At 59.4% G+C, this 56772-nt stretch carries 56 protein-coding genes and 3 pseudogenes (2 of these 59 running past the window's edge); 22 read left to right on the forward strand and 37 right to left on the reverse strand.

Annotation, left to right across the window (positions count from 1 at the left end; genetic code table 11):
• The 10 genes and pseudogenes from J2S32_RS08875 to J2S32_RS15830 all read right to left on the reverse strand — a co-directional run.
• Positions 1–1478, reverse strand: partial view of an efflux RND transporter periplasmic adaptor subunit gene (locus J2S32_RS08875; protein ID WP_253520361.1) — the 5' portion only. Its footprint begins 49 nt before the window's first position; 1478 of the gene's 1527 nt are visible here — the first part of the coding sequence; its start codon is at positions 1476–1478; the stop codon falls past the left edge of the window.
• Complete coding sequence (locus tag J2S32_RS08880) at positions 1475–2683, reverse strand: TolC family protein (RefSeq protein WP_253520364.1); 1209 nt, start codon at positions 2681–2683, stop codon at positions 1475–1477. The genes J2S32_RS08875 and J2S32_RS08880 overlap by 4 nt, the downstream gene beginning before the upstream one ends.
• A gap of 149 nt (positions 2684–2832) precedes the next feature.
• Entirely contained in the window at positions 2833–3273 is a 441-nt protein-coding gene (locus tag J2S32_RS08885) for a hypothetical protein (protein ID WP_253520366.1), read from the reverse strand.
• A 279-nt stretch (positions 3274–3552) separates the two neighbouring features.
• A complete protein-coding gene (locus tag J2S32_RS08890) occupies positions 3553–3873 on the reverse strand; it encodes a hypothetical protein (protein ID WP_253520368.1) in 321 nt (106 codons plus the stop codon).
• A gap of 655 nt (positions 3874–4528) precedes the next feature.
• Positions 4529–4954 carry a CBS domain-containing protein gene (locus J2S32_RS08895; RefSeq protein WP_253520370.1) on the reverse strand — a complete coding sequence of 142 codons (426 nt, stop codon included), beginning with the start codon at positions 4952–4954 and terminating at the stop codon, positions 4529–4531.
• Positions 4955–5134: 180 nt separating this feature from the next.
• Complete coding sequence (gene cueR, locus J2S32_RS08900; protein ID WP_253520372.1) at positions 5135–5581, reverse strand: Cu(I)-responsive transcriptional regulator; 447 nt, start codon at positions 5579–5581, stop codon at positions 5135–5137.
• 220 nt (positions 5582–5801) lie between these two features.
• The gene (locus J2S32_RS08905; protein WP_253520375.1) at positions 5802–6245 is read right to left on the reverse strand and encodes a DUF411 domain-containing protein; all 444 of its coding nucleotides are present in this window, start codon (positions 6243–6245) and stop codon (positions 5802–5804) included.
• A 17-nt stretch (positions 6246–6262) separates the two neighbouring features.
• Complete coding sequence (locus tag J2S32_RS08910) at positions 6263–6841, reverse strand: multicopper oxidase domain-containing protein (protein ID WP_253520378.1); 579 nt, start codon at positions 6839–6841, stop codon at positions 6263–6265.
• A gap of 24 nt (positions 6842–6865) precedes the next feature.
• Positions 6866–6982: pseudogene (locus J2S32_RS15825) on the reverse strand (hypothetical protein); the annotation flags it as partial.
• 232 nt (positions 6983–7214) lie between these two features.
• A pseudogene (locus J2S32_RS15830) lies at positions 7215–7658 on the reverse strand (multicopper oxidase domain-containing protein); the annotation flags it as partial.
• Between the two features lie 302 nt (positions 7659–7960).
• Here J2S32_RS15830 and J2S32_RS08920 point away from each other — a divergent pair.
• Together J2S32_RS08920 and J2S32_RS15715 are read left to right on the forward strand one after the other, a co-directional pair.
• Positions 7961–8338 carry a copper-binding protein gene (locus J2S32_RS08920; protein WP_253520382.1) on the forward strand — a complete coding sequence of 126 codons (378 nt, stop codon included), beginning with the start codon at positions 7961–7963 and terminating at the stop codon, positions 8336–8338.
• A gap of 87 nt (positions 8339–8425) precedes the next feature.
• Entirely contained in the window at positions 8426–8548 is a 123-nt protein-coding gene (locus J2S32_RS15715; protein ID WP_301298760.1) for a hypothetical protein, read from the forward strand.
• Positions 8549–9504: 956 nt separating this feature from the next.
• Here the strand turns inward: J2S32_RS15715 and J2S32_RS08925 are convergent.
• Complete coding sequence (locus J2S32_RS08925; RefSeq protein ID WP_253520384.1) at positions 9505–10122, reverse strand: cation transporter; 618 nt, start codon at positions 10120–10122, stop codon at positions 9505–9507.
• Between the two features lie 77 nt (positions 10123–10199).
• Here J2S32_RS08925 and J2S32_RS08930 point away from each other — a divergent pair, with 77 nt between their 5' ends.
• Entirely contained in the window at positions 10200–10598 is a 399-nt protein-coding gene (locus J2S32_RS08930) for a MerR family transcriptional regulator (RefSeq protein WP_253520386.1), read from the forward strand.
• A pseudogene (locus J2S32_RS08935) lies at positions 10595–10915 on the forward strand (YnfA family protein); the annotation flags it as partial. The gene J2S32_RS08930 and the pseudogene J2S32_RS08935, both read left to right, overlap by 4 nt.
• Positions 10916–11180: 265 nt before the next feature.
• Here J2S32_RS08935 and J2S32_RS08940 read toward each other — a convergent pair.
• From J2S32_RS08940 to J2S32_RS08990, 11 genes are all read right to left on the reverse strand, one after another.
• Entirely contained in the window at positions 11181–13433 is a 2253-nt protein-coding gene (locus tag J2S32_RS08940; RefSeq protein WP_253520388.1) for a TonB-dependent receptor family protein, read from the reverse strand.
• Positions 13434–13869: 436 nt separating this feature from the next.
• The gene (locus tag J2S32_RS08945) at positions 13870–14823 is read right to left on the reverse strand and encodes a cation diffusion facilitator family transporter (protein ID WP_253520390.1); all 954 of its coding nucleotides are present in this window, start codon (positions 14821–14823) and stop codon (positions 13870–13872) included.
• Positions 14823–15710 carry a hypothetical protein gene (locus tag J2S32_RS08950; RefSeq protein ID WP_253520393.1) on the reverse strand — a complete coding sequence of 296 codons (888 nt, stop codon included), beginning with the start codon at positions 15708–15710 and terminating at the stop codon, positions 14823–14825. The genes J2S32_RS08945 and J2S32_RS08950 overlap by 1 nt, the downstream gene beginning before the upstream one ends.
• A gap of 175 nt (positions 15711–15885) precedes the next feature.
• A complete protein-coding gene (locus J2S32_RS08955) occupies positions 15886–16908 on the reverse strand; it encodes a sodium:calcium antiporter (protein ID WP_050600439.1) in 1023 nt (340 codons plus the stop codon).
• Entirely contained in the window at positions 16905–17534 is a 630-nt protein-coding gene (locus J2S32_RS08960) for a cation diffusion facilitator family transporter (RefSeq protein WP_050600440.1), read from the reverse strand. The genes J2S32_RS08955 and J2S32_RS08960 overlap by 4 nt, the downstream gene beginning before the upstream one ends.
• The gene (locus J2S32_RS08965; RefSeq protein ID WP_050600441.1) at positions 17531–17902 is read right to left on the reverse strand and encodes an STAS/SEC14 domain-containing protein; all 372 of its coding nucleotides are present in this window, start codon (positions 17900–17902) and stop codon (positions 17531–17533) included. The genes J2S32_RS08960 and J2S32_RS08965 overlap by 4 nt, the downstream gene beginning before the upstream one ends.
• Positions 17903–18342: 440 nt before the next feature.
• A complete protein-coding gene (locus tag J2S32_RS08970) occupies positions 18343–21639 on the reverse strand; it encodes an efflux RND transporter permease subunit (RefSeq protein ID WP_253523029.1) in 3297 nt (1098 codons plus the stop codon).
• Positions 21640–21661: 22 nt separating this feature from the next.
• The gene (locus tag J2S32_RS08975) at positions 21662–22810 is read right to left on the reverse strand and encodes an efflux RND transporter periplasmic adaptor subunit (RefSeq protein ID WP_253520395.1); all 1149 of its coding nucleotides are present in this window, start codon (positions 22808–22810) and stop codon (positions 21662–21664) included.
• Positions 22811–22821: 11 nt separating this feature from the next.
• A complete protein-coding gene (locus J2S32_RS08980) occupies positions 22822–24009 on the reverse strand; it encodes a TolC family protein (protein WP_253520398.1) in 1188 nt (395 codons plus the stop codon).
• A 129-nt stretch (positions 24010–24138) separates the two neighbouring features.
• Positions 24139–24486: a hypothetical protein gene (locus J2S32_RS08985; RefSeq protein WP_253520400.1), complete on the reverse strand. Its 348-nt coding sequence runs from the start codon at positions 24484–24486 to the stop codon at positions 24139–24141.
• A gap of 329 nt (positions 24487–24815) precedes the next feature.
• Positions 24816–25229, reverse strand: coding sequence for a MerR family transcriptional regulator (locus tag J2S32_RS08990; protein WP_253520402.1), 414 nt, complete (start codon positions 25227–25229; stop codon positions 24816–24818).
• An 86-nt stretch (positions 25230–25315) separates the two neighbouring features.
• Between J2S32_RS08990 and J2S32_RS08995 the strand changes: the two genes are divergently transcribed.
• The 6 genes from J2S32_RS08995 (at position 25316) to J2S32_RS15835 (ending at position 33100) form a co-directional block, all read left to right on the forward strand.
• Positions 25316–25978, forward strand: coding sequence for a cation transporter (locus J2S32_RS08995; RefSeq protein ID WP_253520405.1), 663 nt, complete (start codon positions 25316–25318; stop codon positions 25976–25978).
• The gene (locus tag J2S32_RS09000) at positions 25975–27915 is read left to right on the forward strand and encodes a cytochrome c/FTR1 family iron permease (protein WP_253520407.1); all 1941 of its coding nucleotides are present in this window, start codon (positions 25975–25977) and stop codon (positions 27913–27915) included. The genes J2S32_RS08995 and J2S32_RS09000 overlap by 4 nt, the downstream gene beginning before the upstream one ends.
• A 25-nt stretch (positions 27916–27940) precedes the next feature.
• On the forward strand, positions 27941–29560 hold the full coding sequence (locus J2S32_RS09005) for a multicopper oxidase family protein (protein ID WP_253520409.1): 1620 nt from the start codon (positions 27941–27943) through the stop codon (positions 29558–29560).
• Positions 29561–29628: 68 nt separating this feature from the next.
• A complete protein-coding gene (locus J2S32_RS09010; protein WP_253520411.1) occupies positions 29629–31269 on the forward strand; it encodes an acetolactate synthase large subunit in 1641 nt (546 codons plus the stop codon).
• Positions 31266–32660 carry an aldehyde dehydrogenase family protein gene (locus J2S32_RS09015; RefSeq protein ID WP_103022919.1) on the forward strand — a complete coding sequence of 465 codons (1395 nt, stop codon included), beginning with the start codon at positions 31266–31268 and terminating at the stop codon, positions 32658–32660. The genes J2S32_RS09010 and J2S32_RS09015 overlap by 4 nt, the downstream gene beginning before the upstream one ends.
• Positions 32657–33100, forward strand: coding sequence for a signal peptidase II (locus tag J2S32_RS15835; RefSeq protein WP_103022918.1), 444 nt, complete (start codon positions 32657–32659; stop codon positions 33098–33100). The genes J2S32_RS09015 and J2S32_RS15835 overlap by 4 nt, the downstream gene beginning before the upstream one ends.
• A gap of 76 nt (positions 33101–33176) precedes the next feature.
• Here J2S32_RS15835 and J2S32_RS09020 read toward each other — a convergent pair whose 3' ends face one another.
• The 4 genes from J2S32_RS09020 to J2S32_RS09035 are packed head-to-tail and all read right to left on the reverse strand — an operon-like array spanning position 33177 to position 35339.
• Positions 33177–33665 carry a DUF6692 family protein gene (locus J2S32_RS09020; RefSeq protein ID WP_103022917.1) on the reverse strand — a complete coding sequence of 163 codons (489 nt, stop codon included), beginning with the start codon at positions 33663–33665 and terminating at the stop codon, positions 33177–33179.
• Positions 33662–34189, reverse strand: coding sequence for a DUF305 domain-containing protein (locus tag J2S32_RS09025; protein WP_047822772.1), 528 nt, complete (start codon positions 34187–34189; stop codon positions 33662–33664). The genes J2S32_RS09020 and J2S32_RS09025 overlap by 4 nt, the downstream gene beginning before the upstream one ends.
• A complete protein-coding gene (locus J2S32_RS09030; protein WP_047822771.1) occupies positions 34186–34599 on the reverse strand; it encodes an ion channel in 414 nt (137 codons plus the stop codon). The genes J2S32_RS09025 and J2S32_RS09030 overlap by 4 nt, the downstream gene beginning before the upstream one ends.
• Positions 34596–35339 (reverse strand): glutaredoxin family protein, encoded by a 744-nt coding sequence (locus tag J2S32_RS09035; RefSeq protein ID WP_047822768.1) that lies wholly within the window; start codon positions 35337–35339, stop codon positions 34596–34598. The genes J2S32_RS09030 and J2S32_RS09035 overlap by 4 nt, the downstream gene beginning before the upstream one ends.
• Between J2S32_RS09035 and J2S32_RS09040 the strand changes: the two genes are divergently transcribed.
• The gene (locus J2S32_RS09040) at positions 35338–35610 is read left to right on the forward strand and encodes a hypothetical protein (RefSeq protein WP_253520413.1); all 273 of its coding nucleotides are present in this window, start codon (positions 35338–35340) and stop codon (positions 35608–35610) included. The genes J2S32_RS09035 and J2S32_RS09040 overlap by 2 nt on opposite strands.
• A gap of 24 nt (positions 35611–35634) precedes the next feature.
• Here the strand turns inward: J2S32_RS09040 and J2S32_RS09045 are convergent, their stop codons facing one another.
• From J2S32_RS09045 to J2S32_RS09060, 4 genes are all read right to left on the reverse strand, one after another.
• A complete protein-coding gene (locus tag J2S32_RS09045) occupies positions 35635–37008 on the reverse strand; it encodes an APC family permease (protein ID WP_046904117.1) in 1374 nt (457 codons plus the stop codon).
• Between the two features lie 120 nt (positions 37009–37128).
• Positions 37129–39342: a copper-transporting P-type ATPase gene (locus tag J2S32_RS09050; RefSeq protein ID WP_253520415.1), complete on the reverse strand. Its 2214-nt coding sequence runs from the start codon at positions 39340–39342 to the stop codon at positions 37129–37131.
• Between the two features lie 146 nt (positions 39343–39488).
• A complete protein-coding gene (locus J2S32_RS09055) occupies positions 39489–40373 on the reverse strand; it encodes an AlbA family DNA-binding domain-containing protein (RefSeq protein ID WP_253520417.1) in 885 nt (294 codons plus the stop codon).
• Positions 40374–40385: 12 nt separating this feature from the next.
• Positions 40386–40658: a hypothetical protein gene (locus J2S32_RS09060; protein WP_046904115.1), complete on the reverse strand. Its 273-nt coding sequence runs from the start codon at positions 40656–40658 to the stop codon at positions 40386–40388.
• Positions 40659–40762: 104 nt separating this feature from the next.
• Here J2S32_RS09060 and J2S32_RS09065 point away from each other — a divergent pair, with 104 nt between their 5' ends.
• Positions 40763–41047, forward strand: coding sequence for a metal-sensitive transcriptional regulator (locus J2S32_RS09065; protein WP_046905158.1), 285 nt, complete (start codon positions 40763–40765; stop codon positions 41045–41047).
• 47 nt (positions 41048–41094) lie between these two features.
• Here the strand turns inward: J2S32_RS09065 and J2S32_RS09070 are convergent, their stop codons facing one another.
• The 4 genes from J2S32_RS09070 to J2S32_RS09085 are packed head-to-tail and all read right to left on the reverse strand — an operon-like array spanning position 41095 to position 43237.
• Complete coding sequence (locus J2S32_RS09070; RefSeq protein WP_046904114.1) at positions 41095–41376, reverse strand: hypothetical protein; 282 nt, start codon at positions 41374–41376, stop codon at positions 41095–41097.
• 35 nt (positions 41377–41411) lie between these two features.
• The gene (locus tag J2S32_RS09075) at positions 41412–41879 is read right to left on the reverse strand and encodes a DUF411 domain-containing protein (RefSeq protein ID WP_253520419.1); all 468 of its coding nucleotides are present in this window, start codon (positions 41877–41879) and stop codon (positions 41412–41414) included.
• The gene (locus J2S32_RS09080; RefSeq protein WP_253520422.1) at positions 41876–42562 is read right to left on the reverse strand and encodes a class I SAM-dependent methyltransferase; all 687 of its coding nucleotides are present in this window, start codon (positions 42560–42562) and stop codon (positions 41876–41878) included. Before J2S32_RS09080 ends, J2S32_RS09075 begins: the two co-directional genes overlap by 4 nt.
• A complete protein-coding gene (locus J2S32_RS09085; RefSeq protein ID WP_053059237.1) occupies positions 42563–43237 on the reverse strand; it encodes a DUF2231 domain-containing protein in 675 nt (224 codons plus the stop codon).
• Between the two features lie 99 nt (positions 43238–43336).
• Between J2S32_RS09085 and J2S32_RS09090 the strand changes: the two genes are divergently transcribed.
• The 9 genes from J2S32_RS09090 (at position 43337) to J2S32_RS09130 (ending at position 50722) form a co-directional block, all read left to right on the forward strand.
• Entirely contained in the window at positions 43337–43633 is a 297-nt protein-coding gene (locus J2S32_RS09090) for a hypothetical protein (RefSeq protein WP_046904111.1), read from the forward strand.
• A 3-nt stretch (positions 43634–43636) separates the two neighbouring features.
• Entirely contained in the window at positions 43637–44071 is a 435-nt protein-coding gene (locus tag J2S32_RS09095; protein ID WP_103022911.1) for a periplasmic heavy metal sensor, read from the forward strand.
• 6 nt (positions 44072–44077) lie between these two features.
• A complete protein-coding gene (locus J2S32_RS09100; protein WP_047822753.1) occupies positions 44078–44638 on the forward strand; it encodes an RNA polymerase sigma factor in 561 nt (186 codons plus the stop codon).
• Positions 44639–44694: 56 nt separating this feature from the next.
• Positions 44695–46533 (forward strand): copper resistance system multicopper oxidase, encoded by a 1839-nt coding sequence (locus tag J2S32_RS09105; protein WP_253520425.1) that lies wholly within the window; start codon positions 44695–44697, stop codon positions 46531–46533.
• Positions 46533–47648, forward strand: a complete 1116-nt coding sequence (locus J2S32_RS09110; RefSeq protein ID WP_120108463.1) for a copper resistance protein B — start codon at positions 46533–46535, stop codon at positions 47646–47648. Before J2S32_RS09105 ends, J2S32_RS09110 begins: the two co-directional genes overlap by 1 nt.
• A gap of 99 nt (positions 47649–47747) precedes the next feature.
• On the forward strand, positions 47748–48191 hold the full coding sequence (locus J2S32_RS09115) for a YybH family protein (protein WP_253520427.1): 444 nt from the start codon (positions 47748–47750) through the stop codon (positions 48189–48191).
• A gap of 50 nt (positions 48192–48241) precedes the next feature.
• Entirely contained in the window at positions 48242–48949 is a 708-nt protein-coding gene (locus tag J2S32_RS09120) for a PepSY domain-containing protein (protein ID WP_253520429.1), read from the forward strand.
• A 195-nt stretch (positions 48950–49144) separates the two neighbouring features.
• Positions 49145–49393: a helix-turn-helix domain-containing protein gene (locus J2S32_RS09125; RefSeq protein WP_046904105.1), complete on the forward strand. Its 249-nt coding sequence runs from the start codon at positions 49145–49147 to the stop codon at positions 49391–49393.
• On the forward strand, positions 49394–50722 hold the full coding sequence (locus J2S32_RS09130) for a type II toxin-antitoxin system HipA family toxin (protein WP_047822743.1): 1329 nt from the start codon (positions 49394–49396) through the stop codon (positions 50720–50722).
• 80 nt (positions 50723–50802) lie between these two features.
• Here the strand turns inward: J2S32_RS09130 and J2S32_RS09135 are convergent, their stop codons facing one another.
• On the reverse strand, positions 50803–51711 hold the full coding sequence (locus J2S32_RS09135) for a DMT family transporter (RefSeq protein ID WP_047822741.1): 909 nt from the start codon (positions 51709–51711) through the stop codon (positions 50803–50805).
• A gap of 506 nt (positions 51712–52217) precedes the next feature.
• On the opposite strand from J2S32_RS09135, the gene J2S32_RS09140 reads away from it, so the two are divergent.
• Complete coding sequence (locus tag J2S32_RS09140) at positions 52218–53117, forward strand: NotI family restriction endonuclease (protein ID WP_047822737.1); 900 nt, start codon at positions 52218–52220, stop codon at positions 53115–53117.
• Between the two features lie 43 nt (positions 53118–53160).
• Here J2S32_RS09140 and J2S32_RS09145 read toward each other — a convergent pair whose 3' ends face one another.
• The gene (locus tag J2S32_RS09145) at positions 53161–55083 is read right to left on the reverse strand and encodes an ATP-dependent helicase (RefSeq protein ID WP_047822734.1); all 1923 of its coding nucleotides are present in this window, start codon (positions 55081–55083) and stop codon (positions 53161–53163) included.
• Positions 55080–56772, reverse strand: partial view of an ATP-dependent nuclease gene (locus tag J2S32_RS09150; RefSeq protein ID WP_253520431.1) — the 3' portion only. Its footprint extends 20 nt past the window's final position; 1693 of the gene's 1713 nt are visible here — the last part of the coding sequence; its start codon lies beyond the right edge, outside the window; the stop codon is at positions 55080–55082. Before J2S32_RS09150 ends, J2S32_RS09145 begins: the two co-directional genes overlap by 4 nt.

A 56772-nucleotide genomic window follows, 5' to 3' on the forward strand; every position in this document is an offset into this window, starting at 1 on the left:
CCCTGTACGAACTGGAACGAGACGCGGTCGCCGCGCTTGAAGCCGCGCACCTGCGCTGCCCCCTCGGTCGCGAACGTCATTGTCATCGCCGGCCATTCGAGCGCGGCAACGGGCCCGTGCCGCAAGGTGATATTGCGGGCAGTTATACGCTCGATAGTGCCGCTTGCCCGGTAGGTGCGCGGCTCGTCAGCATCGTCCTGCGTTTCGCTTGCACCCGCGGCCGTCGGCACTTCGTCGATGCCGCGGACATCGAGCCCCGCGAGACTGGCTTCGGAATCAAGCAGGAACTGGCCCGATGTGACTACTTCCTCGCCCGGCGCGAGGCCCGCGAGTATCTCGGTCCGACCGCCCGCTTCACGGCCAATCTGCACCTCGGCAGGGCGATAGCCACCCTCGTCCTGCGCCAGCATCACGATCGTGCGTTCGCCAGTGCGGATAATTGCTTCGGAAGGAATTAACACCGCTTCGCGGCGAGCCGGAGAAAGCGAAACCTGTGCGAACATGCCAGGACGCAGTCGAAGGTTGGGATTGCGCAGTTCGGCCCTAACGGTGAGCGTTCGACTGGCCTCCTGTGCGCTGGGCAATATCGCAGTAATCCGCCCCGCGAAACGTTCCCCCGGATAAGCAGTTAAAGTCGCGCTTACGGGCTGGCCAACCCGTACGTCGGCGGCAAGGATTTCGGGAAGCGCCGCTTCCAGCCAGATCGGATTGAGTCCGGTGATTTCGGCCAAGGTCTGGCCCGCGCTCACGCTCATTCCCGGTCGCACACCGAGCATGGTAACTGCGCCCGAAGAAGGCGCCGTAATCGTCAGGGTGGAACGTGGGCGACCACTGCGCGCGACCGACGAGATTACGCCATCAGGCATTCCAAGAAGCCGCAACCGTTCGCGCGCCGCGCGAGTAAGCGCTTCATCGCCGGTCGCGGCGACCGCCAGATATTCCTGCTGCGCGCCGCCCCATTCGGGAATCAGCAAATCCACCAAAGGGGTACCCTGTCTAATGATGTCATCGGGCGCATGGCCATAGGTTCGTTGCACGAAGCCGCTGGCGCGGGGCTGCACGATCGACACCTCCCGGGCATTGTAAGCGAGTGTGCCGGTGACGTTCGTCTCGGGTTCGAGCACGCCCATTTCCGCTTCGGCCGTTCGAATGCCGAAATTCTGCACGAGCTGCGGATCGATGCTGACGCCCCCCGCTCCGGCACTGTCTCCACCGGCGCATTTCGGGACCAGTTGCATGTCCATGAAAGGCGACTTGCCCGGCTCGTCGAAGCGCTGATCAGGCACCATCGGATCGTACCAGTAGAGCACTTCCTCGCAGCCTGCTCCCGCTGCGGCGCTGTCTCCGGTCGAAGCACCGGAGGAACCTTCCCCAAGCTGGGCGATGCCGTAGCCGGCGCCGAGGCTCACAAGTACTATGCCGGCTGCAAGCGTGTAGGACTTTTGGCGAGGGGTGAGTTTTTGCCAGGCGGCTTTCATTGCATGTGCTCCCGGTAGGTAAGTCGCAAAGTCGCGGCGGCTTCGACCGTCGCTTCTTCGCGTTCGAGGATTTCCAGTTCGAGTAGAGCCAAGGCTGTCCGGGCCTCGATGACGTCGATCAGATCGGCGCGACCTGCAGCAAAACTCGCCATTTCAAGGTCTGCCCTGTCACGAGCGAGGGGCAATAGTTCCTCGCGGGCACGCTGCCATTGGCGCGCCGCGCTGCGCCAGGCAGCGAGATCGGCCGCGAACTGGGCTTCAAGTTCGCGTAGCTCGTCCGCGCGCTCGGCCAGCGCCGCAGCCGCTTGCGCTTCGGCCGCGGCAATGCGTGGCTCCTGCCGCCGACCGGCGAAGATCGGCAATGTTACCGAACCCATGACCGAGACGACATTCCCGAAATCGGGATTTCGCCGTCCGAAGCTGACATTGACGCCGAAGTCGGGCCTCTTTTCCGCCCGGGCAAGATCGATGGCTGCGCGGGCCCTTTGCTTGGCAGTGTCCGCCAGACGGATCCCGGGGTTGCTCTCTAGCGTAGTGCGCAGCTCGATCGGATCGACATCGGCGGGCGGTACCGGACCTTGCGCCACCGGCTCCTCCCCTGCAATATACCGCGTCAACCGCGCCTGCGCCGCTTCCCGATCGGCTTCGATGCGCGTCCGGGCATCGTCTATCTCGAGCAGTGCACGGCGGATCTCGAGGCTTTCCGCAGGGCGCGCCGAACCCGATGCGACTGCGCTGCGAGCAACCGGCACGAGCTCGCGCAATTCATCCTGAGCCTCGACGGCCAGCGCCAGTCGCTGCTGCGCATAAGCCAGTGATATCCACGCGCGACCAGCGGCGACTTCGACATCCCGGCCAACAACGCCGAGGCGAGCTTCGGCCAAGCGGATATCCGATACCGCAAGCCCAGCCCTCGCGCGTCGCTTGGCTAGATTGGGAATTTCTTGCTCGACACCCACCTGGACTTGGGTCGGAAGCTGCCGGTCGAGATCGAACGCCGCCGGCCCGGTGACCGGCAAATTGACGATGCCCGCTCGTAGCCGCGGATCGGGCAATTCGTCTGCAGCCTCCGCCGCGTTCCGCAGAGCTTCCACCTCAAGTTCACGCGCCTGCAGGACAGGCTGTTCGACGCGGGCCGCGCGCAAAGCCTCTTCGTAGCCGACAGACTGTGCTTGCGCTCCTTGAGCGACAAATATGAGAGCCACGAAAGCGCAGCTGCTTCGCCATTTCATTGTGTAACCTCGTAGAATTTCTGATGCTGGACAGTCCAAGGCTTCTCGCTTCGCGGTGCGAAGCGAGCGGATATAGACTATTCCAGCTTGTATTACGGCACCATGGCACCGACTACAGAAGACTAGATATCGAGGTTAACTTGTGGAGGGGGGGATTCGGGTGTGAGCAGGCGTCCCTGGAGACCCATCAGATCGCCCGTCAGATAGATCTCACGATCGGCCCGCAAAGGAACCATACTCTTATCATTGGTGCCGGGGATATTTGCTGGCGCAAGACATCCCATCGCGACGACGCAATCGAGTGTCCTCTGGTCGCATGGAGGTTCTTCGGACGAATTGCCATCCGTCACCCCTTCCATGATCATATCGCCCATTTCCGAGCAATGGACGGTCCCGGCTGCCCCCAACTGTGGAACCGCCGCCGCTTGGGCAGCACTTTGTACAAAAAGGCCGAGGCCAAAAAGTACAACAGCAAGGAAACGACCTATCGACACTCTTTTGCGATAAGTCGACCACCGATTAAACGCAAGTGCGAAGACCGATTGATGGCCCGAAAATTTCATGGCGTTCCACGCCTGCTGACGAAAGCTTCCCGATGTCACGTTGAAGTCCGTCCTTTGATTCAATCATGGAAGCGATGGATAAGCATCTTAGCCTTAGCCTCGGTCACCAAGAGTTTTGGATGACGGTGCGACCGTCGAAGAACAGATAGCGCTGTGCGCTGAAACCGGCGGTGAGCCCTTCTGCGAATATGCGCATTAACGGACCATCCTTCAGCCTGCCTGCGCACAAGGTCGAAACGGAGCGGCGCCGAACTGGATAGATCGGCGCCCGGTTCCGCGTCACCTCTCATCCTGCGAGGACGCGGGCATATCCCGCGAGGCCGACATGTCTTGCGAGGCGGACATGGCCTCCATGCGTTCCATCATGGCTTTGCAGTTTTCCATCATCGCCATCATCTTGCGGCGCATTTCCGGATCCTGCATCATCGCCATCATCTCGCCCATCGGCATTGCCCCTTCCGCGCCAGCTTCGCTGCCCATGTTCATGTGTGAATCGGCATCCTGTGGAGCACGGTCAGCCTGTTGGGCGAGTGCGGCGGTGGAAACGAGACCAAGAGCGACAGCAGCGCCGGTCAACATTGTTTTGAAATTACGATTCATTGGTATTCTCCTTAGATTATACGGTGACAAAGGGAGGCGCTCAATCAACTTTGGGTGCCCGAGCCCTCTGGGCCCGTGCTTTTCATACCCTTCATGCACATGGCCATCATCGCCAGGCATGGGAACAGGTAGAGCAGGGGCAAAACCGCCGCGAACCCGAACCACATCGAACCCAGTATTGCTGCGCCTAGAGCGAGAACGACGCTTGCGGCGATCAGCCACTTCGTCTTGGTCGACCAGCGTGCAGGGCTCGCGCAACTTTTGCCTCCCGATGACTTCGAGGTCGCCGCCTGAAGCTGCTGGGCTCCTAATTGTGGCGTCCACGGAACAAGCGCGGTGGAACTCGACGTCATTTGGGTACTCCTCGATTCGTCCTTGATAGCCACAAGATGGGCCTTCCCATCATGGGAAGGTCAAGGCCTTTCTCAGAGTTTTCTGAAATGGAAGAAAGGGTGGCTTTCTTGGCGCTAGCGCACACTGTTCGTCGGCAATCGCTCGGCTTCGTCTGGTCCGCCGTGCTAAACGGCATAGAGTGCACCGGCGCCGTATCTAATCGACAACCGGCGCACTCTAGACGTCGCCGAAATCAGCGTCAGCAACAAAGCTATGGTACATGATTGCGGTGACCTGCTTGAAGCAAGGACCTAAAAATTGCCTAGCAACATCCCGCCGAAGCGGCTTCCTTTGTAGGCTCCGAGACCTCGCGGACCAGATCGCCCGTTTCGCTCTTCTCGGCGTTTTGCGCAATGTCGGCCTGCGAAACGATGCCGCAGCATTTGCCTCCATCGTCGACCACCGGAAGTCGGCGGACCTGGTTGTCCTCCATTTTCTTGCAGCAATCGTCAACGCTCGTGTCAGCGGTGACTGTCACAGGGGATGGGGACATCACATCCGCAACCCGCGTGTCGGCTGATTTGCCCTCTGCGACGCAGCGGCATGCGATATCGCGATCGGTTACGACACCGACGAGGGCACCGGTTTCATCGACGACGGGAATTTCGCCGCAATCGTTATCAACCATCAGCGTCGCGGCATCCTTGACGCTATCTGATGGGCTGCAGCAGGCTGGGTCGGCTGTCATGACATCTCGGGCTTCCATTGTTCATCTCCACTTTGGTGTTTCGGCGCATTTATGCGCTCGCGTAGTAAATGATCTAAAAAAGCTCTCGGTTCCAATTACATCCGCGACCCGTTGCGTATGCAAGCCGGTTCGCTTGGCGCTCCCCGAACACACGCCTTTTCAATTGATCGGGGTACCGGCCTATTGCAGGCGCCCGGGACCGAACCGATGATCTAAAGCGCTCGCACAATCGGACGGACTACCCTGCGCGAGGTCGCGAAGGATCGGGCAGTCGGGCCTATCGTCATCGGTACACTTCGCCGCCAATTCATCGAGCGTGGCAACCATTGACTGCATCCCGACGATCTTTTCGCGTAGACGCTCAATATGAGCGCATGCCACCGCCCTTACATCGGCGCTGGCGCGGCTTCGATCCTGCCAAAGTGCAAGCAATTCCTGGATTTGCTCCACAGAAAAACCGAGATCTCGGGCACGGCGAACGAACCGAAGCGTGTGGACGTCTCGCGGCTCGTAAACCCTGTACCCCGAAGCCGTCCTTTCCGCTGGCTCAATCAATCCGGTTTTTTCATAATAGCGGATCATCTTGGCCGAGACGCCGGATTTGTCGGCTGCCTGCCCGATGTTCATGATCATTTCTCCTTCATATTGGCACAGTCCCGCGAATTGGTATTTTCTCGGCACTTTCCAAGCTTCCAATGATGGGATGCAATTTTACCCTATCAAGTGCCGAATCCCCTTACCGGCCGACCCAGGTAGGTGGCAAAAGCCTGCCCGTCGTATCGACGCGATTTTCTCTTATGCGCTCCGGCTGATCAGGCCACCCTGGTCGGGCGACACTTACCGCCCCCTATTCGACAGCGTAGACCGACCGCTCGCCGCCCTGAGCCAAAGCAAAGATGGTGAAGGGGCTGGATTTTGTTCCACCCATCCCTGGGGAGCCAGCGGGCATTCCGGGAAGCGTTATACCATTGAGTTCCGGACGCTCAGCCAGCAGGCGGTCGAAGCTTCCGATCGGCACATGCCCGTCAACATAATAGCCTCCCACGAACGTGGTGTGGCAGCCCCCCAACTCTTGCGGAATACCTTGCCTCTGCTTGATTAACGCCAAGTCGTTGGTCGCTTCGACCTTCACTTCGTAGCCATTTTCCCGCAGATACGCCGCGTAGCTTTCGCAGCAGCCGCATTGCGGATTCTTGAAAAGGGTCGCAAGCGGCTTCTCGGGGGGCGCTGCAAGGGCCGGTGTTGCTACGAGAACCGCCAGTGCGGCGAAGATTTCCACTACATTTCTCATCTTTCGTCTCCTTTGATCTAAGTCACTCTGACTGTCGCCATCATGCCTGCGGCCTGATGTTCGAGTATGTGGCAGTGGAACATCCAGTCTCCGGGATTGTCAGCCACGAAAGCGACTTCCACAATCTCGTCTGGTGCTATGAGCACCGTGTCCTGCCATTCGCGATATCGCGTCGGCTTGCCGTTTCGGGAAAGTACTCTGAAACTGTGCCCATGCAGATGGATGGGATGCCACCAGGCCGTCTCGTTACGAAGGGTCAGAATGACACTCTCGCCTCTGGGTAGGGTCAGAACGGGGTCGAGATTGTGGCCCGAGGCCGCCACGCCATTTACGGTCCAGTCCATCTTGCCGGTCGCCGATGGTCCCATCATTCCACCACCGAACACAACTTCGTGGCGGGTCGACGTTTCTGTTTGCGGCTCAGGGATGGGATTAGGCGGCAACGCAATCGGAGTCGTCAACGGGTCTGCGCGCAGCGGTGTGTCCGAATAAACGACGTCCGTCAGCGCAAATTCGAGACCCTCATAGAAACTGTCTCCGATCGTGACGCGCGATCCGGGCGCGCCCTCAGGATCCAAAATCAGATCGATCCGCATTCCCGGAGCAATGTGCAGCGCTCCATCGACCTCGTGCGGAGCTACCGGCTGTCCGTCCAAGGCAATGATCTGCGGATTGAGACGGGAAAAATCGAGCGCGAAGATCCGCGCGTTCGCGGCATTGATCAGCCGCAGTCGGATGCGCTCCCCGCTGCGGCTGCGGCGGACGCCCGTTGATCGTCATCGTGTTACCAACGCGGCCGGACATGAAGGCGTCGGACGGATTCCCGAAATCATCATTTATCTGACCATCTGCACCGATCCGCCAGTCGTCGAGCATCCAGGTTATATCCCTGTCCACTACGATCGGGTCACGCTCTTCGACGATCAGCGGGGCATAAAGACCTCGCGCGACCTGTTCGAAACTACGGTGATGAGGATGATACCAGAACGTGCCGGCATCCTGAGGCACAAAATCATAGGTGAACGACTGGCCCGGCCGGACCGGATCCTGGGTCAGATGCGGCACACCGTCCATCGCATTGGGAACACGCAAGCCGTGCCAATGAATGGTAGTGTCCTGCGCAAGGCCATTGTCGAGCGTGACGCGCAGACGCTCTCCCTGCCTGATGCGGATTTCAGGAGCCGCCACCTGGCCGTTGTAGACCCATACGTCGACCCCGCCCTGCGCATTGCCGAGGAGCGGCACAGTCGCGGGGGATGCGCGCAGACGCATATCGACCGGTCCGCGGACCGCAGATCCCGCCATCACGCTGCCGCCACGCTGCATGAACAGCGCCGCAGTGCCAGTCACGGCCACCGCTCCGCCACCCGCGAGAAAGCCGCGGCGGCTCAGCTTTGCAATTTTCATTGCCATGATCTGGCGCCTTCCGATCAATCTACACTCGCCTTCCAGTAGCAAAGATAGGGCTTCCCATCATGGTAAGGTCAAGGACCGTTTTCAGGGAAGCCCATGATCGGCCCGGCCCCAATTCGCGCGCAGGAGGCCCTCACCAATGACCTCCGCGATGAGAATTCTCCTGTCGTTGCCTGCGCCGAGGCAGTTCATCGGATAAGTTCAACTGTCACACAGTCCGGCAAGGGAAACTTTCGCGCTCATGAACGTTGGTCGCATTAGACGAAAAGCAGCCTAATGCTTTTGAAACGGAGATATATCGCATGAACAAAATCGCCTTGGGTATAATGGCTGTCGCCTCGCTCGCGCTTGTTTCGTGTGGCGAGGAAGGCGCCACGCAGGAGCCTCGCGACGGCACGAGAGCAGACGTATCAGCGGGTTCAGGAGATCAGACGCCAGCAGGTGAGATCGAGGGGCCTCTCCACACAGGGAGCGGTGACGTCACCGATATCGATGGCAGCCGTATTACGATCTCGCATGGCCCGGTCGAGACACTCGATTGGCCCGCAATGACCATGACCTTCGTGGCCCAATCTTCCGACATGATCGACGAATTCTCCGTAGGCGACTCCGTGAACTTCGAATTTGGCCAGAGCGGTGAGACTTATGTCATCACGGGGATTACCAAGGATGCGGTATAAAATCGCCTTGAGTGAGGGGTGAAGCCGCTTCGGGCGTAGAAGGCGTATCGACACTGCGGCTTCGCCGCAAAAAAGGGAGAGACAATCATGGGTGACGGTTCGATGATGGGAGGCGGCATGATGATGATCGGCATGGGCTTGGTCTGGTTACTGGTAATTGTCGCCCTGCTGCTCGTGATCGCTGCGCTTATTAAATATCTGCGGAAGTGAGCCCTTGCATATGATTATCGGCTTGCGTCTCGACCTTCGCACGATGGCATTTCGCACATGAGTGATCCAGACAAGCCTGTCGTGATCGTCACCGGTTCGAGCGGATATATCGGGTCAGCCATCGTCAAGAAGCTAGCAGTCAATTACGACCGGTTCGTCGTTTAACGGTTCTGCATGGTAATAGCGCAGGCTTGAAATAGGATGGTGAGGTTTGGATCCTATAAATACGGGTAGGCCCGAAGCAGTGTGGCGAGGCGCGCATCCCGCCCTGTGGATCGCCATTTTCGGCGGACTGATTGCCTTCGCCTGGGAAATGTTCCAGCTCCCGTTCTACAGCACTGACGGGCTTGGTCCTGTTGAAGCCGCATACCGATGTGGTCTGGCATCGTTCGGTGACGCGGGCATCATGGTGGCGGCCTATCTGGGCGCCTCGTTGGGAAACCGCCGAACACCTTGGCTTGTCGACTGGCCAATATCCCGCTTCCTTATCTATCTCGCCATTGGTCTGGCGATAACATCCGTGGTCGAAATATTGGCCGTTGGGTCTGCCTGGGGCTGGACCTACAGTCCCACTATGCCGCTAGTCCCTGGGACAAAGATTGGACTCGTTCCCATAATCATGTGGGTCCTTGTCCCGACCGCGACCCTTTGGCTCTCACGGAAAATGGGACTTGGGTCAGCCTAGTCGAAGCGATCGAAAGTGAGCACCGGTCGCCAGGATGAGCAGCGCTACGAATTGCATCAAGACTGTCTCCACCAGGAGAGAAAATCGTCGCCCCGTCGCCGAGAACATCATCATCTCCCTGAGTCCACCACGAGGAAGGTTTTGGTGGACCAGCACTTATGCGGCTACCTGCAATAATCAAAAGCGGTCAGCCTTCAACGGGCTTTGTAAGGAAGTCAGCCTTAGCCGGCACAGGTCGTACAATAACGTAACTGCCTCTTGGATTTCCTTCTCAGGTAGAGCGCAGCTCCCCGCGCGCCTGCGCAAACACCTCGATGCTGCCCCAGAGAGCAAGGCCCGCCATGATCGCGGCGACAACCAGGTCGGGCCATGCGCGCCCGGTTCCGAAGACCCCCAGCGCCGCACCCAGAACCGCCACATTGCCGATCGCGTCGTTGCGCGAGCAAACCCACACCGAGCGCATGTTGGCATCACCCATGCGAAACCGGAACAACATCGCGGCAACCGCGAGATTCACCGCAAGCGCGACGGTTCCGATAATGCCCATGGTTCCGGCGTCCGGCGAGGCACCGACAAAGAAACCCCAGATCGCGGAGCCAAGCACCCATAGCCCGAACGCCAGCATGGTCGCTGCTTTGGCAATGGCTGCGCGAGCGTGCCACGCAAGCGCCATTCCGGCAACGCCGAGACTTATGGCGTAATTTGCCGCATCGCCCAGAAAATCGAGTGCGTCTGCCTGCAATGCACGCGAATCAGCAGCTAGGCCCGCCACGATTTCGACGCCGAACATAACCGCATTGAGAATGAGCGCGATCCACAGGATACGACGCCACAGCGGATCATTATTCGCCTCGCGGTCTTCGACAAAACCGCAGCAATTTTTTCCCATTCGTTCGACTCCTTGTATCGGATCGCCTTATGCACCTTGTAGTCGCTACAAGGTCAAGCGATCGGGGGAAGGTATGTATGCGCATCGGTGAACTCGCCCGCGCGGCGGGCGTAAAGGCGGAAACCATCCGTTACTATGAACGCGAGGGCGTTCTCGCGTCCCCGCCCCGCACACAGGCCAACTATCGCGACTACGGTCCCGAGCACGCCCGGAGACTGAATTTCATTCGCCGCGCGCGCGACCTGGGGTTTTCCATGACGCGCATTCGCGACCTTCTCGAACTGGCCGACGACCGGTCGCGGGCCTGCCATGCGGTCGACACGCTGGCACGCGCGCACCTGTGCGAAGTCAACCGCAAGATTGCCGATCTGGAGGCTCTCCGAAGGGAACTGCGCCGGATGCTGGAAAACTGCGAGCAAGGAACGGTCGGCACCTGTCTGATCATTGAAGCGCTCGCCGAGGGGACTGAAGCGTGAACGCGATATGGATCTATCCCCTTGCCGCGTTCGCCGAGATTGCGGGGTGCTTTGCGTTCTGGGCCTGGTTCAGAATGGACAGGAGCGCCTGGTGGCTCCTTCCCGGAGTATTGGCGCTCGTGTTGTTCGCCTATCTCCTTGCTCGCATTGAGGCGGATGCTGCAGGGCGAGCCTTCGCCGCCTATGGCGGCGTCTACATCACCGCGTCGCTTAGCTGGCTCTGGCTCGTCGAAGATACTCGGCCGGATCGCTGGGATGTGTTGGGAGCATCGATATGTCTCGCCGGCGCTGCGATCATCCTTTTTGCGCCACGCGCGGCCTGCAAGGCTGCGGAGAGTTTCTGGAAAAGAAAGCACCGACCCACCTCTCAAGGCACGCGATTGTACTGCGAGCGCTTAGGCCCGCGGAAGAATTGATGCGCCTCGGCGTTCGCAACAGCCTTGCCGCAGAGTATCTCGCTTTGCCGAATCCCGAGCAGCATTTGCTTTCGAGCTCAATTCACCTTTCAAGTCAGTTCTCGCCTGCGGGCACGCAAAATGAAGGGCGGGCGCGAATATCAGCGCCAAAAGCCTCACGCGGAGTTTAAAAACTGACCCGAGCACCACCCACAATGCGCCGCGGGACCCCCGGACGCAGCCCGAAGGGGCGCCTGCTCACGGCGTATTGATTGTCGAGAACATTGTCGACGCGCGCAAACAGGGAGAACTTGTCAGTAAGCGCGTAACTTCCCGCAATATCGAAGACGATGCGATCATCGATCCTCTCGTTTTCAGCAACGGCTCCGCTTCCTGGATCGTCGCGCAACTCGGAAATGTAGTTGGCGCCAACGGTGGCTGCCGCGCGTCCCATGTTTACCCCCGCTTCGGCATAAAGCTGATGGCGCGCGATGTAAGGCAGGTCATCGCCTTCGTTCACATCGCCAAAGAATTCGCTGTCGAAGCTGCTGTCGAATTCTGCATCCGTAAACGTGTAGGCAAGCGAGAGCGGGAACGAGACCGAATTGGAAAGACGAGGTTCCGCAGCCGCCGACAGTTCCAAGCCTTTGACCGTAACCGCGCCGCCATTGAACTGATCGCCAATGTCACCGACGCTGCAGCCCACGGATTGAGTGCAGTTGCCCAGAAGGTTCGAGTAGTCGTTGGAGAAGCCGATCGCGGCGACCTGGACCCTGTCGCTCCGATAGCGGACCCCGGCTTCGTAGTTCCAGCTTTCCTCGGCCCGTGCATCAGGATTGCCGGGACCGGGAGGCGAGAAACCGCGCGACACACCTGCCAGCAATATGGCATCACCCAACTCGTAGGTGGCGCCAAGACCTGGCAACCACTGATCAATATTGGTCTGACGGACACGTGTAGGCCCATTCGAGCGATCCGGGTCGAACCCGGCATAGTCGAGCCGGGTCAGATCAATCCCTTCATACCTCAAGCCGGGAGTCAGTGTCAGGGCACCGATTTCGATCCGGTCCTCGATATAGAACGCAATCGCCTTTGCTTTCGCTTCGCGGTTGGCTTGCTGACCAAGATCGGTCTGCCGTTCGAAGACGAGATCGCCCCCGATCTGCGAGTAGAATTCCTCGTTTTGCAGCCTGTCTTCCTCATCTTCATGGTAGCGGAAAGATACGGCTAGGTTGTGCCTTGCGCGGCCAGTTTCGAACGGACGCTCGAGCGAAATCTGAGCGCCCTCGCTGCGATAGACCCGGTTGTTGTTGCGGATGCGAACCGCACCTGTGGCACTATCAGCCCCGCGCAAGATGCTAAGCGCCCCGGCGTTGTCATCGGGATTATCGAAAACCGCGCTAATTGAATCGAAGCTGCCATCGTCATCGAAGTCGATATCCTGGAGCTTGGACCAACTGCGAGCAAAGTCGTTGCGGTACAGAGTGGCGGTGATCCTCGTTTCGTCAGAAAACGCTAAACTACCGGCAACGCGATATTGATCATGCTCACCCGTGAAGGCGTCGCGCTGGCTCGCCGCATAGCGACGATAGGGGGCCGCCGCGAAATCGTTATCGGCCAGTCCAAGGTAGGTCTCGTTGGCTTCAAGGTCCGATCGGCCATAGACGAATTCCAGTCGCGCCTCGACGGGCGCGGCCGGTGCCGTGTGAACAGCCAGACGTCCACGGTAATCCTGGCGCTCGAAACCGGTGTCGGCGTCCGGGCGCCCATCGACCGTCTTGAAGCCGTCGCTGCCCTGTTGATAGGTTTCAAGCAGCGCGCCGACATAGTCCGTGTCTCCACCGACCCAGGCCTGTCCCTGATAATAGTCGCGCGACCCGTATTGCCCGGAAGCGTAGCCGGCCAGCCCGTCGGTCGGAATGTCGGTCGACCGGAGGTTGACCGCCCCGCCGATCGTACGGGGGCCATAGCGAATGGCGGCAGCGCCTTTCGTGACTTCGACCGCCTGCATGCGTCCGATGGCCGGGAAATAATACGCTGCCGGGGCGGCATAGGGAGCAGGCGCGATCAGCACGCCGTCTTCCATGAGCGTGATATTGCTCGAACGTTCGACCGGACTACCGCGCAGACCGATGTTTGGGAACAAGCCGAACCCGTCTTCCTCCTGCGTATTGACGCCGGGGATTTGCCGCAGGACGCGATTTACATCCCCATGATCGAAACGGCGCAGATCCTCGCTGTCGATAAGATTCGCCGACCCGGCGATCCGGTAAGGATCAATGCGGCCACCGATTACGATAATCGATTCAGCCGGATTCTCCCGGCGGTCCTCTGCGACCTGCCCTGCGCGCAGCTCTTCGCCATCAGACCCGGCAGTCTCCTGGGCCAGAGCCGGTGCGGACAGAGCAATTGCGAGGGACGAGACGGCAGCGCGATACATAAAGACTTCCCTGTTTTTGATTGTGGAGCCCGCCACTATCTTTATTGCGAGTGCCTCGCAAGAGCAAAAGCGCAATTTGAGCAAGATTTGTCGATGGCGCTAATGCGGGTAGTCGTGCGGCGCAACGTGCTAGGTTTTGCAACACCTAGGAGGCAAGGATGCGCGCGCGCCGCCTGAGCTTCGAAGAGCAGGTCTGGCGGCCGGCTAAGTCTCTTTGCTCCGGGGCAACCGCAATACATTTGAACCTCGAGTAGCGTTGGTCCTCCGTGTTGCCGAGCCGATGGCAAGGCCGAAAGTCGTCGAGGTCTGCTGTAGGATTGTTCAACAATCACACACACCCATACCTAGCAGCTGAATCTTGCGGGATCGGATTTTTGGTATTTCAGCAATTGCCGTGAGCTACAGCTGCCATCGACATGCGCATACGGCTCTAGCGCTAATCGTTTCCACTCTCTTCATGCGGATGCGCAGTTCGGTGCGCAGGAACAAGATCGGGTTCGCAGTCCATTTCAAGGCACGCTTCGAATGTGGCGTGCTCGATCTGAAACTCTTCTTTCAACATCGATCTTGCCCGGGCCTTCACTTTCTCGAATTGCTCAAGTGAAGCGCCTTCAGGGGTTACATGCGTTTCCAGCGCCCGGTGATGCTCGCCGATCGACCAAACATGAACATGATGTACTCCGTCGATCCCATCCAAATTTTCGAGTGCCGAAACGATCCGATCAAACTCCAGCTCGTCGGGAACCGCGCCCATCAAGAGCCGGACTGTCCGCGGCATCAGGGTCACCCCCTGCCAGATGACATAACCGGCGATGATCAGGGTGATGATCAGATCCGCGATGTAGAGATCGTATAGCAGGATCAGCGCGCCAGCGACGATCACACCGACCGACGCGAGAGCATCGGAGACGTTGTGCAGAAAGGCCGCCTTCATGTTGATGCTGTCATGCGAACCGCGATAGACGATGAAGGCAGTCACCAGATCGATGACCAGCGCTATGCCCGCCACGCCTATGACGGTCCATCCCTCGACCGGTTGGGGATCGGCGAACCGGTTGATTGCCTCCACCAGCAGGTAGAAGCCGATGATAAGCAGGGTCGTGAGGTTGATGAGTGCGGCGACGACTTCGCCTTGCGCATAACCGAAGGTCAAAAGTTTGTCGGCGGGTCGCCGCCCGATTTTGCGCGCGAACCAGGCCAAGCCAAGCGAAGCCGCATCGCTGAAATTGTGCAAGGCGTCGGCTATGAGCGCGAGCGACCCTGAGACGATCCCGCCAATGATTTGTGCAACTGTAAGCAAGACGTTGATCGCCACTGCAAAGATCAGCTGGCGATCGCTGAGATTTTCTTCGCCGTGACTATGTCCGGCGTGACCGTGGGAATGCTCCATTACTCGCGTCCCATTGTGAGGGGTTCAATGCTAAACGCGACTGCCGGTCGCTCTGCGGGATGCTCCAAACCCGAATTCGGAAGATCCACCGCGTCTGATAATTCATCAAGCCCGGCGAAAATGAGTGCGAGAAGGGCGAACCCGACGAGAAAAGCAAGAAGCGATTTGAAGTGCCCCGCTGTGTGTGCCGCTTGATGAAGAAGCAAAGCTCTTACCGCCGCAGCCAGGAGTAACCCTGCAAGGACGGTGAGGAGCCAAAGCAGCCCGAAACTATCGACACTGTGTACCATCCAGAATGCCAACAGCGTAGAACCGATGAAGGCCAGAGCGAGACCGACGTGTAGCGCGATGCGGTCCATTCGGCTTGAGCTAGCGGCTATGAACCTGGAGCCAATCTGGCGACTGACCAAGATATTCGCCGTGGCTAACCCCGCCGCCGTGACTATTGCCAAAGTCACGGAAGCGGCTGCTGTAATACCGAGCACCAAACCATAGCCGATCAGATCGACGATTGAGATGATCGACGATGCAGCAACATTGGACAAATCCTCGTCATGATCATGCTGCTTTCTTTTGCCGTCCGCGAAACGGCCTCTGAGATAGCCGGCTGCCTTGCACAGAAGAACATAGGCTCCTCCACCGAGCAAAAAGAGCACAGGGATGGCCCAGCTGTCGACTGCCGATTGGACGAACGGCGTAACCGCTAGCGCAGCGGTCGCAAACAGAACGCCCGCAGCAGCAGGATACAACAGATCGGACCGGCGCAATCCCGCCCCCACACGTTCGACCCACAACGTCCCTACGACCAAGCCGGTGCTTGCGAATATCGCAAGAAGCAAAACATGCGATCGGCTTTGTGTCTCAAAGATAGTGTCGAAAAGGCTCATTAGCTTTTCAAACCCCGTACCGCCGGAAGTTCGTCTGCGACTTTCTTCCGCGCGACAGGCAAATCTCCATCAAAATCTTTTCGGGGAGATGTCCTCATAAGCAAGGGCTGATCGTCATGATCCTCTTCGCGGTGGCTATGGCCGCTCCGTTCACCCTGATCTCGGTTGTCATTGCTCATCCGGCTCCTCCGGAGACTTGCAAAGGCTTCACCCACAGGAATATTACGGCAATAAAAGCCGCATTGGCTGCCCAGAACGCGAAGATGTGCCATCGACCAAAGCCTCTTTTCTCTTCGTCTCCCAACGAAAGAAAGAGAGCGTATAGCGCGGCCATCAGCACGACGAACGCGAGACTGACCCAGAAGAGTTGAAAATTCTCGATCGGCGTTCCGATGATGGTGAGCGGGATGAAGGCGAGCGTCATGGTCACGACATGGTCGCCGATCACGCTTGTGCTGGCGGAGGTCACCTGACCGGAGCGCGCGACGCTCCAGGTCGTGAACACCTCGGGCAGCGATGCGACGGCGGCAGTGATGAAAAGACCGCCGACGATATTCGGGATGCCGAGTGCGCTCACGATCCTTTCGGTCGAGAATACGGTGAAGTAGGCCCCGACCGCCAGGGCGCCGACGCCCGCTATGGCCATCCATTTCTCCTTTAGACTCCACTCTACCTCCTCTCCCTTCTCTCGGCCCCGAACGAGAGCCTGAAGGAGATAGGCGAGATACGCGATCAGCAGCAGCCATCCATCGATCGGCTGCAACCCGCGCCAAGGGGCGGGAAGCGTCAGTAGAGCGAAGACCGCGAGGATCGCCAGGTAAGGCAGCGCCTGGACGGTAAGAGCCCCCTTATCGACCGCGACGTAATGATCACGACGATGCTTCTTGTGCTCCTTGTCAGCACCTTCAAGGGCCCCTTTACGGGTCGCCAGATAAGCGGTCGTCACGATCACCGGAATCACCAGAACGGTCGAACCCAGCATGGCGCCAAGGCCGATATCGGACACATCACGAGCAGCGCTCGTCACATTGATGCCCATCTCTGGCGAAGCGGCGGCTAGACCTAAAAAGGAGCCCCCCGCCGCGACGGAGAACCCCCATTGCTTGCGTAATTTCTTGAGCGGTGCGGACAGGCGTTCCGCGCCCCAATGAGCGGCCCAGACGGCGGCGAGGAGAACCGCTGCCCAGACCGCGATCACTTGCGCCAGCCCTCGTGCTCTGTGCCCTCTTCCTCATGGATGTCCATATGCGCATCGCGCAGGATCTCGATGCCGCCGTAGATCGCTATGCAGGCCACACCGATCCCGACGACGAGATCGGGCCAATTCGATCCGGTGAAAAACACTACGATACCCGCTATGATAATCCCGCCGTTCGAAACGAAATCATTCAAACTGAACGTGGTGGCTGCACGTAAATTGACATCCTTATTCTGCAAACGTTTCAGCAGGTAAAGGCACCAGAGGTTCACCGCACCGGCAACCAGCGCCATCACCATCATGACGCCGCCGATCGGATCCGAACCCTCCATGAAGCGCCGGATGGCATCGAGAATCACACCGCCTGCGAACACAAGCAGCATGACCCCGGAAAAACGCGCGGCTCCGCGCTTCCAGACCCGGGAGCGGGTGAGCGCAAGCAGGCTCAATGCATAGACAATCGCGTCCGACGAATTGTCGAGCCCATTGGCAATCAGCGCGTTGGAATCGCCGATTACCCCGGTGATGAAAAACCCTATCGCAATCGCCACATTGAGCCAGAAAACGATCCAGAGAGTGCGGCGCTTTTCGGCCGAATCGAGGTTGAGTTCGCCTTCGCCGCTCATGACGCATTCCTTCCGTCTCTCGCCCAGCTTTCGGCGGCAACCCGCTCGACAGGTGTGAAAAACCTCATCTCCGCGCGGAATAGCGGATCGAAAAGCTTGGTGCCCCACTCTTCCCAACTACTATCGCCGACCATCGCGATCCGGCCGAAGCTGTCCTTGTGCTTCGCATCGAATTTCAGGTCGCGCCAGAGACCGCCCATATCCCAGCCAGAAAAGTCGGGAGCAAGTTCGATAAGCATCGGAACCGTCCCAGGAACTCGCGCCGCGACGCGCTCGAAAAACGGAACGAAGCGGTCATAGTCGCTATCGGAAAGCGTTCCGTCCGCCCTGATGAGCAACAGACCGTTATCTTCGATTGCGGTGAGCATGGCGATTTCTCCTCTTGAATGTTCCGCGCGACCGTCGAGCGGCTTTGGCGCGTCCTCTGGACAGCGGTAAAAGATGCGCTCGAAACCTCGATAGTTGCAGGTGAAGGGCCGTCCCGGGCTACAATCTTCGATCGTAAGATGGCGCACTTGCATTGGCCGCGCATGCCGTTCGAAGGGCTTATGGTCATGGTATATGCGATGGCCTCACCCTCATCGCGCCAGATGCCGACAGCGGACAGATCACCGTCCGAAGGTTGCACCTCTGCATAGAAGCCATCGGCGAAAAACACCCACGCCGTGCCCGTATCGCAGCCGGGCGTTCTGCCGAGGCTCCGCGCGCCCGCAATTGAGTCCGATACCGGATCGCTTCGAGACTTGTCAGTCCCGAAGCGATCTGAGGCAGACAAATTGACCTAGCTAACTTCAATAAGCCCTCCCCTTCAAGTAACATCCCGAAGTTCTTTACGTTCCTCAGGCGTGACGTTGCGACGCAGGCGGTCCCACCATCTTTGGCGCCAACTTCGCTTCTCCTTGCCATCATCGAGTACCAGGCGAGCGATCGCTGGCAAAACGAACAGCGTGAGCGCAGTGGCTGTGATCAGCCCGCCGATAACCACCGTAGCCAAGGGACGTTGCACCTCAGCACCTGTTCCTGTGGCAATCGCCATCGGCACAAAACCCAGCGACGCCACCAACGCGGTCATGAGCACCGGTCGCAGTCGCGCCAGCGCGCCATCGGCAATCGCCTCATCCAGTGACATCCCGCTGTCGAGTCGCTGCCGGATCGCGGTCATCATGACGAGACCGTTGAGCACCGCCACGCCGGAAAGCGCGATAAAGCCGACCGCTGCCGACACCGAGAATGGCAAGCCTCGCAGCGCCAGAGCGAACACCCCGCCAGCCAAGGCCATGGGAATGGCACTGAACACGGCAAGCGCTGGAACCCATCCACCCAAAGCCATGAACAGCAAGAGGAGAACCAGAGCGAAGGCAATCGGGACGACGATGGTGAGCCGCGCCTGCGCTTCCTGCAGGTTCTGATACTGTCCGCCCCATTCGATGAAGGAGGCCGGCGGCATATCGACGCCGGTCGAAACCCTTTCCTGCGCTTCCTCAACAAAGGAGCCGAGATCGCGCTCGCGTACGTTGGCCGAGACGATCACAAGCCTTCGGCCCTGCTCTCGCCGAACCTCGGCAAGGCCATCGACGACCTGAAAATCGGCCAATGTCCGCAAAGGAACGGTGACCCCGTTTTCAAGCACGATCGGGAGCGCGCCGAGCTGGTCGAAATCGTCGCGCGTAGCATCCTCGAGGCGCACGACAACATCGAATCGGCGATCGCCCTCGAACACCAGTCCTGCTGGCCGCCCGCCGAGCGCGATAGCAACCGACTGTGCCACTTCCTCGACGGTCAGACCATAGCGCGCGATGGTCGGGCGATCGAAGGCGATGTCCAGCGTAGGAAAGCCGGTCACCTGCTGCACCTTCACGTCCGCGGCGCCTTCGACACCTCCAAGCACGCCCGCGACCTCGCCCGCAGCTTCGGTGAGCGCAGTGAGGTCATCGCCGTAGAGCTTGACCGCGACATCGCCGCGCACACCGGCGATCAGCTCGTTGAAGCGCAGCTCGATAGGCTGGCTGAACTCGTAGAGATTGCCGATGAGGCCTCCGAGCGCGCTTTCCATTTCACCAACAAGCTCATCTTTCGGCAAATCGGGATCGGGCCATTCGTCGCGAGGCTTCAGGATGACATAAGCGTCCGAAGCATTGGGGGGCATTGGATCGCTGGCGACTTCGGCCGTGCCCGTCCGTGAGAACACAAGATCAACTTGGGGAAACTCTTCGAGCCGGTCTTCGACCCGCCGCTGCATCGCCAGCGAGCGTTCGAGCGATGTCGAGGGGATGCGCAAGGATTGCACCGCGATGTCGCGTTCATCGAGCTGCGGGGTGAACTCGCTGCCCAGAAAGCCGAACACAAAAACCGCTACTGTGAAGAGACCAACCCCGGCACCAATCATCGGCCAGGGCCGCGCAATGACCTTGCGCACGGCGGGACCGTAGCGCTCTTTGGCCCAGCGAATGGGCTTCACCTCCTTTTCGGTCAGCTTCTTGTTGAGCAGGACCGCAATCATCGCTGGCACGAAGGTCAATGAAAGAACGAAGGCCGAAGCCAGCGCGAGCATCATCGTGATCGCCATGGGCGAGAACGTCTTGCCCTCGACCCCGGTAAAGGTCAGCAGCGGCGCGAAGACGAGGAAGATAATCGCCTGACCGTAGACGGTCGGTTTGATCATTTCCTGCGCTGCGAGACGCGTTTCGGTCAGCCGCTCACCCAAGGTAAGCAAGCGTCCTTCGCGATGTTGCCGGGCCGCAAGCCGGGCGACGCTGTTCTCGACAATGATGACCGCACCATCGACGATCAGCCCGAAGTCGAGCGCGCCCAGGCTCATCAGATTACCTGAGACACCAAGCCGGTTCATCCCCACCGCTGCCATCAGCATCGAAACGGGAATGACCAGTGCGGTGATTATGGCGGCGCGGATATTGCCGAGCAAGAGGAACAGGACGGCGATCACGAGCAATGCGCCTTCGAGCAGATTCTTTTCGACGGTGGAGATCGTCGCATCGACTAGTGAGGAACGATTGTAGACAATCTCAGCGACAACTCCGTCCGGAAGCGATGCGCGGACCTCTTCAAGTCTCTCGGCAGCACCAGCCGCAACGGTCCGGCTGTTCTCGCCTGCCCGCATCAGCACCGTGCCGACCACGGCCTCTTCGCCATTGAGCGAAGCGGCCCCGGTACGCAGGTCGCCTCCGATCTCGACATCGGCCACATCGCCGATGCGGATGGGCACGCCCTCGCGGGTCGCAATGACAGCTTCTTCGATGTCGGCAATGCTGCCCAGCCTCGCATCGACGCGGACGAGCAGCGCTTCATCGGCACGGTCCACGAAGTTGGCACCGGCCGCGAGGTTGGCGGCCTCGAGCGCATCGATCAATGAATCGAACGACAGGCCATAGCCGGTCAAGCGAGCGGGATCGGGCTGGACCAAGAACTGCTTTTCGAACCCGCCGATCGAATCCACGCCGGCCACACCATCGATCGAGCGCATCAGCGGCGCGACCACCCAGTCCTGCACGGTGCGAAGATACGCCGCTTTGGCAACCTCGCTCTCGAGCCGGTCGCCGCGTTCGGTGATGAAGCTGCCATCGGACTGCCAGCCTGTCCGCCCACCGGTCGAAGCGCCTCGACCTCCGGGATATTCGTATTCGATGGTATACATCAGCACTTCGCCGAGACCGGTGGAGATCGGCCCCATCGTGGGCTCTGCGCCCTCGGGCAGCGACGCACCGATTGGCGCGAGCCGCTCATTGACCTGCTGCCGGGCGAAGTAGAGGTCGGTTCCCTCCTCGAAGATCGCGGTAACCTGGCTGAAGCCGTTGCGCGAAATCGAGCGGGTCATTTCCAGGCCTTCGATCCCGGCAAGTCCGGTTTCGATGGGGAAGGTCACCTGCGTCTCGACCTGCGAAGGTGAGAGCGCAGCAGCGCTGGTATTGATCTGGACCTGCGTGTTGGTGATGTCGGGAACCGCGTCGATCGGCAGGCGCACCAGATTGAACGCGCCGTAGATCGCCGCGAAGACGGTCAGGACGATGATCGCCCAGCGAAACCGAACGGCGATATCCAGGATGACACCGATCGGGCCGTGACGGTGGCTACCTTCGTCCGAAGACATAGGAGAAGATGCCGTGGTTTGATCAATGGCCATGTTCTGCGCCCTCCTTTTCGAGCTCGGACTTCAACAGGAAAGCATTGGCAGTCGCGATCCGCTGACCGGGCTCGAGCCCGGAGAGGATCGTAACCATTCCGGCAGACCGGCTACCGGTCTCGACCTCACGAGCCTGAAATCCGCGCCGTGTCCGCACGAAGACGACATCGCGTCCTTCGAGCACCTGCACAGCCTCCTCGGGGACGGCGATGCGGTTCTGGTCGACTTCGCCCGAAGGGCGAATGCGCGCCTGGAGAAAGGACCCGGGCTGCAGACCGGGAACGGCGCGCGTCAAGGTAAGAACCGCTGTGGCGCTGCGGCTTTCGGCATCGAGCGAGGGCGTTACTGACCGGACGCGAGCGCCGATCTCCCTTCCATCACCGACGATCAACGCAGCCTCGTCGCCAGGCTGGATGCGTGAAGCATCTTCGGAAGGCAGCGCAACCTCGATCTGCAAGCCGCTGGGATTGACGATGCTGTAAAGCTCCTCGCCGGCATCGACGAAAGAACCGAGCACAATCGGGGCTGCGGTCACACGGCCCGAAAGCGGGCTTGTGACAGCGAGCGAGCGCCCATCGCCGCTCACACCTGCTGCCGCGACAGCAGCCTGCGACCGGTTCAGTTCGGAACGCGCGACGTCCAGGTTGGCGCGCGCCGCTTCGAGATCCTGGCGCGCTGTCACATTGGCTTCGAATAGCCGGCGCTCGCGGTCATAGGCCGCTGAAAGCTCGGTTACGCGGGCGCGAGCGGCACTAAGCTGAGAAGCGAGTGCCGCCGCATCGGCGCTTTCGATCCGAGCAACGGTCTCGCCCTGGCGGACATAGTCGCCAAGCGTCTTGCCAACGCTGCGCACGACACCGGAAGCCCGTGCATCGATGCGTGCGCTGGCGGTCGGACTTGCCGCAACCGTAGCAGGAAATACGAGTTCGACGGCGGCACCCGTCTGCACGGCTGCGACCTCGATCTCGGCGGTGCGGATCTGCTCTTGCTCGATCAGCACGAGCCCCTCGGGCAGTTCTGTCTCTGCGACCTCTTCGTCCGCGTGCGTGTCAACTTGGCTGTCGGGCCAGAACATCAGCATCAGGGCCGAAACGAGTATGACAATTCCGGCGATAATCGCCAGTCTTTTGCGGTTCATTGAAATATTCCTCATTGTGCTGCCAGCCTGATCAGTTCGGCGGCTGCCTGTCCCCGGTCTTGCTGCGCGGCAATCAGCGCCTCACGAATGCCGTCGCGCGCCTCGGCTGCACTCAGCACTTCGATCAGCGGAAAGCGGCCATTGCGATAGCCGATGCGGACGAGCCGCAGGGCTTCGTCGGCCTGGGGGAGAGATGTCGTTGAAAGGGTCTCGACGCGCGCTTCGGCGGCAAGATATTGTGATCGTGCGCGCGTCACGGCTTGCTCGAAATCGGCCAACGCTACAGCCTCGCGAGCATTGGCGGCGCGCAGTCTTGCCTCGGCAGCAGCGATATTGCCCTGGTTGCGATTGCTAAACGGTAGCGGGATCGACACGCCGACAAGGAAGGCATTGTCATTGCTTTCCTCGAAGCGCCGCACGCCGGCTGAAATGATCGGGTCCGGAATGCGCAGGCTGCGCTCACGATCGATCTCGGCGGCGGCGGCGGTGCTTTCCGCACGCGCCACTCGCAATTGCAGACCGCTTGCTGTCGCCATTACAGCACCGGGCGGTTCGATCCCGGGGAACCTGCTCGGAACAAGCGGCGGCGTCCCCTGATCGCCCCATAGCGAGGCGAGGGCCGTTCGGGCTGCAAGACTTGTCGCTTCGGCGGCCTGAAGTTCGGCTTGCGCTTCCGCCAAGGCCGCTTCGGCCCGTAGCGCACGAAGAGGGGGCTCGCGCCCGACTTCTACGAGGAGACCGGCAATGCGGGCGAGCTCTTCGTTTCGCTCAACCACATCGAGGGCCAGTTCGACGCGCGAGGCTGCTGCAGCCGCTGCTACGTAGCGTTCACGGACAAGAAATCCGAGTTCGGCCCCCGCAAGGTCAGCCCGCAGATCGGCCAGCTGTGCCTGCGCCCGGGCAGCCTCCACGCGTGTGCCGCGTTTGCCCCCAAGTTCGAGCCGCTGTCCGACAGCAAGCGTATATTCGGTGGCGCTTAGCCCGGAGAAGGCCCCACTTCCGGCGATGTTCTCGACCTCGAGCGATATTTCAGGGTTGGGCCGCAACCGCGCCTGTCCGACTAGAGCCTGCGCCGCCTCGGCTTCCGCTCGAGGGCCGACGATGCGCGGGTTTAACTCGGTGCTAGCGGGTTCGGCGACCACGCCTGTCCGGCCCAACGCCTCGTCGAGCGTCAGAAGCTCGCGCTCCTGCGCTGCCACAGGCGTGGCAATTGCGGCGAGGGTTAGCCCTACAGTCAGGGCCCCTCGCCATTTGATGGCTGGCATTTTTCAAAACTCTCTCTGCTGACGATTCGAGATGCGCTGCGTCAAGCAGCGCAGTGAAGGTCGTCAGGAGCGAGGAGGGCGTTTGGGTAAATTAGTCGCGTCGCCGACTAATTCTTCGGCCATATGCGATCCAATCGCGATGCTAGGCCGGTCGGGCATGTCGTTTAATAGCTTCGATTTCAGTGCCGCGGCGACGTGATGGCAATGCCCGTGGGCGCATTCCTGCTGCTCCGGGCCATCGTTTTGCGGGCTCTCGTCCGCGTCAATGTCGAGCATCTGGACCGAATAGGCTATCTCTGACAGCTCGTCCGCACATTGCGCGGCTTCGACCGCCGGAGACGCCATCAGCGCTGCGACCGCCAAAAGTGCGGCTACAATCCTGACGGGAATCAAGGCGTTCAGATCGAACATCGGGTGGCCCCTAACAAGATGAAACGAAAGTTGAAACAAAAATCTTTTCGGTTGCTGTAATGTGATATTGTCACGGAGCGTCCCGGCATTGAATATTGCTCGAGTAGTTTACTTTTCGACCGAATTCCATGGAATAGATACAGCCTTATTATAAGGCGAGAGCTAATTACTATTCAAGCCACCCAAGTTCCGTCATAATCAGCCATCCAATCCTAGATCACGACATCAGAACCTGGATTATCACGATGATAACGCCTCCAGCGACTGGAGGTGCAAGCGCTTTTTCACTGCCAGGGTGCGGTGCCCATAGTACCGTAAAGGCCCTCGCATCAGCGACTGGCAGAAATGCCAGCTGGGTTTCGAGAAAGCGCTTCGATAATTTTGCAGTCCGACACCTCGCCGCCAGTGCAGGCAACCACCACACGTTGCAACTCGGAACGAAGCGCTTGTAGCTGACTTATGCGTTCTTCCACGGCCCGAAGGTGCCGAGAAGCGATGTCGCCTGCCTTGCTGCAGCTCTCGTTGGGCGTTGCCTTTAGCCCCAGAAGAGAGCGCGTTTCGTCGATCGAGAACCCCAATTTGCGGGCACGCCGAATGAAGGAAAGCCGCTTCACCTCGCTCTCCGTATAGGTACGCTGGCCCGCTGCTGTACGCGCAGCTTCGGGCATAAGTCCGATCTCTTCGTAGAACCTGATCGTATTGACCTTCGTGCCCGTGGCTTTCGCAATACCTCCGATCAGCATGAAATCACTCCTTCAGTTCTAAAATCGCGAATCATTCGCAATTTTGACTTGCCTCTACAGTTACTAGAGGTGCTACCTATAGTGGTATGTTGGAAAACGAAACATCGGACTGCGGTTGCACAGGTGATACGCAACGAGCGAGTACAGACCCGGCCTATCGCCGCGCCCTTTGGATAGTCGTCATACTCAATCTGGGGTTCGGTGTTGTCGAGGCCTTCGGCGGGTTTCTGGCGGACAGCCAGGCGCTCAAGGCCGACGCTCTCGACTTCATTGGCGATGGATCGATCACGCTGATCGGCATCCTCGCGCTTGCATGGACCGCCCGCACACGCGCACGGGTCGCGCTGACACAGGGCCTGTTTCTCGGCGTGCTGGGTCTTGGAGTGATCGGTCTCGCAGTCTGGCGCTCGCTTAACGCGGTCGCGCCGGAAGCCGGCTTGATGGGCGGGATCGCCGTCGCAGCCTTGATAGTCAACATCGCGGCGGCGCTTGTGCTGATGCGGTTTCGCGAAGGCGACGCACATGTATCCGCGATCTGGCTGTTCAGCCGCAATGACGCGATCGCCAATGTCGGAGTGATCATCGCTGCTGCCCTGGTCGCCTGGACCGGGCAAGCCTGGCCCGATCTGCTGGTCGCAGCGGTGATCGCCCTGATCTTCCTGCATTCGGCTTACCTCATTGTAAAACGCGCGACCGAAGAACTTCGCGCGCAACATGCTCCGGCTCTCGGAAAGGCCGCCTCCAAATGACGCTACGTGCTTTTGCGGTCCAATTGATCGCTTTCTTGTCGATCGCAGTCGCAATGCCCGCTTCTGCAGGCACGCACGACGAAGTCCAAACGAGTTGGCGCCTGCTCGATTACATCGCCGTGGATTACACCGAAGCCGTTAGCGGCGGTGAAGTCACGAACGAGCTAGAGTATGCCGAAATGCAGGAATTTTCTGCTTCGGTAGTCGAACGCATGGCGGCGCTACCCGCAAATGCGCAACGTGCACAGCTGGTTGCGGAGGCAGAGGCTCTCGTCGAGTCAATCTCGGCGAAAGTGGAGCCTGCTGTCGTCGCACGAGACGCGCGCAGGTTGGCAAGCGAGCTGATCGCGGCCTTTCCCGTTCCGCTGGCCCCGGACGCGGTACCCGACCTTGCGCGAGGCGCCGCGCTGTACGTCCAGAGCTGCGCAAGCTGTCATGGGGTAAGCGGAGACGGCGCCGGCCCCGCCGCAGAGGGACTCGATCCCCCGCCAATCGCTTTTGACGACGTCGCCCGAGCCCGCGAGAGGAGCGCTTTCGCGCTCTATCAGGTCATTGGACAAGGTCTCGAGGGAACCGCCATGCCGGGCTTTTCCGATCTCCCGGCGGAAGATCGTTGGAGCCTTGCTTATTATTCTGGGTCGATTGCATTTCCGGAGGTAGAGCGGGGAAGGCGTATCTGGAATGACGAACCGGCGATCCGGGCACGCATTCCCGATCTCGCTGCTCTATCCGGTCTCACACCGGCAGCCCTCGGCGAGGCGATCGGCACCGAGCGGGCCGATGCCGTCATGGCCTATTTGAGGGTTCATCCTGAAGCCGTGGCGAGCGATACGACCGGCTCACTCGCTCTCGCGCGCGAACGATTGCAGCAAAGTCTTGCCGCTTACGAAGCGGGTAATAAAACCGAGGCGCGCGAACTTGCACTCTCGGCCTATCTCGATGGCTTCGAACCGCTGGAGGCCGTTTTAAGCACGCGCGATGCCGATCTCCTCGCATCGGTCGAAATCGGCATGGCCGAGCTTCGAGCGGCAATCAGCCGCGGTGATCCGGTGGCCGACGTCGCCGAGAAGGTGAATGCGCTCGACGTTCTTTTCTACCGGGCCGAGACGGTGCTCGCCCCGGCCAATGCCAGCGAAGCGTCGGCTTTTTTGGGAGCTTTTGCGATCCTGTTGCGCGAAGGGCTAGAGGCTTTGCTGATCGTGATTGCGATGATCGCGTTCCTGCGCAAGGCCAAGAGAACGGAAGTTCTGCCCTTCGTCCATGGCGGATGGCTCTCCGCTCTTGGGGCCGGAGCCCTGACGTGGGTGGCAGCGACCTACCTGATCGGAGTGAGTGGTGCGGGCCGCGAGCTGGTGGAGGGGTTCGGATCGCTTTTTGCCGCTCTCGTCCTGCTGTCGGTCGGCATATGGATGCACGGCAAGTCGCAGGCCGGCGAATGGCAACGCTATATCCGGAAAACCATGCAGCACGCTCTCTCGCGCAGATCCGCATGGTTTCTGTTCGGGCTGGCCTTCCTCGTGGTTTACCGGGAAGTCTTCGAGACGATCCTGTTCTTCGCAGCGCTCTGGAGTCAGGGCCATACCGACGCGATTCTTGCTGGCGCTGCCGCCGCAATCGTCTTGCTAGCGCTGATTGCGTGGGCGATGCTTCGCTACAGCCGCCGACTGCCAATTGGAACATTCTTCGCGTATAGTTCGGTTCTGATCGGCATTCTTGCCGTCGTTCTGGCCGGGAAGGGTATTTCGGGGCTCCAGGAAGCCGGATTGTTGGGCATCACTCCGCTTCCGAATCTGCCCCGCATGCCGATTCTGGGCATCGCACCGGCACTTGAGCCAGTGGCGGCGCAAATTCTCACGCTCGCGCTCATCGCGCTGGGTTATTGGCGCAACAGAATGAAAGGCATGCAAGCCCGGGCGCCGCAGGCCGAAACCGGTTGACGACGCTCCGGGCAAGGGAAGCATTATGATCGACAGACGTTCTATTCTGGGCGGTGCAGTGCTTGGCGCAGGTGCACTGGGAATAGCCGCGTATGCCCGGCGCGACCTGTTGACAGACCGGAATACGGCGCTTGCTTCGGTAACCGCGCACTCGAAACTTCTCATTCCTCCTCTTTATTCAGGCGAACGAGATAGTGGCGAGCGGGTTTTCGATCTCAATCTGCGCCACGGCGTCTCGCAATTTTTTGACGGGTTCGAAACGCCGACCATCGGTATCAACCAATCCTATCTAGGCCCCACGCTTGAGATGTACGCGGGCGACACGGTGCGGATGAATGTCACGAGCGATCTGTCCGAAACGGCAACCGTCCACTGGCACGGTTTTCATCTGCCGGCGCGCGCCGATGGCGGACCGCATCAACCGATCGAGCCGGGAGGCAGCTGGACCGCGCGTTTCGATGTCCGCCAGCGCGCATCGATGTTCTGGTATCATTCGCATGCGCACCGCCGCTCGGGGCCGCAAGTCTATCAGGGTCTGGCCGGAATGATTTATGTCCGGGACAGCGAGAGCGAGGCGTTCGACCTTCCCAACGATTATGGCATCGATGATATACCGCTGGTCGTTCAAGACCGCGCGTTCGCGAGCGATGGAAGCTTCATTTACTCCACGCGAATGCACAATGTCATGATGGGAATGATGGGCGATACGATGCTGGTCAACGGCGTCGTCGAGCCCGTCTTCGAAGCGAAGTCCGATCGCCTGAGGCTGCGCCTGGTCAATGGCTCGAACGCACGCTTTTACCGTTTCGGGTTCGACGATGGCCGTAGCTTCCATCAGATCGGCACCGACGGCGGTTTGCTCGCCGCGCCGCTGCCAACCGACAATGTTGTTCTCGCTCCGGGGGAACGCGCGCAGGTAATCGTCGATGTGAGTGATGGAAAGCCAGTTTCGCTGCTGGCGGACGGCCTCGAAATCATGGGCATGGGAGACATGGGCCGGGGCATGATGGGCTCCGGGCGTATGCGCGATTCCGATAGGTCGATGGGCAACTGGATGATGGGCGAGCGAGGCGGCCGTGGCGGTATGATGGGGGAACGAGAGCGTCGCGGTGGGATGATGGGCGGCATGATGGATGAAAGGCGCCGTTTTACCGTGCTGGACATCCGGCCGGCCGAAAGCCGCCGGCGTGCGATCGCGATGCCTCGCCAGCTCGCCACATTACCCCGGATTGATCCTGGCGATGCCGTCCGAACGCGCCGTTTCGTTCTCGATATGGGCATGGGATTGCGCATGATGCGTGGAGGCGATTTTACCATCAACGGCAAATCGATGGACATGCAGCGTATCGATGAGACGGTGCGGGTCAATACCACCGAAATTTGGCAAGTCGAGAATGCCTCGATGATGGCGCATCCGTTCCACATTCACGACGTGCAGTTCCGTATCCTCGACCGGAACGGCCGTGCGCCTGATGCGGCGGAACAGGGGCTAAAGGACACGGTTGTCGTCTATCCAGGCGAGACCGTGCGGCTCCTTTTGCGGTTCGAGGACTACACCGACCCGGATTTGCCTTACATGTACCACTGCCACATTCTCGAGCACGAAGACGCGGGAATGATGGGGCAATTCACCGTCACAGTCTGAATCACCCGCAGAGCAAAAGACTCTTCACCGACAGCCCCTCAGGCCCTTACCAACGCGAGAACCATTCCATGAAAGCATCCGATCTTCTTGTCGCCGCGTTGGAAGCCGAAGGCGTCGAATATATTTTTGCGGTTCCGGGCGAGGAAAACCTCGATCTCCTGGAATCGCTGCGCACCTCGTCGATCCGTCTGATCGTTACCCGGCACGAGCAAGGGGCGGGGTTCATGGCGGCAACCTATGGACGCCTTACCGGAAAGGCCGGCGTCTGTCTCGCCACGCTGGGACCGGGAGCGACAAACCTCACGACACCGGCCGCCTATGCCGCTCTGGGCGCTTTTCCGCTTGTCATGATAACAGGCCAGAAGCCCATCAAGGTATCGAAGCAGGCGCAATTCCAGATCGTCGATGTCGTGTCGCTTTTTACTCCGCTGTGCAAAATGGCGAAGCAGATCGTGAATGGCGAACGCATTCCCTCGCTGGTGCGAGAAGGTTTCAGGAGGGCACAGGAAGAGCGTCCCGGTGCAGTTCTGCTGGAGCTGCCCGAAGACATTGCCGAGGAAGAAACCTCCGAACCGGTCGTCGCGCCCCACCCCCGCCAATATGCGGTGGCCGGAGATGCCGCGCTAGACGAAGCCGCCGAGCGTATTCTGGCCGCCGATCGCCCGCTGCTACTGGTTGGTGCCGGGGCCAACCGACGTAGCGCTTGTAAGGCGCTCCGAAAGTTCGTCGACGATACACAATTTCCGTTTTTCAATACGCAAATGGGCAAGGGCGTGCTCGATGAGGCAAGTCCCCTGTATCTTGGGACGGCGGCTCTATCGTCGGATGACTATGTTCATTGTGCCATCGATCGCGCAGACCTGATCGTCAATATAGGCCATGACGTGGTCGAAAAACCACCCTTTTTCATGGAGCCTGACGGACGCACCGTTATTCATATAAATTACAAGGCCGCCGAGGTCGACCAGGTCTATTTCCCGCAGCTGGAGGTTATCGGCGATATAGCGGGATCTGTCGAGCGACTGGGAAACCGGCTGCGCGGCAAACACCCTAGTGACCCGGCAGCCTACGCCAATGTCCATGAGGACATCGCGGCGCACATCCGACAAGGCAGTGACGATGGCCGCTTTCCGATGGTGCCCCAGCGCATCGTTGCAGATGTACGGGCGGTCATGGGCCGGGACGACATCGTTGCACTCGACAACGGCATCTACAAAATCTGGTTCGCCCGCAACTATATCGCGCATGAGCCCAACACCATTCTGCTCGACAACGCGTTGGCGACGATGGGAGCGGGTCTCCCCTCGGCGATGATGGCAGCGATGCTCTCGCCCGAGCGGCGCGTGCTCGCCGTATGCGGCGATGGCGGGTTCATGATGAATTCGCAGGAGGTGGAAACCGCGGTCAGGCTCGGCCTCAACCTCGTCGTACTCATCCTCAATGATTCCGCTTACGGTATGATCCGGTGGAAGCAGGAAGAACTTGGCTTTCCCGATTACGGTCTGAGCTTCGCCAACCCCGACTTCGTTACCTATGCGAAGAGTTATGGTGCGACGGGCCACCGGATCGAAAGCAGCGAAGCACTGGTACCTACCTTGAATGAAGCGTTTGAAAGCGGCGGCGTTCACCTCGTCGACTTGCCGGTGGATTACTCCGAGAACCGCAAAGTTCTGATCGATGAACTCAAGGCGATGGAGTGTCCCCAATGACGTGGCAGGTCCTCAATCCCTACGACCAGGAATGCATTGGCAGCGTTGAGCTGGTCGACTGGCCGCAAGTCGATCGTTGGCTCGACGAGGCGCGCGCGCTGCACGAAGACCGACAAGCGCGGCTCCCCGCGCATGAACGCATCGCCATCCTGCAGCGCGCCAGCGGGCTGATGCGCGAGCGCGCGGAGACACTGGCAATGCAGATTGCGCTCGAGGGCGGTAAACCCATCGTCGACGCGCGCGTGGAGACCAGTCGCGCCATTCAGAGCGTCGAATTGTGCATACACGAATTGTTTGCCAGCGGCGGGCGTGAAATCCCGATGGACCTGACGCAGGCGGGGGCAGGACGCAAAGCTTATACTTTCCGTGAGCCGATCGGGCCGGTCGTGGCGATCTCCGCTTTCAATCACCCTCTGAACCTGATCGCCCATCAGGTGGGACCGGCGGTTGCAAGCGGATGCCCTGTATTGGTGAAACCGGCCAAGGACACGCCGCTTTCCTGCAAGAGCTTCGTCGAAATCCTTTATGAAGCCGGACTCGATGAAAGTTGGTGCCGTTTCGTGCCGTGCTCGGACGGGGTCGCCGAAAAAATGGTCACCGATCCGCGAACTGCATTCTTCTCCTTCATCGGTTCGGCCAGAGTTGGCTGGATGCTCCGCTCCAAACTGGCCCCTGGCACTCGTCTGGCGCTGGAACATGGGGGCGCGGCCCCGATCATCGTCGATGACAGCGTTGCGCACGCCAAGGTAATTCCTCCGCTCCTGAAAGGGGGCTTTTATCATTCTGGTCAGGTCTGCGTCTCGGTGCAGCGCGTGTTCGTTCCGCGCGCCGAATTGCCGGACTTCGCTGCCGAGCTCGCCGCGGGAGCAGAAGCACTGACGGTGGGCGATCCGACCAATGCGGAAACCCAATGCGGTCCGCTCATTCGTCCTGCCGAAGTCGACCGCGTCGCATCCTGGGTCGATGCAGCCGTTCAGGGCGGCGCCAGGCTCGCCGCAGGGGGTAAGCGCATGGGTTCCACCCTTTACCAGCCCACGGTCCTTGTCGATCCGCCGTGCGACGCCGATGTATCGCAGAAGGAAGTGTTCGGCCCTGTGGTCTGCATTTACGGATACGACGACGTCGAAGCTGCGATCGGCCAAGCGAACGCGCTTCCCTACGCCTTTCAGGCGGCTGTGTTTACCGACCGAATGTCCTGGGCCGATTACTGCGTCGAAACGCTGGCCGCGTCAGCCGTAATGGTCAACGATCATACCGCATTTCGCGTCGACTGGATGCCGTTCGCAGGACGTCGGCAGTCGGGCCTCGGAACAGGCGGTATAGGTTACACGATGGCCGATATGAGCGAAGAAAAGATGGTGGTCGTGAATGCACCATCCAGCGTCCGATGACCTTGAGCGCGGCGAAACGGCTTGCGCCCCTCTTGATACTGGCCGCCTTCGGCCTCGATCAATTGTCGAAAACCTGGGCGCATTCTTTCGTTGGTCCGGGTAACGTGATCGCAGTATTCCCGGGCTTCAATCTAGTCGCCATCACCAATAGCGGCGTGGCTTTCGGACTGGCTGGTGAAGCAGCACCGGCGATACTTATCGCGATCGGCGTTCTGCTTTCGGGCATGCTCGGGATTTGGCTAATCCGAACCCGATCCCCCATCCATGCGCTCGGCTTGAGCCTGGCGATTGGCGCTCGTCTGGCCCGGGCACGGTGTGTTCGAAGGCGCGGATCGGTATGTCCCGCGCAAGGGCACGCCGCAATAGCTCGGTGCCGGTCTTCCCGCCTGCACCGAAGACAGCGATGGGCCTCGTATCGGTCATCTGCTTGTTCCTGTTAAGACAGGTGTGGGCGACGAACGGAGGAGCTGCGGGCGCACGGGGTAGCCAACGGCCCGCCCATGCGCCCTGCCAGTATCAGGCTCCGCCTGCCGGACAGGTGGTATATCCCCAGAACCCGAACTCGTCCTTCATCCGGGGTCCGACGACGATCATCTCCTGCATTTGCAGACCCGCATCGCCTTCATCATCCAGCATGCGGGTCCTGATCCGAAGCTCGCCATTCGAATAGCTGCCGGTGCCATCGGCGGTGACGGGGATCAATTTGCCATTGATCTTGATCGCACCGCCCCCGTCGCCGTCATATACAAACGAGGGAAAGGCTACTTCGGTCAGACGAAACTGGCAGGCCTGTCCTGCGCCCAGAGCAGCAAGGTCCGCGTCATTCATAGTCCCGGGAAGCATGAGGCCCGGGTCAACATTTGCCAGTGCACTGGCCGCGTCCTCGATCGGCGCGGCAGTGGCAGGCGGGTCGAGCTGGGCTTCGCGGTCGTTGCCCGGAGCGGTGTTCGAATTGCAGGCGGCGAGCGGCAGCGCGATGAGCGCCGTTAAAGCTATCTTGTTCATGGCTGCATCTCCTCGGGCAGGCGTTCTTCGGTCCGAGGACCGTTCTGCTCGATATCGTCTATGAGATATTTCATCTCGGCGATCTCGCGGCGCTGGGCGACGATGATTGCCTTGGCGAGTTCGCGAACGCGCGGATCCTTGAGGCTGGCCCGTTCGCTGGTCATGATCGCGATCGAGTGGTGCGGGATCATCGCTGCCATATATTCGGTGTCGTCGACGGTGGTCTGGCTGCGTACCAGCCAAAGTGCGAGCGCGAACACAAAGGCGCCGACGCCCAGAATGATAAAATTCTTGGTCCGGTCCTTGTACATGCCCCACATGAAGAGGAGCATGACGACCATCATCATCGCGCCCATGACAAACATCATCCAGAAGCGCGTTTCACTCCAGAAGACATCGTCAATGGTGAAGGTGTTGGCATACATCAGGAAGAACATGATGACGGTCGAAGTCGATACCATGGCCATGAACCGCCAGTAGTTGCCGCCCCCTCCCTTGTCCGAGTGGGTCGTCTTTTCGGTCATGCTTCTTCTCCTTTGTGCATCATGGTCCAGAATAGCTGCGCCGAGCAGCTGATGAGAGCGAAGCCGGTGAGGGCCTCGACGCCGGCGAGAACCCGCAGGTGCTCGGTTGGGAAAATGTCCGCCAAACCAAGCGTCGTCACGTTGATCAGAGAAAAATAGAAATAGTCCATCGCGGTCATCGCGCCGGCCTGCCGGAAGCCGCCCAGACCCAGCTCCTCGCCGATCCAGAAGCCGGCGGCGAAGAACGCCGCTACGGTCAGATGCGAGAAAAGAACGAGCAGCGCGATGCCCAGCTTGTGCAGAAGGCTGCAGTTTTGCTCGAGCAGCGTATGGCCCGCATTCAGTATGACGAGGTGCGAGCCCACCGATATCAGGAACAGCGAGGTCGCCAGGATTAAACCGAGGATCATGTAAAGACCTTGAGACCCATCCAGAGCCCCATCCCCATCATGAACAGGTTCTCTGTCAGCGAGACGAAACCGAGCGGGACGTTGCTGCTACCTCCGACGCAAGCGCATTTGAGCTCACGCTTGTCGATGTAGACAGCCTTGAAGACGCTGACAGCGCCGACGGTGCCGATGAATAATGCCAGCGGGGCAGAAAGCCAGGTCAGTGCGCCCGCGGTCATGAGAATGCCGGCAGCGGCTTCGCCGAACGGATAGACGAAGCCATAGGGCACCCAGCGCCGTGCGAGTAGATCGTAGTTGAGGAACATGGTCGAGAAACTGCGCACGTCCTGAAGCTTCTGGACGGCGAGCAAGGTCATCGAGAGGCTGACGAACCACTCCGCGGCCCGAACGGTGAAGAGGTCGTCAAAAAACGCCCAGCTCAGCCCGAGCGCGAGCAGCAGCGCGACCGCGAAAATCGCAATGACAGGCTGATAGCTGGTTTCGCCTTCCTCGGGCTGCGAGCGGCTTTTGCCGAAGAACTCGCGGACATCGTCATAGCCGCCAATGCGCTTGCCTTCCATAAAGGTCTGCGGCGTGGTCTCGACGTCGTGCTTGTCCTTGAACGCGTCGGTTTCCTCCCTGCTGGTCAGGTGATGATCGTCGACCTCGAAGCCTTGCCGCTTGAGAAGATCGACCGTTTTGATGCCATAGGGACAGACATGATCCTCCATCACCATCCGGTAAACACTCGCAGTTTTCATGCCTTTACAGCCCCTTGTTCACACGCACAGCCTGGGGCTGCTTGTTCAATTCCAATGTTCGTTTCGCGTTTTCGTTTCATCGTTCTTCGAAAGAGAAACGATGTTTGTCGCAATCGCCGACATTCCTCCCGCGAATCTCTTTCTGCCGGTCGATCGCGCGGCCTGGTACGGACAAGATGGACAAACTTCCGGTATTCCGATTGCAGCCGAAGGAATAAAGACGGGCGGGGCGGCGCGAAATTACGGCGCCGCCTCAAAAATATTTATCTGAGCTGCCAAACAGCCAATGTTGCGCTCAAGGACGGTCGTGATCGCCGCTTCCGCTCTCGACCTTGTTTTCAATAGAATCTGTGTTCGTCTCCCTGCGCTGGCCGGACAGAAATATCCATTCCGCCACGAACACGGCCGCGATTCCGATCACCGCATAGGAAACCACGGCCGGATCGCTCTTGAGTTTGGCGGCCGTAAATGCGGCGAGCACAACGGCGTCGGCCGCCAGCGCGGTGAGCAGGACGGAAGCGCGGGCGCCGATCTCTTTGCGAAGACTGCGAAACACGCCCCAATGGACGAGCATGTCCATGACAAGGTAGAAGAAGGCGCCGAGCGAGGCGATGCGGGAAAGGTCGAACAGGACCGCCAGTGTGCCGGCTATGACGACCGTATAGACCAGCATGTGGCTACGGATGCCGCCCTTCATTCCGAAATGGCTGTGGGGGATCATCTTCATCTCGGTCAGCATTGTCAGCATCCGCGAGACGGCGAACACGCTCGCAATGACCCCCGACGTAGTCGCCGAGATGGCAATCGCTACGGTGAAATAGAACCCGAGATCTCCCAATGCGGGGCGCGCTGCCGCGGCCAGGGAATAGTCACGCGCCTGAACGATCTCGCCGATGCTGAGACTGGAGCCAACGGCCAAGGCGACGAGCAGATAAACCACGATGCACACGGCAATCGAGATCATGATTGTGCGACCGACATTCTTGTGCGGATCGACGATTTCTCCGCCACTGTTGGTGATGGTTGTAAACCCCTTGAATGCAAGGATCGAGAAGGCCACCGAAGCGAGCAATGCTTCGCCGTTCGACAAGGAAGCAGGCTCGGTAAAGGCGCCTGCGAACAGTCCGCTGGCCCAGATCGCCGCAACTGCGAACACCGCTATCCCGCCAACCTTTATCGCCGACATAACGAGCGAAAACCCGCTTACCGATCTATTGCCCGCGGCGTTGACCAGATAGGCGAAAACGATGAGTCCCAGCGCCAAGCCCGATATCAGCAATGCGTTTTCTTCGAGCCCAAACGGACGCAGCGCATAGGTCGCGAAGGTTCGCGCCACCAGGCTCTCATTGATAACCATCGACATGGCCATCAGCACTGATGCGGAGGCCGCGACGACACCCGGACCATAGGCCTTTTGCAGGATCATCGCGATGCCACCCGACGATGGCCAGGCATTCGACATCTTGATGTAGCTGTATGATGCGAGCGCGGTGATGAGCGCGCCTGCGACGAAGGAGAGGGGGAAGAGAGGGCCGGCAAGCTCCGCGATCTGACCGGTGAGCGCAAAAATGCCCGCACCGATCATGACGCCAGTCCCCATGGCAACGCCGCCAAGCAGGGTGATGCTGCTCTTGTTCAGATTATCTTCGTGCGCCGAATGGTTATCCATGCGGTTTACCTTTCTATGGCTTGCGTCGCGCTGCCATCTTCCACAGGCGACCGGCCCTGCCGCAATGCGGAGGCATTGAGGCATGGATCAGGGATGGCGATTTGTTCGATTGTCGAATGTTCACAGCTTCGCACTACGAAGTCTGAGCGAGTTCAGGACTACCGATATGGAGGACGCACTCATCGCAAAGGCTGCGAACATTGGGCCAATCAGGATGCCGAAGAAAGGATAAAGAACACCGGCCGCGACGGGCACGCCCGAGGCGTTGTAAATCAGCGCAAAAAACAGATTTTGCCGAATATTGCGCATCGTAGCCCGGGCAAGCTTGCGGGCCCGGACGATCCCGTCGAGATTGCCTCTAACGAGCGTAATCCCCGCACTTTCGATCGCGACATCCGCGCCGGTTCCCATCGCAATGCCGACATCTGCCTGGGCAAGCGCCGGAGCGTCGTTAACCCCGTCGCCGGCCATGGCCACCTTGGCACCGCCTTCCTGCAATTCACGGATGAGCCGCGCCTTGTCCGCGGGAAGAACGCCTGCGCGAATGTCGTCGATACCAAGGCGGGCGGCAACCGCCTGCGCCGTCCGCTCATTGTCGCCGGTCGCCATAATGATCGTAAGGCCGAGCTTGTGCAGGTCCTTGATCGCCGCAGGAGTGGTTTCCTTGACCGGGTCGGCAACGCTGATGAGGCCAGCAATCTTGCCTGCCACGATCACGAACATGACGGTTTCGCCTTCGTCGCGGCGCGCATTGGCCTTTTCGCTGAGCGTGGCACCTTCCAAACCGAGGTCTGACAGGAGCGCAAGGTTACCCAGCGCGACGCGTTTACCGGAAACCGTGCCCATGACGCCTTTACCGGTTACGGCCTCGAACTCGCTGGCGGCTTCCATCGCGACGCCGCGTTCTTCGGCGCCGCGCACGATCGCTTCTGCGAGCGGGTGCTCCGACCCGCGCTCGAGCGACGCCGCCAGGCTCAACACCTCGATTTCATCGTGGCCCTCTTCGGGCATAACCGCGACGAGCCTTGGGCGCCCCTCGGTCAGCGTACCCGTCTTGTCGACGATCAGCGTATCGATTTTCTCGAAGCGCTCGAGCGCTTCGGCGTTCTTGATCAGAACGCCCGCCTGCGCCCCTCTTCCTGTCGCGGTCATGATCGACATCGGCGTCGCCAGGCCGAGAGCGCAGGGGCAGGCGATGATCAGTACCGCAACTGCAGCAATGAGGGCATAGGCAAGCGCTGGTGCGGGGCCCCAGATCGCCCAGGCGATGAAGGCGAGCACGGCTATGCCGATAACCGCGGGGACGAACATGCCGGCCACCTTGTCGGCGTACTTCTGGATCGGCGCGCGCGAGCGCTGTGCGGCCGCAACCATTTCCACGATCTGCGCGAGCATGGTGTCTGATCCGACACGTTTCGCTTCGATCACCAGGCTGCCTGTTCCGTTGATCGTTGCCCCGGTCACGGCGTCGCCCTCGACCTTTTCGACAGGGACTGGTTCACCGGTGATCATGCTTTCGTCGATCGACGAGCGGCCTTTGAGCACTACACCGTCAACGGGCACCTTGTCGCCTGGGCGGACCCGCAATTGGTCGCCAACAGCCACGTGCTCAAGGGGGATTTCTTCTTCAGTGCCGTCTGCCCTGATGACGCGGGCGGTTTTGGCTGCAAGATCAAGGAGAGCGCGAATGGCCTTACCGGTGCCTTCACGCGCGCGCAGCTCCATGACTTGGCCGAGGAGCACAAGCGTAACGATAACGGCCGCGGCTTCGAAATAGACGCCGACATGTCCCTCTGGATCGCGAAAGCCATCCGGGAAGATGTCCGGTGCCAGGACGGCGACGACACTGAAAATCCATGCGGCGAGAACGCCCATGCCGATGAGCGAGAACATGTTGAGGTTCCAGGTGCGGAACGAATTCCAGCCCCGTTCGAGAAACGGCCATCCGCTCCACAACACGACCGGTGTACCGAGCACCAGTTCAATCCATAGGGTGGCCCGCTCGCCAAATATTTCGCGCACGCCCGGCCAGCCCACATAGGGGCCCATCGTGAGAACAAGCAGCGGCAAGGTGAGGATGGCGCCGACCCAGAAACGCCTTGTAAAGTCGACGAGCTCCGGGTTCGGTCCGTCATCGACCATGGCCGCGGATTCGAGTTCGAGACCCATGCCGCAGATCGGGCACGACCCCATCTTTGGCTGCCGGACCTGCGGGTGCATAGGGCAGGTATAAACCGGTCCGTCATAACCAGCGGGAACGAGATCGTAGCGGCCATCATCGCCAGCAACGGCTTCGCCGTGGCCGCTATGGCTGCAATTAGAATGGTCCATCATAGTCTCCCTGGATCTGGCCAAAGGTGTGCCAGTGTTCCGCCGACAAGGCCGAACCGAGCTGACAGGCGGCGTACCCCGCTGAAAGTGACAGCGTGAAACGGGGAACGAGATCAACCCGACTTGCCGATTTATGGCAGAGGATCATCTCATGCCTGCCGTGCATATTCTTTTCCGCGCTGCGAAAGGTGAGTGTGCGCTTCGCGCGCATCCAATTCCCGTGTACTGTTGCCGGCGCGGAGCAAGAAGCGCGCCACTCCATTGTCGAGAAAATAGATCGGTTCGAGGCTCTTTTGTGCGATCACGCGGCAAACAGTTCGGCCATCGAGATCGTGAAAGTAACAATGGATCAGGGCGCAGGCGTTACCGCCGAGTGCTGATCGTATCGCGTCCATCAGCACGCGCTCGAACCCGTCCTTATTGGGGTGCTTGAGAGTCTTCAGATCGGCCTCGATTCCTACGATGCCCCCGCTATCGTCGACGCCGATGAGCAGCGTGCCGCCATCATTGTTGAGAAATCCGGCAATCGTTTTGAACACGACCTGTTGAAGGCTTCGATTTGCGCGCTGTTCACGCGTATCCCAACGCAGCGACGATTTGAATTCCAGCTGTGCGCCCTCGCCTCGGGCGATGAGCAGCGGCAGCTCTTCGGCCAATTGATGCTCCAGAGAGCGGATTATCTGGCGATCTGCCATGAGCCGCAGATGATAAAGACCAAACGTCAGGCCGATTGCGCCGCCGATCACCGCGAAAGCCAGGCTCATGGGCAGCATTTCGATTTCAAATGCCGCGCTCAGTCGATCGACCGCCGAGCCCAACTGCTCAGCAAATGGCACGCTCGCCGCTGCTGCCCCTCCAGACCCATAAACGAGCGCGGTGAGCGGATGAAGGATTAAGATGCCCAGCACTGGCCCGATAACCGTATGCAGGAACAATTCCCTCTTTTTGCTGAAAGACGAACCGGAAAAGGGTAAGCTGTGCATTGTCATAGGCTTTGCGACCTGTGCGGAATTCGCGGCAGCGGATAAATCCACATTGCCGGTTCTTCACCCGATCCTTTTTCTGAAATAGCGGACGAGCGGGACCCCTAGGATCGCGATATACCAGCCATAGAGAAAGCTGCCGATAGCCCCGGCGAAGAAGCCAGGCCATGTCAACCAATCGAAGCCTGGCAGCAAAGGCGCCCATGCTTCATGCATATGGAAAGTATCGGGCGCGATCAGGCCAAAGGCCACGCAGAGCAGATAGGTAATCAGCAGTAAGACGCTGAAAGCCCAGCCCCAGGCAAGGATTGAACCTTTCGTCGTCGCATTGGTCATCTTTGTCTCCGTCGTATACTATAGGGGGGTATAGTGTATTGCGAACTGCTTTGCAACTGTGTCAAAAGCAGTCAGGAATGAACTCGGCGTCTGGAGAGAACGGCATGAGCGATGATCAAAACCCCAAGTTTCGTGATGTCTTGACCCGAATGCGCAAGATCGAGGGGCAGGCGCGAGGAATATCGAGAATGATGGAAGAAGAGCGCTATTGCGTCGATATCCTGCAGCAGATCCTCGCGCTCGAAGCCGCCGCGCGCGCCGCCAGGACCAAAGTACTCGACATCCATACCAAGCACTGCATCGAACAGGCGCTCTCATCGAACAACAAGGCCGATCAATCGGAGAAGATCGCCGAACTTCTCACTCTCATCGAGCGCATGGCCCGTTAGACCGTCTGGAGCCGATTGAATTGTCGGCTCCAGACGCCAAAGGCTGGTCAGTCGTGCTTGTGTTCGGTCTGCGGCTTTTCAGCCTCGGCGGCCTTTTTCTTGCCATGGCCGGACTGGCCATGGTCCATTTTCGAATGGTCCATCTTGGAATGGTCCATCATCTGGCATGACATTTTTCCGTCCTTGTCCTTCTTCATCATACCCTGCATTTTCTTGCCATCGTGCATCATCTCGCACATTTTGGGCTTTTCAGAAGGGGCCTCCTGAGCAAGGACCGGGCTTGCCGAGAAAGCAAGCGCGCCAGCGACGGTGAGGATCATTTTCATCATTATTCTCCAAAAGTTGGGGGCGTTTTCTTGCCCGTTCAGGGGTAACTTGCGAAAACCGTACGGCCGCCGGGCCCAAAGGCGATGACGTCATAGGGTTGCACACGGTTCTCGTATTCCATGCCAGGTGAGCCCAGCGGCATGCCGGGAACGGCAAGTCCGGAAACGCCTGCCGGGCGCTCGCGCAGCAATTTTGAGATTGCTTCTGCCGGGACGTGACCTTCGATGACATATCCCTCGACCACCATCGTATGGCACGACCACAGATCGGAAGGTACGCCCTTGCCGGCTTTCACCGAACCCATGTCAGTGGTGTCGACAGTCGCAACCTCGGCGTCCATGCCGTTCTCGAAATGGTTGGCCCATTTGAGGCAGCAGCCGCAGCCGGGATCGCGATACATCGTGTAGGTGGCCGCCTGGGCAACGTTCGAACAGGCGGCAATTACCAGGAGGGCTGTTGCGGCGAACGAGTTGCGAAAGCGCTTTCGCGCAAACGTGCGGGTCATGTATGGGGACCTTTCTTGTAGCCGTGCCAGAGCGATATCGCTCCGGTGGCGGTCGGGAAGACGTGAAGCCTTTCGGCGTCGGTGAAAATTTCGGCAAGCTGCCGCTCCAGGATACCGTCGGCATTGGGCTGCGTGTCTTCGACACCGTCGAGCTGCTGCACCGTGGCGCGGAAAAGCTTGCGCATAAGGGCGGAGTCCTGAGCCATATAGTCGGCAATCAGCACCATGCCTCCGGGCTGGAGCAGATCGTGCATCTGCTCCAGGATTGCCCGCCTTTCACCCAGCGGAACCTGATGAAAGACGAGGCTGCTGACGATCTTGTTTGGCTGCCATCGCGCGGTCAGGTCGAGGGTATCGAGAAAGCCATTGTGCCAACGGATCAGATCCGCCCCGGCGCCAAACTTGCGACGCGCGATGGCCAGTGCTGCCGGATCGGGCTCAACGCCGGCGAGACCCGCCTGCGGACAGCTGATCATGAGATCGCGAAGCAAGGTGCCGGTTCCGCACCCAACATCGATAAGATGATCGCCGGGCGCAAGATTGGCGGCGCGGACAACCGCGCGCCGCCATGTCCGCTCACGCGTAAACAAGGCGATGGTGAGGTCATAGACCGGGGTCAGCCAGGCTTTGCCAAGGGCTGGCGTGAAGGCTCGGTCGCCTTGAGGAGCGGCTACCCGTCCCACCTACATGATGCCCATATGATTGGGCCCGTGCACCATCTCCCCGCCGAAATAGCCTTGTACGATGAGCGCCGCAGCGATCAGCGCCAGAAGCAAGCGCAGCGCGCCTCTCCCCTTTCCGCGCGCAGCAACCCACCAGGCGAGGAGGCTCAATATGGCAATCGTCGTGCCGTTCCAGCGGTGAATGGCGAGATTTTCCGACCGGTCCAGCAGTCGCCATCCACCCGCAAACCATCCGAGCAAAGCCGCAACGACCGCCCCGATCGCGCCGCCGGCTACGAGAAACCGGATCGTCGTCTCAAGCCCCAAGGTCGGGCGCACCATCAAGGCGAGTTCGGCGAGTGCGGCGACGAGGAGAAGCGCAATCGGGAAATGCGCCGCGACCGGATGAAGGCGCGACAGAAGGTCCTCTGCCGAGGTCAGGCGGTTTTCCGTGATTTTCTGCTGCATCATGTCTTCAGGCGACATGGACTGCTGCGCGTTCGGCCTGTCCATCTCTTCCCCGGGCGGCGCAAGCTCGCCGGCATGGGCGTCGTCCGGCATGGCCATACCCTCCTCCATCGCCAGCATTTCAGCGTCGGACATATTGTCCTGATGCCCTTCATGCGCGTGCAAGGGTGCCGAAAGCAGAAAGGCTGCGAAGAGGGCGGCGAGGCCAAGGCGGGTGAATATGCTCATATGCCTTGATACGCGCGAGAATATCATACCCCTCAAATATTTTTTTGAGGGCTTCGGCGGGCTGTGGCGTAAAGGAGTTACAATAGTTAGAGGTTGCCTATGTCAGATTATCCTTCCCTCGATGCTTCGCTCAAACAGCTGGCCGCGCATGATATTGTGCATGACCCGTCAGACTTCATGGATGGTGTCTGGCAGCGCGCCGGACAGCTTGGCGAGGTTGCCGATCGCCGCCGGCGTGCCGCGCTCTTTTGCAGCCTGTTCGTCATCGGCCTTGGAGCAGGCTTCGGCACGACCATCATGCCCTACAATCAGGGCTCAACTGCGAGTTCCGCCTATAATGATTTTGCGTCGAACGAGCACCTTTCTCCCGCCGCTCTCCTGCATGTCGGGAGCTAGACTTTGACGAACGGACGCCTCCTGCTTGCCGTTCTTCTTGCCGGGCTCGCGGGATGTTTGGGGGCGATCGCGGCTGATCGCTGGCTCAGCCACGAAGACAATGGCAGCCTGCACCAGTTCGTGCACGAGGAACTGGTTTTGACCGAAGACCAGAACGCGCGCCTCGAGACCCTGGAAGCCCGCTTCGCCGTCGAGCGTGCTGAACTTGAGTCATCGCTGCGCGCGGCAAATGCGAGGCTCGCTCAGGCGATGGCCGACGAGCACGAATATGGCCCCGAAGTGAGCGCGGCGATTGACGATGTGCATGGACGGATGGGCGAATTGCAGAAAGCCACGGTCCAACACGTCTTCGACATGCGCGAGATACTCGAGCCCGAGCAGCAGCGCCTGTTCGATCGGAAGGTCTCCGAGGCGCTCACCAGCAATTCGCGTAATTAGGCTTCCGTGACGCAGGCGCAAAGCCGGTCCGAGACCGCCCTGGTCGAAGATGCCCGCAGGGGCAGCAAGGCAGCATATGGGACGCTGGTCGAACCCCATATAGCGCGGCTTATTGCTTTGGCGACACGCATGCTTGCGTCTCCGCATCAGGCCGAAGACGCTGTTCAGGACGGGCTTGCTTCGGTCTGGGTCGCCCGGCACCGCCTCGACCCGGACCGTCCTGTTGGCCCTTTTTTGACGACAGTCGTGCTCAACAAATGCCGCGACAGGCTGCGCAAACGCAAAACGGCGCGCTTTTTCGGATTGGGCGCGGAATCTGAAACACTGGCGATTGTTGACGACAGCCCCGATCCGCAAGAGATCGCGATGCAGCGCCAGGAATTGCGAATGCTCCTGGAGCAAATCGAGCGTCTTCCGATCCGTCTTCGCGAAGCGCTCATATTGGTCAGTATCGACGGACGCAGCCAGGCGGAAGCCGCCGAACTTCTCGGCGTGTCGGAAAAGGCAATCGAGACCCGCATCTATCGTGCCCGGCAAAAATTGCGCGACCGCCTGGAAAATTTTTGAGGGGTAGAACCGGGCCCTTCGTAGTTGAGGGTGTATCGTTCATACAGGAGCTTTCGATGGTCGCGATCAATCGCCGTAAATTTCTGGGGTCTAGCGCAAGCGGGGTCGGAATGCTTGGCCTTGCCGGTGCAATGCCCGCGTGGGCACGCGGAGGTCTCGATGGCACGATCGCGCGCCGCGGGAGCGACGTTCTGTCCGGCGAACATCTTACAATGAGCGTCGCCGACACGACCTTCACCACTGGCTCTCGCCGCGGGCCGGGTGTTGCCGTGAATGGCACCATCCCAGGACCCTTGGTGCGCCTCAAGGAAGGCCAGAACCTGACGGTCGATCTCCTCAATCGGAGTTCGCATGGCACTTCCATTCACTGGCACGGATTGCTCGTACCCTTCCTTATGGACGGTGTACCCGGGGTGAGCATGGCGGCTGTTGAGCCGGGCGATACCTATCGTTACCAGTTTCCCATCCGCCAGTCGGGCACCTATTGGTGGCACGCGCATACGCTGCAGGAGCCGCTTGGCCATTACGGCCCCCTGATCGTCGACCCGATCGAGCCCGAACCATATGAATACGACCGCGACTATGTTGTCATGCTGTCCGACTGGTCGACCATGAGTCCCTATTCGATCATGAAGAAACTCAAGGTCGCCGAGGGCTACTTCAACTATGGCAAAACCACCTGGACCGACGACTACGACATGAGCGGCGAAGAGCGCCGAATGTGGGCGCGCATGCGGATGATGCCGACCGACATCTCCGACGTGAGCGGCGCGACCTACACCTTCCTCATCAATGGTCACGGGCCGGAAGACGATCTCGAATACCTTTTCCAGCCGGGAGAGAGGGTCCGCCTGCGCTTTATCAACGGCGCCGCGATGACCTATTTCAATATCCGCATCCCTGGCCTGCCGATGACCGTGGTTCAGGCCGATGGCCAAAACGTACAGCCGGTCGAGACCGACGAGTTCCAGATCGGTGTTGCTGAAACCTACGACGTGATCGTCGAGCCGCGCGGCGAGGCCTATTCGCTCGTCGCCGAGGCGATTGATCGCTCGGGCATGGGCGTGGCGACACTTGCCAGTCGCCCCGGCGCCCGGACCAGCGTCCCGCCTCTGCGCAAACCGCCGCTTCTCACCATGACCGATATGGGCATGGCCGGGCACGGCGATAGCGCAGGCGCTGCTGGAGAGGGGCATGCGGGGCACGGTGCAGCTTCGGCCGGTGCCGCGGCGGGCATGGATCAATGCGCGGGCAGCATGACCGGAATGGATCATGGTTCCAGCGGCGACGCAGAAATGGCTGGCATGGCGGGGATGGCCGGAATGTCGGGCATGAACATGCGCGACACATCACTGCTTCCACCCAATGTGAAAGTTGGTCCAGGGATCGACTCGGTTGCCATGAACCCTATCGACCGGATGGATTTTCCTGGCCTCGGGCTCGACGATGTGAGCCACCGCGTGCTCAACTACAACCAGCTCGTCGCCGCAAAGCCCAATACCGACAACCGGCGTCCGAGCCGGCTCAAGACGATCCATCTTACCGGCAACATGGAGCGGTATATGTGGTCGTTCGATGGGAAGAAGTTCGACGAGATCACCGAGCCGATTCAATTTGCTTATAACGAGCGCGTGCGCGTCAAGCTGATCAACAACACCATGATGGCGCATCCGATCCATTTGCACGGACACTTCTTCGAACTCGTGAACGGGGCTCCGGCCGACCGTCAGCCGCTCAAACATACGCTGACGGTCCAGCCAGGCGGCAGCGCGCAATTTGACCTCACCGCCAATGAACGGGGCGACTGGGCCTTTCACTGTCACCTCTTTTACCACATGCATAACGGAATGTTTCAGGTGGTGACTGTCCGACCGCTCGAGGGAGGAGAAGGCTAATGAAGCGCGCGACCATGATGATCGCCCTCCCCCTGCTGGCACTTCCGAGCGCAGTCTGGGCACAGCAGCATGATCACGGCACGCAGGCTGCCGAACCGCAGAGCCAGGCCGGGCAAGCTGCTCAAGACGACGAGGCTGCGAGCGAGGCGCACGATCACCATGCGCCGGATCAACCTCAGATGGATCACTCCCGGACGCAGCATCCTCAGGAGGAGGTTGAGAACCCGGAGGTTATGGATCATTCGAACATGGATCATGGGGCAGCCCAGCATGGCGCGATGCCCATGACCGGCAAGGAGGATGAGGGCGGCATGTCGCAAATGGATCATTCCGCGATGGGCCATGGAGCATCCGCCGACCATATGGCGATCCCGGAAGGCCCTCCCCCGCCTGAAGCGCTACAGGGCCCCGCCTTTGCCGCCGATGCCTTTGTCGGCGCAGAGGAAATGGCTGCGTCTCGGGCGGCCGTCACCAAGGAAGTGAGCGGAACGCCGGTATTCTGGTTTCAGGGTGACCGGCTCGAATACCGCCTGCGCGAGGGCGACGACGGCTATTTGTGGGACGTCCAGGGTTATTATGGCGGTGACTACAACAAGTTCTGGTTCAAATCCGAAGGCGAAGGCAGCTTCGGCGAGACCATTGAAAGCGCCGAAGTGCAGGCGCTTTGGAGCCGTGCCATTGCGCCTTTCTTCGATTTTCAGGCGGGCGTGCGGCAGGATTTTACTGGGCCTGAACGCACCCATGCGGTTGTGGGCATCCAAGGGCTCGTTCCCTATGAGTTCGAGGTCGATGCAGCAGCATTTCTGTCGAACAAGGGCGATCTTACCGCACGAATTGAAGGTGAAATCGATCAGTTCATCACACAGCGTCTGATCGTGCAGCCGCGCGCCGAAATCGCGCTGTCAGCACAGGACATTCCCGAACTCGGGATCGGCTCGGGGATCGATACGATCGAGGTCGGCATTCGCCTGCGCTACGAATTCGCGCGCGAATTCGCGCCCTATATCGGCATCGACCAGGAATGGAAGATCGGCAACAGCCGCGATTTCGCAAGGGCCGCCGGCGAGGACCCCAGCGTAACGAACTACGTCGTCGGCGTGCGGTTCTGGTTTTAGGTCAAGGGAGAAGAAACTGACATGATGAACACTTTATTGCGAGTGCCGGTAGTTGCGCTAGCTATTGCTGCGGCGCCAGTGCCGGCTGCGGCGCAGGACATGGACCATTCCGGACATGGGACACATCATTCCGACAAGACAGGTTCGGCCAGCGAAGATGTGTCGGGCGCTGAAGATATTCTCGAGGCTTATCGCGCCGCATTGGTGTCGCGCGATGCCGCAGGCATGTCGGCCCTGTTCGCGGAAGCCTCCGCGATCTTCGAGAACGGCAAGTCCGAGGGGAGTTTCGCCAATTACATGGAGCACCATCTCGGACCCGAGCTCGATGCGATCACGAGCTTTACTTTCACCGACCCGACGCTGACGATGACCCGTAAGGGCCATATGGCCTATGGCTACGAAACCTACGGCTACCGGATCGAGCTCGAGGACGGGCGCGTGATCGAGCGTGACGGGGTCGCGACCTCGGTCCTTTCGCACGATGAATCGGGCTGGAAGATCGTGCAGTACCACTCCTCCTCGCGCGCGCCGCGGCGGCCCTGACCCGCTACGGAGCGGCGAGACAGTTGGCTTCGCGGTCCCTCAAACTGCGCTTGCATGTCTTTAGCAGCAAGCTCCACAAGTGGTTGGCGCTCCTGATCGGGGCGCAAGTTCTGCTGTGGATGGGCACCGGTGCCTTGATGTCCTTTCTCGATCTGGAGGAGGTACGCTCGGAGCATATCGTGTCCCGCGCTGCGCAAATATTGCCTGCCGGGGCCGAGTTACCCGAATGGCTGGAAAGGCAAGATGATGTGGTTTCGGTTGCCACACGTGCTCTCGACGGCAAGGTGGTGACCGAAGTGCGGCGAGCGGATGGCGGTGTCACGCTGCATGATCCGCATAGCGGACGCTTGTTGTCCCCCATTTCGGCCGCGACAGCGCGCGCGATCGCTCGCCGCGCCTGGATAGGCCCGGAGACTTCGGTCGCCGGCGCGCGGCTTGTCGAACGCGACGTCGGGACCGAATTCAGGGGCCCCTTCCCGGCCTGGCAGATCACCTATGACGAACGCGACGCGACGCGCGTCTATATCGACGCCTCGAGCGGAACGGTCCTGTCAGCGCGAAGCGATACCTGGCGGCTCTTCGATTTCATCTGGGGCCTTCACATCATGGACTGGACCCAGCGCGACCGCATCAACAGCTGGTGGCTTCTCCTGTTTGGTATCGCAGGTACGTTCATTGCCCTTTCGGGATTTGTTCTGCTGGCCAACAGGCTACCAAGGATCAGATGGCTGAGTTGGAAACGAAAGTCCGGTTCCTGACTCGCCGACACGGGTCGGATCATCCTGTTCAAGACGCCTCTCTCCTACGCGAGGTTCGCCTGGCCGGCACCATTGATGGATCTCTCGTGGCGATCGGATGCAGCATACCCCCCAGGGAATAAGGGTGATTTATTCCCCAAAAGGTATATTGCCATTTTATACCCTTGGCGGTATAGTGGAGTGTGGAGGTATGCTATGCGCCAGATCGTCAGGCTTCCCAGTCAACTCGGAGCCGTGATCCAGACCCATCGCCTCGGCAAGGGCCTGACCCAAACCGAGCTCGCCAGACTCGCCGGGACGCAGCAGAAAACCATCTCGGCAATAGAGAACGGAAGCGAAGGAACAAAGCTCGACACGCTCATCAGTGTCATCGCAGTCCTCGGCCTCGATCTTCAGATCGTGCCGCGTCAGCAGGACGGCGCCTCAATTGAGGACGTCTTCTAAATGGCGCGCAAAAAGACCCATGCGCCCCTCGATGTACTTATCAACGGCAGGCAGGTCGGCCGCCTCGAAAAGGCGGCGAGCGGTGCAATCAGTTTCCGGTATTCCGAAGAGTGGCTGGCCTGGGAGCACCGCTTCGCAGCGTCGCTCTCGCTGCCTCTGACCCCGGCGGCCTATCGTGGCGCTCCGGTCATCGCCGTGTTCGACAATCTTCTCCCGGACAGGGATGCAGTACGCCGCCGCGTAGCCGAGCGCATGGGCGCTCAGGGCACCGACTTCTACAGCCTACTCGAAGCCATCGGACGCGACTGCGTCGGTGCCATGCAGTTCCTGCCCGAAGGCGCAGATCAGGCGCAGAGTACCGACATCGAAAGCGAACCGGTCAGCGACACCGAAGTCGAGGCCCTTCTCGCCGATCTCGCACGGGCTCCACTTGGCGTCGATCGGAAACAGGAATTCAGGATCTCGGTTGCCGGCGCGCAGGAGAAGACGGCCCTGCTTCGAATCGATGGGAAATGGCACCGACCGGCCGGTGTGACCCCGACAACTCACATCCTGAAGCCGCAACTTGGACAGATACCCATCGCCGACGGGATGATCGACATGTCGAACAGCGTCGACAACGAGCACTATTGCATGACGCTGATGAAGGCGTTCGGCCTGTCGGTCGCAGCGACAGAGATCGCGACCGTCGGCCAGCGCCGAGTTCTCGTCGTCGAACGGTTCGACAGGCACTGGCGCAACGCCAAGCAAATCCTGCGTCTGCCGCAAGAGGACTGCTGCCAAGCACTCGGCTATCCGCCCACGCACAAATATCAGAGCGATGGCGGCCCGAACATGAAGGATATCTTCGGCCTGTTGCGCGGTGCTGACGATCCGCAAGCCGACGCAGCCGCCTTTTTCAAGAGCCAGATCCTCTTCTGGCTCATTGGTGCAACGGACGGGCACGCCAAGAATTTCAGTATCTTCCTGAAGCCCGGCGGACGCTACAGCCTGACCCCCTTCTACGATGTGCTCTCGGCCCAACCGGCCGTCGACTCCGACCAGATTGCGCAGAACAGGTTCCGGCTCGCGATGTCCGCAGGCACCAACCGTCACTACCGGCTGAACGAGGTGACCGGTCGGCATTTTGTCCAGTCGGGCAAGTCAGCGGGGCTTGGCAAAGGCCTCATGCGTGCAGCCATCAACGAACTGATGGACCGCGCACGTGATGCGCCGACGGTAGCGCGCGAAGCGATGCCGGTGGACTTCGCCGAACCTGTTCATGACTGCATAGCTGCGGCCCTGGCGACGCGTTTGCCCAGGCTTTCGAGCGCGCTTGAGGAGTTTTAGCTTTAGCATCCGCCAACGAAGTCATCGCCCGCCCTTTGCTGCAGCCCATCGCCACCTGATTTTTTCACGAAGAGCATCCCTTATGCGCGCCCGTCCCTCGCTCCTTTCGCTTTCGGCTGAACGTCACTCGATGACTTTATGGTCGTCAGCCATACGCCCGCGGTTGCAATTGCTGTGCCCATGATGATCAGGGGTGTAAGCCTTTCACCGAAGAAGGCAGCGCCGATCGTTAAACCGAAAACGGGCACCAGGAAGCTGAATACATTAGCCTTCGAGAGTTCGATTTTGCCGAGCGTATATTGCCACAGCCAGAATGCGAGGGCTGTACCTGGGATCGCCAACCCAAGCAGGCTCGCGATGAAAACCGGCGACCAGTCGATTTGGCCCTGATCTTCGGTAAGCAAAGCCAGAAACGCGAGCGGGACAGCGCCGATGAGGAGTTGAAGGCCCATGGCGATCGCTGCGTCGGCGCGCCCCGAGAGCTTCTTGATGGCGATGTTGCCCACGGCAACGCCGAAGGCCGCAAGCAGCACATATGCAAAGCCGGTTGAGAGCGCCAGCGGACCTTGGAGAATTCGCGGGCCAGCAATGATGAGGATTCCCGCAAAGCCGAGCCATAACCCGATCCAGCCCTTGGAAGACAGGCGCTCACGGAGAAAAAGAAAGGCAAGGCCTGCCGCGATGAGGGGTTGGCTGTTGGCGATGACGGTTGCAAGGCCGGGCGAAACGAACTCCGCAGCATGGAACATCCCGTAGTAACCCAGCCCCGTCATGCCGAGACCGGCAAGAATGATCCATCCCCAGATGCTTCCATCGCGCGGAAAGGGCTTTCTTAGAATGATACCGACCGCCAGTAACGTGGTGCCTGCAAGAACCGCGCGCAGCACGGCGAAGGTGAGATGGGGCGCGCTATCGAGACCGACCGTTATGAGCGGATAGCAGGACGCCCAAAGAAGCATCACAAAGATTGCGGAAAGACGCGCTGGCATAGTAGGTTAAGCGATAGCCTTCCATCCCGGTGCCCACAATGGTGGGATGCGCAGGTCCAGCGACGGGATACTCCTGCGCCTTGGCTACCACCTGATTGCTCGCCCCTTCGGACTAGCGATGCTTCTGTTACTTCGCGCTTTTTTGCCATCCTATGCAGCTACCGCTGCGTACGGTGTGCTGGGTCAAGCCCATTCTCAAGTGCGCGTTAGTGACCAGGAAATTTGCCTGAAAGAATCCCGCCGAAAATTGTTGAATTTCAAGTGGGATAGGCGGCGGCGCGCGACAGCCGAGCGCCGCATCTTATAGAGAGCTTTTGTTCCGGATTGGCCCTGGATTTTGCTCATTGTTCCGGAATGGGGACCAAATAGCATTCACGAGCATGCAATCAACTCGGTCCGTGGTTGAGCAATTTCTCCGCGACCTCACCCACACGCGACGAACGAAATTCCCGCGCCTTTCGCGCCGCGAAATCTTGCGATAAGGGTCTGCAGAGGGGACCCGCGCGATGGCACTGAAGATTGTTGAGTTTTTTGGATTTCCACCACTCTCGCCACTTGCGTCAGGATACATTTCCGGAAAGCAATGCCCCTACACGGTTAGCCCCTGCATTAAGCCAAACCACGGCGCCTGCTCCGTTCGGCAGACGACAAGTGAACCAATAATCTGCTGTCCAAATCGTCTGTATGCGGAGAACTATCGCGTGCTTCGTGAAGTAGCCGCCGAAGTCTTCGGCCAGCAGATCGAACTCATTACCGCCGCTGAAGGAAGGGCAAGAAAAGGATCGGAGTCGCTGACCGGTTCTGAGGTCATTGCCTTTGGAAAAGGATGGGGAGGCGAACTCCCCCTTCCTCGCCCTAAACGAGCCGATGGGGCGAAGAGTGGCGCATATTACGTTGACTGGATATTGGCCCGCATCGATGCCGATGGCGAGCTCCAAGAATTTACCGCCGTGGAGGTTCAAACGATAGACACGACGGGCAATTATAGGGATCAATCAGACGCCTATTTTGCTGGAGAGACCTTCGATGGCTGGAGTAAGTCTGGCATGAATTGGGAGAATGTGAACAAGCGCATTCTTCCTCAGCTGATCTACAAGGGACATGTCCTGCGTCGAGAGGCGCGGTGCTCCAAAGGCCTGTTTTTCGTCTGCCCGGAGCAGGTCTATCAAAAGATCAGAGACAGATTGGGCAATAACCTGCACGAGTATCCAGTAGGTCCAGGTACCCTTTCTTTCAGGTCCTACCAACTTGGCGATGTAGATCCCTCAACGATGCAACGACCATTGGAGTTCAACGCCCAATTCACGACAACCGTGGATCAAGTCGCTACGGCATTTACGTCGCCAATGAATCTCCCCGACCAGAATGTCTATGCGTCTGCAATCAAGCTCGCTTTGGGGAGTTAAAGCGCACAAACTTGACGTGCGAACGGCGTCCGATTGATCGACTTCAGACTTGGAATCCCATCTCCCGGAGGAAACGCGAGGGGGCCTTCTGCCAACCAAATACCTTGTCGGAGTAGGTCAGAGTTAGGCTATCTTCGGTCCTAGTGATCGCCACGAAACAGTTTCGCCGCTCTTCCTGCATTTCGGGGCTTTCGGCCCCTTTCTTGACTGCTGCCCAGCTCGGAAGCTGGTCCTCGACCATGGCGATCAAATAGACATGCCCGAACTCCATTCCTTTCGAGGCATGAATCGTAAAACATGGCACTGCTTCCTTGGGCTGAGGCGGCGTTTTTGATCGGAGGTCAAGCTCCTGAAGGAGCATATGAAGCGTCACACTTTCCTTTCCAAACTGGGCCTCAATATCAGCGACCAGGGCCTCCCAAACTTTCTTCTCATCTTCGAACTCGGAGAAGTCGTTTGAGGAAGCGAGGAATGGTTGATCGGGCAAACCTGCGAACCATTCGAAGGTGGATGCGCAGAATGATCGAAAATCGAGCCGCTCGACCAATTGTGGCAATGCGGACACGAGATACTTCCGCGTGTGATCACTAAGCTCGTTGCGCTCAAGGGCCAAGTTAAGAAACGAACGAAGAGCGCTACCCTCGAATGCCTCGGCTGCAGAAGTCACACCAGCCGGGTCAATCTGCAGTCCTTCCAGTGCAAAAAAGGCTCTGGTCAGTCTACGAGTTTGCTCTCGATCATTTGAACTATTGGCCAGTCGCAGCGCAGCGTGGAGCCAGCGCAGCGGGGCGCTTACAAATTCATCTTTTCGGTTTGCCAAATAAGCGGTCACACCATTGTTGCCTAGGTGCTCGACCGCTCGCTCGAGCGTCTTTCGTGTCCGCGCAAGGACTACGCATCGTTCTCTCTCTGAAGCCGATTTCGCCGAAATGTCTTGAGCAACCCACGCGACCTCACTTTCAAAGTCTGGAAAATGATAAAGATTGAGTCCCTGATCTTCAGTCGCGGGCTTTTCGGCAAGAAGCTGATCCTTGTTTGCCGTTCGCGTGGAGTTGTTGGCGATAAGTTTGTTGGCGATATCGATGACCGCTGGTGGGCATCGATAATTCGTGGGGAGCTGAAGCACGGTCATCTCGAAATCGCGCTTCAAACCTTCAAGGCGCGCTGGGCTAGCCCCATTCCATTGGTAGATTATCTGGTCGTCATCCGCGACCACGAAGAGGTTTCTCGAGTCAGAAGCCACCAAACAAATGAGCAAGCTGTATTGCGCGAAATTGGTGTCTTGGAATTCGTCGACGCAAACGTAGCGATAGATGCGGCGGATTTGCTTCGCTACGGCTGCATGCGTCCTTAGCACTCGCACTGCTTCTGAAATCATCGAGGGGAAGTCGAGGCTGTTGGCCGCAATCAGCCTGTCCTTGTAAGCTCGATAAACAGCGCTCACCGACGCTCGTCGTTCCTCCGGCAGCGTCGCGACGATCTTCTCAACTCGCTCGTCACCAACATCGTTCTCAAGTAACCTGTTGATCAAAGGCAGTAGTCGTTCACCGCTGAATTCCGAGACCTCAAAAGATCGACCGGCATCTGCGATGGCTTCGTCTAACAATCCTATTCGCTCGCCGTCTTGAGTCAGGATCGTAAAGTCCGGTTTCAGGCCGAGCAGGTGGCCGTGTTGACGCAAAAGATCGCCTGCGAACGAATGGAAAGTGGTCAACAGGACGCGATTGCCAGAGCCAGGTGCCAGCTTTTCGATACGCGCGCGCATTTCGGCTGCTGCTTTATTCGTGAAGGTCAATCCTAGAACGCGATAATGATCATCCGGCGATTGTTGGATCATGCGCCCGATGCGTCTCGTTAGAACTGTCGTCTTACCTGAGCCGGGACCGGCGAGAACCAAGAGTGGTCCGTCCTGCCAAGAAACTGCTGCGGCTTGCCGCTCATTCAATGAACTGAGAAATTCGCTCATAGACCTTCCCTCCCTTTGGCCACGGCGAAATTGGCTAGGTCCACCAGGAATGGAGGTATCGACGCTGCGCCTTGTTGATCGAGGCGATCCACGACCTGAGTAGCGCGGACCGGCTTCCCCTTAGTGGGTTGATGTTTGTTTACCAGGTGCTGCCAATACTCTTGCGTACCCTGCGCATGTGGATTTGGATTGGCCGCAACCTTCTGAGGAGAAGCGCTGGCCTCAAAGATGTCGCCAAATCCATTCATGCAAAGATAGGTTTCCATATCCCAGGCTGGCAGTGTCCTGATGTGATCCTGCGCAGGCTTGCCACCAAGCAGCCCGACTGCGGTGTTTGCGTAGCCCTGACCCGCTGGATCTCCGTCTGAGACGCAAATCCAGTGAATTCCAAGGGCGTCAGCCAAACGAATATACGGTTCAATACCGAGCTCGGTAAACTTGAAGCAACCTACGCCGGCGGCGAAGAGATCAATACCTGCAACACGTGCTGCCTCCTGGATAATGACCTCATCGGTTTCACCCTCCACCAACAGCCACACCCGTGCAAAAAGTATGGAGCCACGGAGACGTCGAATCTGATGGTCCAAGCGACTCAATGTGGGCTCATCGATCATGCCGTCCTCAATCTTGAAGACGTCGATCTCATTTCCGACCCGTCGCAGACGCCGCAAGCTTTTCAATGGAACGGAAGCAAGCAAGTCTCCGGAATGGGTAGTGATGATTTTTTGCCCTCCCAACCGGGAGATCAGCTGACCGACCGCACGCACCGCCGATGGGTGCAGATGCGCTTCCGGCTCCTCTAGGGTCAAGATGGGGACAGCGTCCTCGCCATACTCACCAACCAGGCGAGCATCGAGAAATGCATCGAAAAGACAAATTACAGCCAAGCTCTGAGTTCCCTCACCGTGCTGCGCGAGGGGAAGGCGCGCACCTGATACCCCTGAGAGCAAAACTTGAGTTCTCGCGAGTATGTCAAATACTCGGCTGGGTAACGCATCGATGCTGACAGGATCGTCAGCTCCGCCAAGAGGCACCAACTGAGCAGATTGCCCAAGCCGTGCCTTTACGGCATCAAAGCCAGTATGTGCATCGAGAACCCTCTGATTGAGTTGTGCAATTTCAGCTTCAATCTCTTCCCTTATATCGGGATCAATCTTTAGCGATTTGACGAAGGGTCCCCAAAAAGCCCCGTTTGATCGAAACTCGCGAGCCGCATCTCTGAGCGCCGCAAGATAAAAAGCAGGGACAATCTGCTGAATGCGCCGCAGGGCGGAGGCATTAGCTGGCAGGGGATCGCCGTTCGGGTTTAGGAAATCAAATGCTGAGACGAACGAACCGATTGCCTCGTCGTACCGGCCACTAAGGCGCAATGTAACAATTTGGAGACCGTCGCCTCCGATACCCACCACTGGTCCAAGTTGCTGAACCATCGCGTCAGACCAATCATCAGGTTCAGTTTCCTTGAAAGTCAGCTCGATCTTAATCGGCGCCGCGTCTGTCGGTTGGCCATCTTGGTCCAAATGAAAATCATATTCCGAGAAAGCAGCTGACCGGCGCCCCACGGCCCTGCCTAGGACCATTTGTATAGCTGCCAGAACTGTCGACTTGCCGGTGTTATTCGAACCAAAAACGACCGTCGTCTGATCGAAATCGATTTCGAGCGCCGTGATGCCGCGAAAATTATCAATT

This window comes from Qipengyuania citrea, from assembly GCF_024171405.1.
GTDB classification, from domain to species: Bacteria; Pseudomonadota; Alphaproteobacteria; order Sphingomonadales; family Sphingomonadaceae; genus Qipengyuania; species Qipengyuania profunda.

Bases quoted from the DNA above. Each gene is read 5' to 3' on its own strand.
- J2S32_RS08885 (WP_253520366.1), bottom strand. From the start codon at position 3,273: ATGAAATTTTCGGGCCATCAATCGGTCTTCGCACTTGCGTTTAATCGG.
- J2S32_RS08890 (WP_253520368.1), bottom strand. From the start codon at position 3,873: ATGAATCGTAATTTCAAAACAATGTTGACCGGCGCTGCTGTCGCTCTT.
- J2S32_RS08895 (WP_253520370.1), bottom strand. From the start codon at position 4,954: ATGACAGCCGACCCAGCCTGCTGCAGCCCATCAGATAGCGTCAAGGAT.
- cueR (WP_253520372.1), bottom strand. From the start codon at position 5,581: ATGAACATCGGGCAGGCAGCCGACAAATCCGGCGTCTCGGCCAAGATG.
- J2S32_RS08905 (WP_253520375.1), bottom strand. From the start codon at position 6,245: ATGAGAAATGTAGTGGAAATCTTCGCCGCACTGGCGGTTCTCGTAGCA.
- J2S32_RS08910 (WP_253520378.1), bottom strand. From the start codon at position 6,841: ATGCGGATCGATCTGATTTTGGATCCTGAGGGCGCGCCCGGATCGCGC.
- J2S32_RS08920 (WP_253520382.1), top strand. From the start codon at position 7,961: ATGAACAAAATCGCCTTGGGTATAATGGCTGTCGCCTCGCTCGCGCTT.
- J2S32_RS15715 (WP_301298760.1), top strand. From the start codon at position 8,426: ATGGGTGACGGTTCGATGATGGGAGGCGGCATGATGATGATCGGCATG.
- J2S32_RS08925 (WP_253520384.1), bottom strand. From the start codon at position 10,122: ATGGGAAAAAATTGCTGCGGTTTTGTCGAAGACCGCGAGGCGAATAAT.
- J2S32_RS08930 (WP_253520386.1), top strand. From the start codon at position 10,200: ATGCGCATCGGTGAACTCGCCCGCGCGGCGGGCGTAAAGGCGGAAACC.
- J2S32_RS08940 (WP_253520388.1), bottom strand. From the start codon at position 13,433: ATGTATCGCGCTGCCGTCTCGTCCCTCGCAATTGCTCTGTCCGCACCG.
- J2S32_RS08945 (WP_253520390.1), bottom strand. From the start codon at position 14,823: ATGGAGCATTCCCACGGTCACGCCGGACATAGTCACGGCGAAGAAAAT.
- J2S32_RS08950 (WP_253520393.1), bottom strand. From the start codon at position 15,710: ATGAGCCTTTTCGACACTATCTTTGAGACACAAAGCCGATCGCATGTT.
- J2S32_RS08960 (WP_050600440.1), bottom strand. From the start codon at position 17,534: ATGAGCGGCGAAGGCGAACTCAACCTCGATTCGGCCGAAAAGCGCCGC.
- J2S32_RS08965 (WP_050600441.1), bottom strand. From the start codon at position 17,902: ATGCTCACCGCAATCGAAGATAACGGTCTGTTGCTCATCAGGGCGGAC.
- J2S32_RS08970 (WP_253523029.1), bottom strand. From the start codon at position 21,639: ATGTCTTCGGACGAAGGTAGCCACCGTCACGGCCCGATCGGTGTCATC.
- J2S32_RS08975 (WP_253520395.1), bottom strand. From the start codon at position 22,810: ATGAACCGCAAAAGACTGGCGATTATCGCCGGAATTGTCATACTCGTT.
- J2S32_RS08985 (WP_253520400.1), bottom strand. From the start codon at position 24,486: ATGTTCGATCTGAACGCCTTGATTCCCGTCAGGATTGTAGCCGCACTT.
- J2S32_RS08990 (WP_253520402.1), bottom strand. From the start codon at position 25,229: ATGCTGATCGGAGGTATTGCGAAAGCCACGGGCACGAAGGTCAATACG.
- J2S32_RS08995 (WP_253520405.1), top strand. From the start codon at position 25,316: ATGTTGGAAAACGAAACATCGGACTGCGGTTGCACAGGTGATACGCAA.
- J2S32_RS09000 (WP_253520407.1), top strand. From the start codon at position 25,975: ATGACGCTACGTGCTTTTGCGGTCCAATTGATCGCTTTCTTGTCGATC.
- J2S32_RS09005 (WP_253520409.1), top strand. From the start codon at position 27,941: ATGATCGACAGACGTTCTATTCTGGGCGGTGCAGTGCTTGGCGCAGGT.
- J2S32_RS09010 (WP_253520411.1), top strand. From the start codon at position 29,629: ATGAAAGCATCCGATCTTCTTGTCGCCGCGTTGGAAGCCGAAGGCGTC.
- J2S32_RS09015 (WP_103022919.1), top strand. From the start codon at position 31,266: ATGACGTGGCAGGTCCTCAATCCCTACGACCAGGAATGCATTGGCAGC.
- J2S32_RS15835 (WP_103022918.1), top strand. From the start codon at position 32,657: ATGACCTTGAGCGCGGCGAAACGGCTTGCGCCCCTCTTGATACTGGCC.
- J2S32_RS09020 (WP_103022917.1), bottom strand. From the start codon at position 33,665: ATGAACAAGATAGCTTTAACGGCGCTCATCGCGCTGCCGCTCGCCGCC.
- J2S32_RS09025 (WP_047822772.1), bottom strand. From the start codon at position 34,189: ATGACCGAAAAGACGACCCACTCGGACAAGGGAGGGGGCGGCAACTAC.
- J2S32_RS09030 (WP_047822771.1), bottom strand. From the start codon at position 34,599: ATGATCCTCGGTTTAATCCTGGCGACCTCGCTGTTCCTGATATCGGTG.
- J2S32_RS09040 (WP_253520413.1), top strand. From the start codon at position 35,338: ATGCCTTTACAGCCCCTTGTTCACACGCACAGCCTGGGGCTGCTTGTT.
- J2S32_RS09035 (WP_047822768.1), bottom strand. From the start codon at position 35,339: ATGAAAACTGCGAGTGTTTACCGGATGGTGATGGAGGATCATGTCTGT.
- J2S32_RS09045 (WP_046904117.1), bottom strand. From the start codon at position 37,008: ATGGATAACCATTCGGCGCACGAAGATAATCTGAACAAGAGCAGCATC.
- J2S32_RS09050 (WP_253520415.1), bottom strand. From the start codon at position 39,342: ATGATGGACCATTCTAATTGCAGCCATAGCGGCCACGGCGAAGCCGTT.
- J2S32_RS09060 (WP_046904115.1), bottom strand. From the start codon at position 40,658: ATGACCAATGCGACGACGAAAGGTTCAATCCTTGCCTGGGGCTGGGCT.
- J2S32_RS09065 (WP_046905158.1), top strand. From the start codon at position 40,763: ATGAGCGATGATCAAAACCCCAAGTTTCGTGATGTCTTGACCCGAATG.
- J2S32_RS09070 (WP_046904114.1), bottom strand. From the start codon at position 41,376: ATGATGAAAATGATCCTCACCGTCGCTGGCGCGCTTGCTTTCTCGGCA.
- J2S32_RS09075 (WP_253520419.1), bottom strand. From the start codon at position 41,879: ATGACCCGCACGTTTGCGCGAAAGCGCTTTCGCAACTCGTTCGCCGCA.
- J2S32_RS09085 (WP_053059237.1), bottom strand. From the start codon at position 43,237: ATGAGCATATTCACCCGCCTTGGCCTCGCCGCCCTCTTCGCAGCCTTT.
- J2S32_RS09090 (WP_046904111.1), top strand. From the start codon at position 43,337: ATGTCAGATTATCCTTCCCTCGATGCTTCGCTCAAACAGCTGGCCGCG.
- J2S32_RS09105 (WP_253520425.1), top strand. From the start codon at position 44,695: ATGGTCGCGATCAATCGCCGTAAATTTCTGGGGTCTAGCGCAAGCGGG.
- J2S32_RS09110 (WP_120108463.1), top strand. From the start codon at position 46,533: ATGAAGCGCGCGACCATGATGATCGCCCTCCCCCTGCTGGCACTTCCG.
- J2S32_RS09115 (WP_253520427.1), top strand. From the start codon at position 47,748: ATGGACCATTCCGGACATGGGACACATCATTCCGACAAGACAGGTTCG.
- J2S32_RS09125 (WP_046904105.1), top strand. From the start codon at position 49,145: ATGCGCCAGATCGTCAGGCTTCCCAGTCAACTCGGAGCCGTGATCCAG.
- J2S32_RS09130 (WP_047822743.1), top strand. From the start codon at position 49,394: ATGGCGCGCAAAAAGACCCATGCGCCCCTCGATGTACTTATCAACGGC.
- J2S32_RS09135 (WP_047822741.1), bottom strand. From the start codon at position 51,711: ATGCCAGCGCGTCTTTCCGCAATCTTTGTGATGCTTCTTTGGGCGTCC.
- J2S32_RS09140 (WP_047822737.1), top strand. From the start codon at position 52,218: ATGGCACTGAAGATTGTTGAGTTTTTTGGATTTCCACCACTCTCGCCA.
- J2S32_RS09145 (WP_047822734.1), bottom strand. From the start codon at position 55,083: ATGAGCGAATTTCTCAGTTCATTGAATGAGCGGCAAGCCGCAGCAGTT.